Source organism: Streptomyces sp. CBMA156, from assembly GCF_014596515.1.
In the GTDB taxonomy this organism is placed as follows: Bacteria; Actinomycetota; Actinomycetes; order Streptomycetales; family Streptomycetaceae; genus Kitasatospora.
In genome coordinates, this window is record NZ_MSJQ01000295.1 from 1 (window position 1) to 44,150 (window position 44,150).

39 protein-coding genes are annotated in these 44,150 nt (G+C 73.2%); 28 read left to right on the forward strand and 11 right to left on the reverse strand.

The genetic code is table 11. The features are described 5' to 3' along the window. Positions 1-156 precede the first annotated feature (156 nt). Positions 157-1,374, reverse strand: a complete 1,218-nt coding sequence (locus BU198_RS25885; RefSeq protein WP_188299286.1) for a trypsin-like serine peptidase — start codon at positions 1,372-1,374, stop codon at positions 157-159. Positions 1,375-1,846: 472 nt separating this feature from the next. Between BU198_RS25885 and BU198_RS42555 the strand changes: the two genes are divergently transcribed. The 5 genes from BU198_RS42555 to BU198_RS25905 are packed head-to-tail and all read left to right on the forward strand — an operon-like array spanning position 1,847 to position 9,588. Beyond that, on the forward strand, positions 1,847-3,646 hold the full coding sequence (locus BU198_RS42555) for an IucA/IucC family protein (protein ID WP_411293234.1): 1,800 nt from the start codon (positions 1,847-1,849) through the stop codon (positions 3,644-3,646). Beyond that, entirely contained in the window at positions 3,646-4,233 is a 588-nt protein-coding gene (locus BU198_RS42560) for a GNAT family N-acetyltransferase (protein ID WP_411293235.1), read from the forward strand. The genes BU198_RS42555 and BU198_RS42560 overlap by 1 nt, the downstream gene beginning before the upstream one ends. A 38-nt stretch (positions 4,234-4,271) precedes the next feature. After that, positions 4,272-5,666 carry a lysine N(6)-hydroxylase/L-ornithine N(5)-oxygenase family protein gene (locus BU198_RS25895; RefSeq protein WP_188299287.1) on the forward strand — a complete coding sequence of 465 codons (1,395 nt, stop codon included), beginning with the start codon at positions 4,272-4,274 and terminating at the stop codon, positions 5,664-5,666. Beyond that, positions 5,644-7,467, forward strand: a complete 1,824-nt coding sequence (locus BU198_RS25900) for an IucA/IucC family siderophore biosynthesis protein (RefSeq protein WP_317620321.1) — start codon at positions 5,644-5,646, stop codon at positions 7,465-7,467. Before BU198_RS25895 ends, BU198_RS25900 begins: the two co-directional genes overlap by 23 nt. A 12-nt stretch (positions 7,468-7,479) precedes the next feature. Next, a complete protein-coding gene (locus BU198_RS25905) occupies positions 7,480-9,588 on the forward strand; it encodes an ATP-dependent DNA helicase (protein ID WP_188299288.1) in 2,109 nt (702 codons plus the stop codon). Between the two features lie 141 nt (positions 9,589-9,729). Here BU198_RS25905 and lexA read toward each other — a convergent pair whose 3' ends face one another. Further along, positions 9,730-10,611: a transcriptional repressor LexA gene (lexA, locus tag BU198_RS25910; protein ID WP_401091932.1), complete on the reverse strand. Its 882-nt coding sequence runs from the start codon at positions 10,609-10,611 to the stop codon at positions 9,730-9,732. Positions 10,612-10,964: 353 nt separating this feature from the next. Here lexA and nrdR point away from each other — a divergent pair, with 353 nt between their 5' ends. From nrdR to BU198_RS25980, 14 genes are all read left to right on the forward strand, one after another. Continuing rightward, positions 10,965-11,465: a transcriptional regulator NrdR gene (gene nrdR / locus BU198_RS25915; RefSeq protein WP_188299289.1), complete on the forward strand. Its 501-nt coding sequence runs from the start codon at positions 10,965-10,967 to the stop codon at positions 11,463-11,465. 207 nt (positions 11,466-11,672) lie between these two features. After that, positions 11,673-14,564 (forward strand): vitamin B12-dependent ribonucleotide reductase, encoded by a 2,892-nt coding sequence (locus BU198_RS25920; protein ID WP_188299290.1) that lies wholly within the window; start codon positions 11,673-11,675, stop codon positions 14,562-14,564. A 203-nt stretch (positions 14,565-14,767) separates the two neighbouring features. Next, positions 14,768-15,004, forward strand: a complete 237-nt coding sequence (locus tag BU198_RS25925) for an RNA polymerase subunit sigma-70 (protein ID WP_188299291.1) — start codon at positions 14,768-14,770, stop codon at positions 15,002-15,004. Between the two features lie 3 nt (positions 15,005-15,007). Then, positions 15,008-15,589: a Clp protease N-terminal domain-containing protein gene (locus BU198_RS25930; RefSeq protein WP_188299292.1), complete on the forward strand. Its 582-nt coding sequence runs from the start codon at positions 15,008-15,010 to the stop codon at positions 15,587-15,589. A 346-nt stretch (positions 15,590-15,935) separates the two neighbouring features. After that, the gene (locus BU198_RS25935) at positions 15,936-16,622 is read left to right on the forward strand and encodes a YcnI family protein (RefSeq protein ID WP_411293236.1); all 687 of its coding nucleotides are present in this window, start codon (positions 15,936-15,938) and stop codon (positions 16,620-16,622) included. A gap of 75 nt (positions 16,623-16,697) precedes the next feature. Then, positions 16,698-17,366, forward strand: a complete 669-nt coding sequence (locus BU198_RS25940) for an SCO family protein (RefSeq protein ID WP_188299293.1) — start codon at positions 16,698-16,700, stop codon at positions 17,364-17,366. Beyond that, positions 17,363-17,887 carry a copper chaperone PCu(A)C gene (locus tag BU198_RS43935; RefSeq protein ID WP_188299294.1) on the forward strand — a complete coding sequence of 175 codons (525 nt, stop codon included), beginning with the start codon at positions 17,363-17,365 and terminating at the stop codon, positions 17,885-17,887. Before BU198_RS25940 ends, BU198_RS43935 begins: the two co-directional genes overlap by 4 nt. A 14-nt stretch (positions 17,888-17,901) precedes the next feature. Beyond that, complete coding sequence (locus tag BU198_RS25950; RefSeq protein WP_188299295.1) at positions 17,902-19,953, forward strand: FixH family protein; 2,052 nt, start codon at positions 17,902-17,904, stop codon at positions 19,951-19,953. 5 nt (positions 19,954-19,958) lie between these two features. Beyond that, entirely contained in the window at positions 19,959-21,287 is a 1,329-nt protein-coding gene (gene efeB / locus BU198_RS25955) for an iron uptake transporter deferrochelatase/peroxidase subunit (RefSeq protein WP_188299296.1), read from the forward strand. Positions 21,288-21,411: 124 nt separating this feature from the next. Then, on the forward strand, positions 21,412-22,347 hold the full coding sequence (pheA, locus tag BU198_RS25960; RefSeq protein ID WP_188299297.1) for a prephenate dehydratase: 936 nt from the start codon (positions 21,412-21,414) through the stop codon (positions 22,345-22,347). 564 nt (positions 22,348-22,911) lie between these two features. Then, entirely contained in the window at positions 22,912-24,186 is a 1,275-nt protein-coding gene (gene serS / locus BU198_RS25965) for a serine--tRNA ligase (RefSeq protein WP_188299298.1), read from the forward strand. A gap of 52 nt (positions 24,187-24,238) precedes the next feature. Continuing rightward, positions 24,239-25,090 carry an HAD family hydrolase gene (locus tag BU198_RS25970; RefSeq protein ID WP_188299299.1) on the forward strand — a complete coding sequence of 284 codons (852 nt, stop codon included), beginning with the start codon at positions 24,239-24,241 and terminating at the stop codon, positions 25,088-25,090. A gap of 219 nt (positions 25,091-25,309) precedes the next feature. Beyond that, positions 25,310-26,032 (forward strand): FadR/GntR family transcriptional regulator, encoded by a 723-nt coding sequence (locus tag BU198_RS25975; RefSeq protein ID WP_188299300.1) that lies wholly within the window; start codon positions 25,310-25,312, stop codon positions 26,030-26,032. A gap of 64 nt (positions 26,033-26,096) precedes the next feature. Continuing rightward, positions 26,097-27,368, forward strand: a complete 1,272-nt coding sequence (locus BU198_RS25980; protein ID WP_188299301.1) for a CynX/NimT family MFS transporter — start codon at positions 26,097-26,099, stop codon at positions 27,366-27,368. Positions 27,369-27,452: 84 nt separating this feature from the next. On the opposite strand, the gene BU198_RS25985 is transcribed toward BU198_RS25980, so the two are convergent. Genes BU198_RS25985 through BU198_RS26000 form a run of 4 tightly spaced genes read right to left on the reverse strand, consistent with a single transcriptional unit; the run spans position 27,453 to position 31,104 of the window. Beyond that, the gene (locus tag BU198_RS25985) at positions 27,453-28,169 is read right to left on the reverse strand and encodes an ABC transporter permease (protein WP_188299302.1); all 717 of its coding nucleotides are present in this window, start codon (positions 28,167-28,169) and stop codon (positions 27,453-27,455) included. 58 nt (positions 28,170-28,227) lie between these two features. Then, a complete protein-coding gene (locus BU198_RS25990; protein WP_188299303.1) occupies positions 28,228-29,145 on the reverse strand; it encodes an ABC transporter ATP-binding protein in 918 nt (305 codons plus the stop codon). Between the two features lie 29 nt (positions 29,146-29,174). After that, entirely contained in the window at positions 29,175-30,074 is a 900-nt protein-coding gene (locus BU198_RS25995) for an ABC transporter permease subunit (RefSeq protein WP_188299304.1), read from the reverse strand. Beyond that, positions 30,058-31,104, reverse strand: a complete 1,047-nt coding sequence (locus BU198_RS26000) for an ABC transporter ATP-binding protein (protein WP_188299305.1) — start codon at positions 31,102-31,104, stop codon at positions 30,058-30,060. The genes BU198_RS25995 and BU198_RS26000 overlap by 17 nt, the downstream gene beginning before the upstream one ends. 217 nt (positions 31,105-31,321) lie before the next feature. Here BU198_RS26000 and BU198_RS26005 point away from each other — a divergent pair, with 217 nt between their 5' ends. Genes BU198_RS26005 through BU198_RS26020 form a run of 4 tightly spaced genes read left to right on the forward strand, consistent with a single transcriptional unit; the run spans position 31,322 to position 35,181 of the window. After that, positions 31,322-31,756: a hypothetical protein gene (locus tag BU198_RS26005; protein WP_188299306.1), complete on the forward strand. Its 435-nt coding sequence runs from the start codon at positions 31,322-31,324 to the stop codon at positions 31,754-31,756. A gap of 13 nt (positions 31,757-31,769) precedes the next feature. Further along, complete coding sequence (locus tag BU198_RS26010; protein ID WP_188299307.1) at positions 31,770-34,052, forward strand: hypothetical protein; 2,283 nt, start codon at positions 31,770-31,772, stop codon at positions 34,050-34,052. Next, entirely contained in the window at positions 34,049-34,660 is a 612-nt protein-coding gene (locus BU198_RS26015) for a hypothetical protein (protein ID WP_188299308.1), read from the forward strand. The genes BU198_RS26010 and BU198_RS26015 overlap by 4 nt, the downstream gene beginning before the upstream one ends. Beyond that, positions 34,657-35,181, forward strand: a complete 525-nt coding sequence (locus BU198_RS26020; protein ID WP_188299309.1) for a hypothetical protein — start codon at positions 34,657-34,659, stop codon at positions 35,179-35,181. The genes BU198_RS26015 and BU198_RS26020 overlap by 4 nt, the downstream gene beginning before the upstream one ends. A gap of 43 nt (positions 35,182-35,224) precedes the next feature. On the opposite strand, the gene BU198_RS26025 is transcribed toward BU198_RS26020, so the two are convergent. Both BU198_RS26025 and BU198_RS26030 read right to left on the reverse strand, forming a co-directional pair. After that, positions 35,225-36,112 carry an LLM class flavin-dependent oxidoreductase gene (locus BU198_RS26025; protein WP_188299310.1) on the reverse strand — a complete coding sequence of 296 codons (888 nt, stop codon included), beginning with the start codon at positions 36,110-36,112 and terminating at the stop codon, positions 35,225-35,227. A gap of 56 nt (positions 36,113-36,168) precedes the next feature. Continuing rightward, positions 36,169-37,080, reverse strand: a complete 912-nt coding sequence (locus BU198_RS26030) for a serine/threonine-protein kinase (protein WP_188299311.1) — start codon at positions 37,078-37,080, stop codon at positions 36,169-36,171. Between the two features lie 87 nt (positions 37,081-37,167). Here BU198_RS26030 and BU198_RS26035 point away from each other — a divergent pair, with 87 nt between their 5' ends. The 4 genes from BU198_RS26035 to BU198_RS26050 all read left to right on the forward strand — a co-directional run bounded on the left by BU198_RS26035 (position 37,168) and on the right by BU198_RS26050 (position 40,895). Continuing rightward, positions 37,168-37,713, forward strand: coding sequence for a sigma-70 family RNA polymerase sigma factor (locus tag BU198_RS26035; protein WP_317620322.1), 546 nt, complete (start codon positions 37,168-37,170; stop codon positions 37,711-37,713). Next, positions 37,710-38,591 (forward strand): hypothetical protein, encoded by an 882-nt coding sequence (locus BU198_RS26040; RefSeq protein WP_188299312.1) that lies wholly within the window; start codon positions 37,710-37,712, stop codon positions 38,589-38,591. The genes BU198_RS26035 and BU198_RS26040 overlap by 4 nt, the downstream gene beginning before the upstream one ends. A gap of 94 nt (positions 38,592-38,685) precedes the next feature. Then, on the forward strand, positions 38,686-39,408 hold the full coding sequence (locus BU198_RS26045) for a hypothetical protein (protein ID WP_188299313.1): 723 nt from the start codon (positions 38,686-38,688) through the stop codon (positions 39,406-39,408). A 242-nt stretch (positions 39,409-39,650) separates the two neighbouring features. Next, positions 39,651-40,895 (forward strand): hypothetical protein, encoded by a 1,245-nt coding sequence (locus BU198_RS26050; protein WP_188299314.1) that lies wholly within the window; start codon positions 39,651-39,653, stop codon positions 40,893-40,895. Positions 40,896-40,940: 45 nt separating this feature from the next. On the opposite strand, the gene BU198_RS26055 is transcribed toward BU198_RS26050, so the two are convergent. Next, positions 40,941-41,129 carry a hypothetical protein gene (locus BU198_RS26055; RefSeq protein ID WP_188299315.1) on the reverse strand — a complete coding sequence of 63 codons (189 nt, stop codon included), beginning with the start codon at positions 41,127-41,129 and terminating at the stop codon, positions 40,941-40,943. 161 nt (positions 41,130-41,290) lie between these two features. Here BU198_RS26055 and BU198_RS26060 point away from each other — a divergent pair, with 161 nt between their 5' ends. Beyond that, a complete protein-coding gene (locus tag BU198_RS26060; protein ID WP_188299316.1) occupies positions 41,291-42,133 on the forward strand; it encodes an HAD family hydrolase in 843 nt (280 codons plus the stop codon). Between the two features lie 81 nt (positions 42,134-42,214). Here BU198_RS26060 and BU198_RS26065 read toward each other — a convergent pair whose 3' ends face one another. Continuing rightward, positions 42,215-43,135, reverse strand: a complete 921-nt coding sequence (locus BU198_RS26065) for a phosphate ABC transporter ATP-binding protein (protein WP_188299317.1) — start codon at positions 43,133-43,135, stop codon at positions 42,215-42,217. Between the two features lie 23 nt (positions 43,136-43,158). Continuing rightward, positions 43,159-44,150 (reverse strand): sortase domain-bontaining protein (locus BU198_RS26070; RefSeq protein WP_223244942.1); only part of this gene is annotated, 992 nt, incomplete at its 5' end.

A 44,150-nucleotide genomic window follows, 5' to 3' on the forward strand; every position in this document is an offset into this window, starting at 1 on the left:
GCCGGCCGCGCCCAGCGCGAGCGCGGCGAGCAGCGCGGCGCCGGCCGTGGTGGCCCGGCGCCGCCGGCTGGTGGTTCTCGGCATGCTGGATCGTCCCCCGTGCTGTGCTGGTGGTTCCGCGCCGCCCTTCCGGTGGCGGCGCCGTCGTGCGGGCGGCTACTGCTGCTTCTTGGAGATCCAGTCCAGTGCCGTCCTGGCGACCGCCTCCAGGTACGGGCCGCTCAGCGAGGTGTGCTCCTGGGTGCCGATCGAGGTGTTGCTGACCAGGGCGGTCCTGCCGTCCGGCATGGTGGCGAACCAGCCGCCGCCGCTGGCGCCCTGGGTCATGTCGCAGCCGATGGTCAGCATGGCCGGGCGCTTGGCGTCGAAGGAGAGCCGGGTGGGCTTGCCGCCGTCGCACCTGTACAGCTCCTGGCCGTCGAACGGCTTGACCAGGGGGTAGCCGGCGGCGGAGACCCTGAGCCGGTCGCGCGGTGCGTCGAACCAGACCGGGACGGCCGAACCGACCGTCTCCTCCAGGGACTTGCCGGTGTCGCCCTGGTTGTGCACGCGCATGACCGCGAAGTCGTACTGGTTGGCGGCGTCGCCGCTGCCGCCGCCCTCGACCATCCACTGCGGCGAGGTGGTGACCTGCTCGGCCCACCAGGTGCCGAGCGGGGCCAGCTCGGACAGCGGGGCCCGCTTGCCGCCGCTGGAGGCGCCCGAGTTGTTGTACGCGGGCACGAAGACCAGGTCCTTGTAGAAGTTCCCGCCCTTGCCCGCGTGCACGCAGTGGCCCGCCGTCCAGACCAGGTTGCTCTTCCCCGGGTGCTGCGGGTCGGTGATCACCGTCGCCGAGCAGTTGCCGCGGCCGCCCTGGGCGGTGAAGAACACCTTGCCGGAGGGCTGCTTGGTGTACGGGCGGGGCATCGCCACGGCCTTGACCAGCGGGGGCTCGGGGTCGGTGACGCCGTCGTCGGCGGCGGGCCCGGAGGCGGTCGGCTTCGGGGTGGCGGGCGAGGGCTTGGCGGCGGGCGGGGCCGGGTCGGCGGGCTTGGAGTCGCCCATCTTGTCCGGGTCCCAGAAGTCCTTCACCACCGGGTTGTTGAAGACGTGCTTGGACGCCCAGGTGTCCCAGTCCTCGACCTTCCACTTCTTCAGGTCGTCCCAGGACCTGGGCAGCCCCTCCAGCAGGCTGGTCGGCAGCCCGGACGGGAGGGTGATCCCGCCGATCGCGCCGCCCTGGCCCGCGGCCGGGCTCGCCGCCACGGAGGAGGGCGGCGGCTCGGCGCTGCTCCCGCCGCCGGCGGGGCCGTCAGGACCGCAGGCGGTCACGGCGAACAGGGTGCCCGCGGCCAGGGCGGCGGCCAGGGCTGACCGGTGGATCGTTGGCATCTGTGAGCTTCCCCCTGTGCTCGTGCGGTCGGTACTCGTTCGGGCGGTACTCGTGCGGTCGGTGCTCGTCCGGGCGGGGCCGTCCGGTGCCCGGCCGGTCGCCACCGGGCCGCCGGCCGGTGCCGCGTCCGGTGCTGCCGGAGCGCGGTGGTGCGTGTCCGGCCGGTTCGCGGTACGGCGGTCCGCCGCCCTGGAGTCTTCCATCGCAGACGAGGACGGCGGTGCCCGCCCCCCGGGTTGCGGTGCGTGCCGGAGGTCACCGATCCGTGATCCGGACCCGCCCCCTCCACCGGCACAGCAGGGCATCCGGCCCCGGCGGTGGACAATCCCCGATTCTCACCCGGACGAGTGAGCGGTCCTTGTGATCACCCGTCATGGATAGGTAACCCTTACCTGACGCGACGGTGCGGGTGCCCGCAGATCCCCTCCACCACAGTGCGCGTCGGCACCCCACGCGCCCCAAGGAGCAGCCTTGAGCACCGCCCTCACCGGAGCCCCGCCCGAACTGCAGCTGTCCGCGGAGCGGCCCGCGGCCGAGTCCGACCTGCTGCTGCACCCCGACCCGGCCGTCGCCGCCGAACAGGCCGGTCTGGAAGCCCTGTTGCGCTGCTGGACACGGGAGACCGGGGCCCGGCCCGGCCCGGACGAGCAGCTACGGATCGCCGTCCTCGGCGGCGCCGCCCGGCTCACCGCCCCGGTCCGCTACTGGTCGCCCGGCGGCTGGCACCGCTTCGGCCCCGCCACCCTCTCGGCCGGAGAGGGGACCGCGGAGGCCCCGGTGGACGCCGTCACCACCGCCGCCCTGCTCGCCGCCGCGGCCGCCGAGCGGCCCGACCCCGGACAGGTCGCCGACCTGGCCGGCCGGGTCGCCGACTCGGTCGTGCGCACCGCCGAGATCCTCGCCCACCGCCGCACCGCCGCCGTGCCCGGCGGACCGGAACGCTCGCACTTCCTCGCCACCGAGCAGTCCCTGCTGCTCGGCCACCCGCTGCACCCCACGCCGAAGAGCCGCGACGGCCTCTCCCCGGCCCAGAGCGCCGCCTACTCGCCCGAACTGCACGGCTCCTTCCAGCTGCACTGGTACGCGGTGGACCGCGCGCTGCTCGCGGCCGGCTCCGCCGTCGCCGAGAGCGCCGAGCAGCTCACCGCCGGGCTGCTCGACGGCACGGTGGCACTGCCGCCCGGCACCGCCGCCGTCCCGCTGCACCCCTGGCAGGCACGCGAACTCGCCCACCGCCCGGCCGTCGCCGCGCTGCTCGCCGAAGGGCTGCTGCACGACCTCGGCCCGGCCGGCGAGCCCTGGTACCCCACCTCCTCGGTGCGCACCGTCTACCGGCCCGGCACCCCGTGGATGCTGAAGCTCTCGCTCGGCCTGCGGATCACCAACTCCCGCCGGGAGAACCTGCGCAAGGAGCTCCACCGCGGCCTGGAGATGCACCGGCTGCTGGAGAGCGGACTCGCCGCCGAGTGGCGGGCCGCCCACCCCGGCTTCGACATCGTCCGCGACCCGGCCTGGATCGGCGTCGACCACCCCGACCTCGGCGACCCCGGCGGTCTGGACACCGTGCTGCGCGCCCAGCCCTTCGCGCCCACCGAGCGCGCGCTGTGCGTCGCCGGACTGGTCGCCGAACAGCCGCTGGGCACCGGCGACACCGTGCCCTCCCGGCTCGGCGACATCCTGCGGGCGCTGGCCGCCCGCTGCGCCCGCCCGCTGCCCACCGTCGCCGCCGAATGGTTCCTGCGCTACCTGGACGCGGTCGTGCTGCCCATCCTCTGGCTGGACGGCCGGGGCGGCATCGCCCTGGAGGCGCACCAGCAGAACAGCCTCGTGCTGCTGGACGCCGAGGGCTGGCCGTGCGGCGGCCGCTACCGCGACAACCAGGGCTACTACTACCGGGAGAGCGCCGCCGAGCGGCTCACCGCCCGGGTGCCCGGACTCGGCGCGGACAGCGACACCTTCCTGCCGGACGAGGTGATCGACCACCACTTCGCCTACTACCTCGGCATCAACCACGTGCTCGGCCTGATCGGCGCCCTCGGCTCCCAGCGGCTCGCCGACGAGACGGTGCTGCTGGCCGCGCTGCGCCGGTTCCTGACCGGCCCGCGGGCCACCGCGGCCGGCTCGGCGCTGTCCGCGCTGCTGCTGGACTCGCCCACGCTGCCCTGCAAGGCCAACCTGCTGACCCGGATCAACGGCATGGACGAGCTGGTCGGCCCGGTCGCCAGCCAGTCGGTGTACGTGGACGTCCCCAACCCGGTGGCGGGCCTCTGATGCCGTGCGAACCGCCCGGATGGGGAGCGGTCCCCACCCCGGCCGGCGAGTTCCGGCTCAGCCCGGTCCGGCTGCCCGCCGACCTGGCGCTGATCGCGGGGTGGATGAACGATCCCGAGGTCGACGCCTTCTGGGAGCTGGCCGGGCCGCCGGAGACCACCGAGCGGCACGTCCGGGCCCAACTGGACGGGGACGGCCGCAGCACCCCGTGCCTGGGGCTGCTCGACGGCCGGCCGATGAGCTACTGGGAGGTCTACCGCGCCGACCTCGACCCGCTCGCCGCCCACTACCCGGCCAGGCCGTACGACACCGGTCTGCACCTGCTGCTCGGCCCGTCCGTCAGCCGCGGCCGCGGCCTGGGCGCCGTGCTCCTGGCCGCGCTCGCAGAATTGATTCTCCGCCGGAATCCCCGCTGCCAACGGGTGGTCGCCGAGCCGGACGTGCGCAACCGGCGGTCCGTCCGGGCCTTCGAACGGGCCGGATTCCGGGCCGCCGCCGAACTCGACCTGCCCGACAAGCGCGCCGCCCTGATGGTCCGCGACCGGGCCGACGGGCCGGCCGCGCGTCCGGGACCGGGCTCCCGCTGAGCCTCCGGACCGGCCCAACTCCCCGCCTAGGACACCCTGTGGACACCTCGACACCCCCTCCGTACGACCTGCTCGGCGTCGGCATCGGACCGTTCAACCTCTCGCTCGCCGCGCTCGCCGAGCCCGTCCCCGGCCTGCGCGCGCTCTTCTGCGACCAGCGCCCTGAGTTCCGCTGGCACCCCGGGATGCTGGTGGACGGAGCCCGGATGCAGGTGCCGTTCCTCGCCGACCTGGTCTCCCTGGTCGACCCGACCAGCCCGTGGTCCTTCCTCAACTACCTGCGCTCGCAGGACCGGCTGTTCCCGTTCTACTTCGCCGAGCGCTTCCAGCTGCCGCGCCGCGAGTACGACCACTACTGCCGCTGGGCCGCCGAACGGCTGGCCGACTGCCGTTTCGGCACCGAGGTCACCGCCCTGCACTGGGAGGCGCCCTGGTACCGCGCCGAGCTGACCGACACCGCGACCGGGCAGCGGTCCTCCGTACGGGCCCGCAACCTGGCCCTCGGCGTCGGCACCCGGCCGGTGCTGCCCGACGCCTTCGCCGCGCTGGCCGGCCACCCGCGGGCCTTCCACTCCTCCGAGTACCTGGACCGCCGCGCCGACCTGGCCGGCGCCCGGGACATCACCGTGGTCGGCAGCGGACAGTCCGGCGCCGAGGTCTTCCTCGACCTGCTCCGGCACCACGAGGGCGACGGCGTCCGGCTGCGCTGGCTCACCCGGACCAGGGCGCTCGCCCCCATGGAGTACTCCAAGCTCGGCCTGGAGCACTTCACCCCCGACTACACCCGCTACTTCCATGCCCTGCCCGCCCCCGTCAGGGACGCCCTGGTCACCGCCCAGTGGCAGCTGCACAAGGCCGCCAGCGCCGAGACCCTCGCCGAGATCCACGACCACCTCTACGAGCGCACCATCGGCCGCCCGATCGACACCGTCCCGGTCGAGATCACCCCGGGCACCGCCGTCGCCGCCGCCCTCCCCGGCCCCTGCGGAGGCCTCGAACTGCACTGCCGGCACACCGACTCCGGCGCCGAACACCTGCTGCGCACCGACGCCGTGGTGCTCGCCACCGGCTACCGGGCGGCCCGCCCGGCCGCGCTCGAACCGATCGCCGACCTGATCGACTGGGACGAGGCCGGGCGCTACCGGGTCGACCTCGACCACCGGGTCGCCACCAGGCCCGAACTCACCGGCGGGCTGTACGTCCAGAACGCCGAACTGCACAGCCACGGCGTCGGCACGCCCGACCTCGGACTCGGCGCCCACCGGGCCGCCGTGATCCTCAACGCCGTCACCGGGCGCACCGTCCACCGGCTGCCCAGCCGCACCGCCTGGACCGGCTTCGCGCCGCCCGTCCCCGGCCCCGCGCCCTTCGACCGGACCCCCGTCGTCCCCCGCCCCCAGGAGTTGACCCGTGCCGCAACCGTCGGCCGCTGAACCGCCGCTCCACCTGCCCCCGCACCTCACCGCCGGGCACTGGCAGCGGGCCGGCCGCGCCCTGCTGGCCAAGATGCTGGGCGAGTTCGCCTACGAGGAACTGCTCAGGCCCGTCCCCGGGGACGGGCCCGGCGAGTACCTGCTGGAGCTGCCCGAGGCCGAGTACCGCTTCACCGCCCGGCGCGGCGCCTACGACAGCTGGCAGGTCGACCCGGAGTCCGTCCGCTGTTCCCGCCCGGACGGCCTGGACCCGCTGCGCTTCCTCCCGTACGCCCGGCAGACCCTCGGCATGCGCGGCGAGACCACCGGCCACCTGATCCGCGAACTCTCCGCCACCCTGACCGCCGACGCCCGCCAGCTCGCCACCGCGCTGACCGCCGCCGAACTCGCCGACCTCGACCACAGCGCGCTGGAGGGCCGGCAGACCGGCCACCCGTGGATCGTCCCCAACAAGGGCCGGATCGGCTTCTCCGCCACCGACGCCGCCCGCTGGACCCCGGAGGCCCGCAGCCCCCGCCCGCTGCCCTGGATCGCCGTGCACCGCCGGCTCGCCGAGTACCGCGGCGTGCCGGGGCTGGAGCGGCCCGAGCAGCTGTACGCCCGCGAGCTGGACGACGTGGACGCGCTGCGCGCCGCGCTCGGCCCGGACGCCGGGGACTACCTGCTGCTGCCCGTCCACCCCTGGCAGTGGGACGAGACGATCCTGCCGCTGTTCGCGCCCTGGATCGCCTCCGGCGAGATCGTCCCGCTGCCCTCGGACGGCGACCCACGGCTGCCCCAGCAGTCCATCCGCTCCTTCTTCAACACCGTCCACCCCGAGCGCTGCACCGTCAAGCTGCCGCTGTCCATCCTGAACACCCTGGTCTGGCGCGGCCTGCCGGTCGAGCGCACGCTGGCCGCGCCCACCGTCACCGCCTGGCTGCTCGCGCTGCGCGACGCCGACCCGTACCTGCGCGAGGAGTGCCGGGTGATCCTGCTCGGCGAGATCGCCTCCGTCACCGTCGACCACCCGCTCTACCGCGAGCTGCCCGAGGCGCCGTACCAGTACAAGGAGCTGCTCGGCGCGATCTGGCGGCAGCCGCTCGGCCCCTTCCTGGACGGCGGGGAACGGGCCCGCACCCTGGCCGCGCTGTTGCAGACCGGCTCCGACGGGCGGGCGCTCGCCGCCGAGCTGATCGCCCGCTCCGGGCTCACCCCCGCCGAGTGGACCGGCCGGCTGTTCGCCGCGCTGATGCCGCCGCTGCTGCACTTCCTGTACCGCTACGGACTGGTCTTCTCCCCGCACGGCGAGAACGCCATCGTGGTCTTCGACTCGACCGACGCGCCGGTGCGGCTCGCGGTCAAGGACTTCGTGGACGACGTCAACCTCAGCGCGCAGAGCCTGCCCGAGCTGCACGGCCTGCCCGCCGAGGTGGCCGAGGTGCTGCTGCGGGAGAGCCCGCAGGGGCTCTGCCAGTTCATCCACTCCGGGCTGTTCATCGGCGTCTTCCGCTACCTGGCCCCGCTGCTGGAGGCGCAGACCGGGCTGCCCGAGACCGAGTTCTGGGCCCTGCTGCGCGCCGAGGTGCTGCGCTACCAGGACCGTTTCCCCGAGCTGCGCGAGCGCTTCGAGCTGTTCGACCTGTTCCGGCCCCGGATCGACCGGCTCTGTCTCAACCGCAACCGGCTGCTCCTCGACGGCTACCAGGACCGCCCGCACCGCCCGCACGCCGCCCGGTACGGGACCGTACCGAACGCACTGGTCGCCGTGGACGTGCGACTGCCCGGGCGACGGGACCGGATTGTCGCCCCCGCCCCGTAGGCTGGGAGGGTCATGACGAACGACTCCGAATCCCAGCCCGCGGCGGACCTCGGCGACGAGTCCGAGGAAGCCGTCGCCGTCCCCCGCTCGCGGCTCCCCGAACTGCTGCACGCCGCGGTGGCGGCCGTCGGCGGCGTCGAGCGCCCCGGCCAGGTCCGCATGGCCGAGGCCGTCGCCGATGCCGTCGACCACGCCGAGCACCTGCTCGTCCAGGCCGGCACCGGCACCGGGAAGTCCCTGGCCTACCTGGTGCCCGCGCTCGCGCACGGGGACCGCGTGGTGGTCGCCACCGCCACCCTGGCACTGCAACGCCAGCTGGTGGAACGGGACTTGCCGCGCACCGTCGAGGCGCTGCACCCGGTGCTGCGCCGCCGCCCGCTGTACGCGATGCTCAAGGGCCGCTCCAACTACCTGTGCCTGCACCGGGCCAACGAAGGCACCCCGAGTGACGAGGGCGAGGGCCTGTTCGACCCGGTCGACGCGCTCGGCGGGCCCACCGGCAAGCTCGGGCAGGACGTGCTGCGGCTGCGCGACTGGGCCGACGAGACCGACACCGGGGACCGCGACGACCTCAGCCCCGGCGTCTCCGACAAGGCCTGGGCCCAGCTGTCGGTCACCTCCAAGGAGTGCCTGGGCGCCACCCGCTGCGCGTACGGGCAGGAGTGCTTCGCGGAGAAGGCGCGGGAGCGGGCCAAGCTGGCCGACGTCGTGGTCACCAACCACGCGATGCTCGCGATCGACGCGATCGAGGGCGCGCCGGTGCTGCCCGAGCACGGGCTGCTGATCGTGGACGAGGCGCACGAGCTGGTCAACCGGGTCACCGGGGCGGCCACCGCCGAGCTGACCGTCGGCGCGGTCAACCGGGCGGTGAAGCGGGCCGCGCGGCTGGCCAACGAGAAGGCGGTGGACGCGCTCCAGGCCGCCGCCGAGAACTTCCACGGCCTGATGGAGACGGCCCAGCCCGGCCGGGTCGAGGAGCTGCCCGAGTACCTGGGGTACGCGGTCACCTCGATCCGGGACGCCTCCCGCCAGGTGATCACCTCGCTGGGCGAGACCAGGGACAAGGGGCTCCGCGACGAGGACGCCGTCCGCAAGCAGGCGATGGCCTCGGCCGAGGCGCTGCACGAGACCGCCGACCGGCTGCTGGAGGGCTCCGAGTACGACGTGGTCTGGATCGAGCGCAGCGACCGCTACGGGCTGGGCACCGCCTCGCTGCGGGTCGCCCCGCTGAGCGTCTCCGGGCTGCTGCGCGAGGGGCTGTACAAGGAGCGCTCGGTCGTCCTCACCTCGGCCACGCTCAAGCTCGGCGGGGACTTCAACGGCGTCGCCGCCTCCGTCGGCTTGCCCTCCGAGACGCGGCTGCCGGACGTCCGCACCGCGGGGGACAACCCCGAGCCGGGTTTCGGGGAGGACGCCGTCCCGCGCTGGCGCGGGATCGACGTCGGCTCGCCGTTCAAGTACCCCAAGCAGGGCATCCTGTACGTCGCCAGGCACCTGGCCGACCCCGGACGCGACCCCGAACGTCCCGACATGCTGGACGAGTTGGCCGAGCTGATCGGTGCGGCCGGCGGGCGGACGCTGGGCCTGTTCTCCTCGATGCGCGGCGCCCAGACGGCAGCCGAGGCGATGCGCGAGCGGCTGGACCACCGCGTCCTGCTCCAGGGCGAGGACACCCTGGGCGAGTTGATCAGGGAGTTCGCCTCGGACGCGACCACCTGTCTGTTCGGCACGCTCTCGCTCTGGCAGGGCGTGGACGTGCCCGGCTCGGCCTGCCAGCTGGTCGTGATGGACCGGATCCCGTTCCCCCGGCCGGACGACCCGCTGATGAGCGCCCGCCAGAGGGACGTCGAACAGCGCGGCGGGAACGGCTTCATGGCCGTCGCGGCGACGCACGCGGCGCTGCTGATGGCGCAGGGCGCGGGCCGGCTGGTGCGCGCGGGCGACGACCGGGGCGTGGTCGCGGTGCTGGACCCGCGGGTGGAGACCAAGCGGTACGGGGGCTTCTTCCGGTCCTCGATGCCGGAGTTCTGGTACACCACGGACCGCAACCAGGTGCGCCGCTCGCTGGCGGCGATCGACGCCGCGGCGGCGCCGGTGCGGCCGGTGGTGAAGCGGGGCTGAGCGGCCCCGGGCCGTGGGTTGCGGCCCGGGAACGACGGAGGGGCTCCACCGCGGACCGCGGTGGAGCCCCTCCGTCGTCTGCCCGGTCGCCGGACCGCCGTGGACCGGCGGAAGGCGTCCGGGGGTGTTCGGGCCGCGTGGTCAGAGGCGGCGCAGGACCGCGACGACCTTGCCCAGGATGGTCGCGTTGTCGCCGTTGATCGGCTCGTACGCCGGGTTGTGCGGCATCAGCCAGATCCGGCCGTCCTCGCGCTTCAGCCGCTTCACGGTGGCCTCGCCGTCGATCATCGCGGCCACGATGTCGCCGTTCTCGGCGACCGGCTGGCGGCGCACGGTGACCCAGTCGCCGTCGCAGATGGCGGCCTCGATCATCGAGTCGCCGCGCACGGTGAGCGCGAACAGCTCGCCCTCGCCGACCAGCTGGCGGGGCAGCGGGAAGACGTCCTCGACCGTCTGCTCGGCCAGGATCGGCCCGCCGGCGGCGATCCGGCCGACCAGCGGCACGTAGGAGGTGGACGGGCGGCCGGCCGTCTCGGCGGTGTTCGGACGGGCCACCTCGACGCCGCGGACCTCGTAGGCGCGCGGCCGGTGCGGATCCCGGCGCAGGAAGCCCTTGCGCTCCAGGGCCATCAGCTGGTGGGCGACCGAGGAGGTGCTGGACAGGCCCACGGCCTGGCCGATCTCCCGCATGGACGGCGGGTACCCGCGCCGCTGGACGGAATCCCTGATGACCTCGATCACCCGGCGCTGGCGCTCGGTGAGACCGGCCTCGTCGGTGCGGATGCCGGGGGGGCGGCCGGGCATCGCGCGGGCCGGGGAGGGGTGGGTGTCGTCCATGGCGGGGGAGTGTTCGATCGGCTGGTCGGGAACGCGGGTCGCCCCGGAAAGGGCCGCGCCGGAGAGGCGGTGGTCTTCGCTACGGTCCATGCTGATGTCCACACCCTGCTGATTCGTGGTGCGCTGCCCCACCTTGAACTGGGAGTGTTCCTGCACCGGGATGGTGTTGCTTTCGATCGTGTTCACGGCGGCCCCTCTCGACGGCTGTCCTCTCCCTTTTCCAGCCCAACGCGCCGCCTATCGAAAGGTTGCGCCAAACACACGTTCGAGTGAATTATTCGGGAGTTGACTGACTCGATCAAGGCTTTGTTGTACATCGAGTAAATGTTCGAGTGAAACCCGACCCGGGCAGTCTAATCGGCGCCGCCGCGGCGCCGACACGCCAAGGCGCTCGCCTCCCCCGGAGTCCCAGATGTAGTGGCTACAGTCCTCTCCGTGCCCAGTACTAGTGGTCGCGCCGCATGATCAGCTTGCCGAGGCCGGGGGCGCATCGCATAGACTCAACCGGTCCGAACGTTCTGCCAGGGAGGGATCCCGAGGTGCACTGCCCCTTCTGCCGGCACTCCGACAGCCGTGTTGTCGACAGCCGGACCACCGAGGACGGCAGCTGCATCCGCCGTCGTCGGCAGTGCCCGGACTGCGGCCGCCGCTTCACCACGGTGGAGACGGCCGCGCTGATGGTCATCAAGCGCAGCGGCGTCACCGAGCCGTTCTCCCGGCAGAAGGTCATCACCGGCGTCCGCAAGGCCTGCCAGGGCCGCCCGGTCACCGAGGACGCGCTGGCCCAGCTGGGCCAGCGGGTCGAGGAGTGCGTGCGCGCCAGCGGCAGTGCCGAGCTGACCACCCACGACGTGGGGCTGGCCATACTCGGCCCGCTCAAGGAACTCGACGTGGTGGCCTACCTGCGCTTCGCCAGCGTGTACCAGGCGTACGACGGACTGGAAGACTTCGAGGCCGCCATCGCGGAACTCCGCGCCGAACGGCCCCGCACCACAGGGACGGACGACGCTCGCATCTCCGTCTCCGCCGCCGCGCCCTAGGAGGCTCCGGCACCCGGCCCGGGACGGGCCTCGTCGCACCACCACGGCCCCGTGGGGCCCACGCGTGCCCGAAAACTGGGCACAGAACACTACAAACCGTGCGTAAGCAGGCAAGGTCGCCGCCTGCCCGCACACCGGAAGAACGAACCAGCAGTGCCCGGATTTTTCGGGGCACTTCGGGCGTTTGCCCAGGAGGAGGAGCGAGAAGTGACAGACACCACGAGCGGTTCCGCACGCGGGTCGAAGTCCGAGAAGGCCGTGGCCAAGGGCGCCAAGGCCCCGAAGGGCGGTCTCCGGATGGAGCGCATCTACACCACTCCTGGCGTGCACCCGTACGACGAGGTCCGCTGGGAGCGGCGTGACGTCGTCATGACCAACTGGCGCGACGGCTCCATCAACTTCGAGCAGCGCGGCGTCGAGTTCCCCGACTTCTGGTCGGTCAACGCCGTCAACATCGTCACGTCCAAGTACTTCCGCGGCGCCGTCGGCACCCCGCAGCGCGAGTGGAGCCTGAAGCAGATCATCGACCGCGTGGTGCTCACCTACCGCGCGGCCGGCGAGAAGCACGGCTACTTCGCCTCCAAGGACGACGCCGAGATCTTCGAGCACGAGCTGACCCACGCCCTCCTCCACCAGGTGTTCAGCTTCAACTCGCCGGTCTGGTTCAACGTCGGCACCAAGCAGCCCCAGCAGGTCAGCGCCTGCTTCATCCTGTCCGTCGACGACTCCATGGAGTCGATCCTCGACTGGTACAAGGAAGAGGGCATGATCTTCAAGGGCGGCTCCGGCGCCGGCCTCAATCTCTCCCGGATCCGCTCCTCCAAGGAACTGCTCTCCTCCGGCGGCAACGCCTCGGGGCCGGTCTCCTTCATGCGCGGCGCCGACGCCTCGGCCGGCACCATCAAGTCCGGTGGCGCCACCCGCCGCGCGGCCAAGATGGTCGTGCTCGACGTGGACCACCCGGACGTCGAGGCCTTCATCGAGACCAAGGTGAAGGAGGAGGAGAAGATCCGCGCCCTGCGCGACGCGGGCTTCGACATGGACCTCGGCGGGGACGACATCACCTCCGTCCAGTACCAGAACGCCAACAACTCGGTCCGCGTGAACGACGAATTCATGACCGCCGTCGAGAACGGCACCGAATTCGGCCTGCGCGCCCGGATGACCGGCGAGGTCATCGAGACCGTCGACGCGAAGAAGCTGTTCCGCAAGATGGCCGAGGCCGCCTGGGCCTGCGCCGACCCGGGAATCCAGTACGACAGCACCATCAACCACTGGCACACCTGCCCGGAGTCCGGCCGCATCAACGCGTCCAACCCCTGCTCCGAGTACATGCACCTGGACAACTCCAGCTGCAACCTCGCCTCGCTGAACCTGATGAAGTTCCTGCGCGACGACGACTCCTTCGACGCGGCGTCCTTCGCCAAGGTCGTCGAGCTGGTCATCACCGCGATGGACATCTCCATCTGCTTCGCCGACTTCCCGACCGAGAAGATCGGCGAGACCACCCGCGCCTTCCGCCAGCTCGGCATCGGCTACGCCAACCTCGGCGCCCTGCTGATGGCCACCGGCCACGCCTACGACAGTGAGGGCGGCCGCGCCCTGGCCGGCGCCATCAGCTCGCTGATGACCGGCACCGCCTACCGCCGCGGCGCCGAACTCGCCGGTGTGGTCGGCCCGTACGACGGCTACGCCCGCAACGCGACCGCCCACCGGCAGGTCATGAAGCAGCACGCGGACGCCTCGCTGGACGCCGTCTCGGTGGACGACCTGGACGCCCCGGTCCGGCTGGCCGCCAACAAGGCCTGGCAGGACGTGCTGCGCCTCGGCACGCAGAACGGTTTCCGCAACGCCCAGGCCTCGGTGCTCGCCCCGACCGGCACCATCGGCCTGATGATGGACTGTGACACCACCGGCGTCGAGCCCGACCTCGCCCTGGTCAAGTTCAAGAAGCTCGTCGGCGGCGGCTCGATGCAGATCGTCAACGGCACCGTCCCGCGCGCCCTGAAGCGCCTCGGCTACCAGGACGAGCAGATCGAGGCGATCGTCGCCCACATCGCCGAGCACGGCAACGTGGTGGACGCCCCCGGCCTGAAGTCCGAGCACTACGAGGTGTTCGACTGCGCGATGGGCGAGCGCACCATCTCGCCGATGGGGCACGTGCGGATGATGGCGGCGATCCAGCCGTGGATCTCCGGCGCCATCTCCAAGACGGTGAACATGCCGTCCAGCGCGACCGTCGAGGACGTCGAGGAGATCTACTTCGAGGCGTGGAAGATGGGCGTCAAGGCGCTCGCCATCTACCGCGAGAACTCCAAGGTCGGCCAGCCGCTCTCGGCCAAGAAGAAGGACTCCGAGCCCAAGGCCGAGGAGGCCCCGGCCGCCGTGGTCGAGAAGGTCGTCGAGTACCGCCCGGTCCGCAAGCGCCTGCCCAAGGGCCGTCCCGGCATCACCACCTCGTTCACGGTCGGTGGCGCCGAGGGCTACATGACGGCCAACTCCTACCCGGACGACGGCCTGGGCGAGGTCTTCCTGAAGATGTCCAAGCAGGGCTCGACCCTCGCGGGCATGATGGACGCCTTCTCCATCGCGGTGTCCGTCGGCCTCCAGTACGGCGTGCCGCTGGAGACCTACGTCGCGAAGTTCACCAACATGCGCTTCGAGCCGGCCGGTCTGACCGACGACCCGGACGTGCGGATGGCGCAGTCGATCGTCGACTACATCTTCCGCCGCCTGGCGCTGGACTTCCTGCCGTTCGAGACCCGCTCGGCGCTCGGCATCCACTCCGTCGAGGAGCGTCAGCGCCACCTGGAGACGGGCTCGTACGAGCCGCTGGAGGCCGAGGAGCTCGACACCGAGTCGCTCGCCCAGTCCGCGCCGGTCACCGCTGCCCCGGTCACGGCCGCGCCGGTCCAGGCCCGGGCCGTCGAGGCGCCCAAGCCCGCCGCGAAGCAGGCCCACAACTCCACGGAGTTGATGGAGATCCAGCTCGGCCTCAACGCCGACGCCCCGCTCTGCTTCTCCTGCGGCACCAAGATGCGCCGCGCCGGCAGCTGCTACCTCTGCGAGGGCTGCGGCTCCACCAGCGGCTGCAGCTGACCGCGTTCGACCCCGGCGGTCACCTCCTGAGGTGACCTCCTGAAGCGGGGCGAGGACCTTCACGGTCCTCGCCCCGCTTCTTCGCGTTCCCGGGGCCGCCGATGTCACGTGCGGCGCCGGAGCGACGGTTCGGCGGCCGCTGGGACCAGCCCGCATGTCAACCAGGGTTGACACTCGCGCGAGTGTCAACCAAAGTTGACATCATGAGCGAGAGCGGAGAACTCGCGGCTGCGGCGAGCAGTCGTGACCCCGCCGTGGGGCTCCGGGCGGTCCGCGCGCTGCGCGATCTGGCGGACCGCCTGGAGGGCCTTCAGGTGGGCAGCGCCCGGCGGCAGGGATGGTCCTGGCAGGACATCGCGGTATGCCTCGGGGTGACCAGGCAGGCGGTCCACAAGAAGTACGCCCGACGCGGGTCCGGCAAGGACGAGGACGGAGGCTGAGCGATGTTCGAGCGTTTCACCGACGCGGCGCGGCAGGTCGTGGTCACGGCCCGGCAGGAGGCCAGGGAGCTGCGGCACGAGCGGATCGGGACGGAGCACCTCCTGCTCGCGATCCTCGGTCTGCCGCAGGAGCCGGCCGCCGCCGTGCTGATCGGCGCCGGGCTGGATCGGGAGGCGGCGCTCCGGGTGGTGCGGAGCCGGCTGGGGGACGGGGACCGGGCGCAGGCGCTGGCCTCGATCGGGGTTGACCTGGAGGCGGTGCGCGAGGCGGTCGAGTCGGTCTTCGGCGAGGGCGCGCTGGATGCCCCGCCCGAGGAGCCGAAGCGCCGGGGCTGGTTCCGGTCCGGCGGCGCCAAGAGCGGGGCCGTCCCGTTCACGGCGGGGGCGAGGAAGGCGCTGGAGCTGTCGCTGCGCGAGTCGCTGCGGCTGAAGTCGGGGGAGATCGCGGTGGGCCACCTGCTGCTCGGGGTGCTGCGGGAGGGGGAGGAGCTCGGGGCGCGGATGGTGGTCGAGCACGGGCTGGACCCGGAGGCCGTGCGACGGGCGGTCGGGGCGGAGCTGGGCCGTCGGGCGCCCGGGACGTGAACCGTCGCACTCGGGTGGGCCCCGACGGCGTCGCCACGTGGTGTGTGTGGTGTGAAAGAAGGGGACTGGCCGTCAACTGGCCGCTTGAGGGCTATGTCTGAATCGATATGATCGGCAGAAAGCGTGAACCGATCAGCCGCCCGGAGACGTTTGACGACGTCGCCCGGGCGGTCTGGTATGCGCCCGAACCGCGGTCGGCGGCCGTAACCGTCGCCGGCCCGCTGCCCGCGCCGCCGCCCGCCGACGTTGCCGAGGACCGCCCCGATGAGAGAAGCCACCAGCCCCGCCGGTCGGCCGCGCCGAAGGCCCGCGCCGCGCCGCCGTCGCCCTGACCGCCGCCGCCTCCGTGGTGGCGCTGGCCGGCCCGGCCTTCGCGCACGTCACCGTGAACCCGGGCGCGGCCGCCCAGGGCGGCTACACGGCCGTCGACTTCCGGGTGCCGAACGAGAACGACACGGCGAGCACGGTGAAGCTGGAGGTCAACCTCCCGCTGGACCACCCGCTGGCCTCGGTCCGGACCCTGCCGCTGCCGGGCTGGACCGCCGCGGTCGAGAAGGCCAAGCTCGACAAGCCGATCAAGGTGCACGGCAACGACGTCACCGAGGCCGTCTCCAAGATCACCTGGACCGCCGACGCCGGCACCAAGATCGCCCCCGGCCAGTTCCAGGAGTTCCGGGTCTCGCTCGGCCCGCTGCCGACCGACTCCGACAGCCTGGTCTTCAAGACCCTCCAGACCTACGACAACGGCGACGTCGTCCGCTGGATCGACGAGAGCAAGGACGGCCAGCCCGAGCCGGCCAAGCCCGCCCCCGTCCTGAAGCTCACCAAGGCCGCCGAGGGCGACGGCCACGGCGTGACCGCCTCCCCGGCCGCGAGCGGGGGCAGCTCCGACCACGCCGCCGCCTCCGGCGACGCCAAGTCCAGCGACTCCACCGCCCGCACCCTCGGCGTGGTCGGCATCGTGGTCGGTGTGATCGGCACCGCCGTCGGCGTGCTCGGCCTGCGCCGCAGGAGCGGCGGCTCCGCCTCCTGACCCCCCGCGCCGGCGGTCCGCACCCCACCCCGGGCCCGGACCGCCGGCCGTTCACCGCGCACGATCGGAACTCCCATGCCCCGCACCACCCGCACCACCCGTCTGGCCGGCGCGGCCGCGCTCGCGCTGGCCGCCGCCCTGACCCTCTCCGCCTGCGGCTCCTCCGGCGGCGACGGCACCGCCGCCAAGGTCACCCGGCAGAAGGAGGACACCCCGTACCAGGGCACCAAGCTCGCCAGGAACTTCGAGAAGCCGGACCTCCAGCTGACCGACACCTCCGGTCAGCCCTTCGACCTGCGGCAGCAGACCAACGGCAAGGCCACCCTGCTGTTCTTCGGCTACACCAGCTGCCCGGACGTCTGCCCGACCACCATGGGCGACATCGGCGTCGCGATGAAGGCGCTCCCCGAGGAGGACCGGAAGAAGATCAACGTCGTCTTCGTCTCCACCGACCCCCAGCGCGACACCCCCCAGGTGCTGCGCACCTGGCTGGACTCGATGGGCAGCGACTTCATAGGCCTCACCGGGGACCTGGCGAAGGTGAAGACCGCCGCCAAGTCGCTCGGCATCATGATCGAGGACCCGGTGGTCAACCCGGACGGCACGGTCACCTCCACCCACGGCGCCCAGGTGCTGGCCTTCCTCCCCTCGGACGACAAGGCGCACGTGCTCTACATGAGCGGCACCGAGGAGAAGACGTACGAGCACGACCTGCCGCTGATCGCCAAGGGGGTCGCGGCGTGACCGCGGTGACCACCGGAACCCGCCGCTTCCGCCGCACCGCCCTGCTCGGCGCCGTCGTCGCGACGGCCCTGGGCGGCGGCGCCATCCTGGCCGCCTGCGGCACGGACGGCGGCACCGGCGGCGGCACCGGCCAGGACGGTGCCGCCGGCGGCCCGGCCAGGCTCAGCGTCGCCGACTCCTACATCCCGCTGCCCCCGGCCGGCGGCATGGCGGCCGGCTACCTGACCGTCAACAACGACGGCGCCCAGGACCAGCTGCTCAAGGTGACCAGCCCGGCCGCCGGGTCGGTCACCATGCACCGCTCGACCGCGTCGACCATGGAACAGGTCGACAGCCTGGACGTCCCCGCGCACGGCGCCCTGCAACTCGCCAGGGGCGGCAACCACCTCATGATCATGGGATGGCAGAAGGCCCCCGCCCTCGGTGACGAGCTGGAGCTCGACCTCACCTTCGCCAAGTCCGGCACCATCTCCGTCAGGGTGCCGGTCAAGGAGCTCACCTACCGCCCCGGCCAGAGTTAGGGGACCGCCAAACCATGGGGACCGCCACCACGCAGCCGGCCGGCCCGGAGAAGGCCGCCCACCGCCGGATCGCCGGGGTGCTCGGAGTGCTCGGCGCGCTGCTCGCGCTGATGCTCGCGGGCGCCGGACCGGCCTCCGCGCACGCCACCCTGGATTCCACCGACCCGCGGCAGAACTCGGTGGTCGCCACCGCCCCGCAGGCCGTGACTCTGACCTTCAGCGAGTCCGTCTCGCTCTCCGGCGACTCCGTCCGGGTGCTCGACCCGGCCGGCCAGGCCGTGGACACCGGCAACCCGGCGCACGCCGACGGCAAGGGCAACACCGCCAGGGTCGGGCTCAAGGGCGGGCTCGGCAACGGCACCTACACGGTGGCGTGGCGGGCCGTCTCGGACGACTCGCACCCGATCGGCGGGGCGTTCACCTTCTCCATCGGCGCGCCCTCGGACACCTCGGTGTCGGCCACCGCGTTGCAGGGCGCCGAGGCCGACGGCCTGGTCGCCGCCCTGTACGGCACCGGACGCACCGTCGCGTACGCGGCCTTCGCACTGCTGGTCGGCGCCGCCGCCTTCGTGCTGCTCTGCTGGCCGGCCGGCACCGCCCGGCGCCCGGCGCAGCGGCTGCTGATGACCGGCTGGACGGCGCTGCTGGTCTCCACCGTCGCGGTGCTGATGCTGCGCGGCCCGTACGAGCGCGGCTCGGGGGTCGGACAGGCCTTCGACCTGTCGCTGGTGCGCGCCACGCTGGACGAGCGGATCGGCACCGCGCTGGCCGCCCGGCTGCTGCTGCTCGCGGCGAGCGGGGTGTTCCTGTCGCTGCTGGTCGGGCAGCTGGGGCAGCCGCCGCGGCCGGTCGGACCGAAGCCGGAGGACCAGGGATCCGGGGCTTCCGGAGTTTCCGGGGCTTCCGGGGAGGACCCCGAGGAGGCCGAGCTGCGCGAGCTGGAGCGGCGGGCCGCCGAACGGCCGCAGCGCGAGGTCCGGCTCGGCCTCGGCGTGGCCGGGCTGGTGCTGGCGGTCGCCCTCTCGGCGACCTGGGTCGGCGCCGACCACGCCTCGGTGGGCATCCAGGTCTGGCTGGCGCTGCCGCTCGGCATCCTGCACCTGATCGCGATGGCGCTCTGGCTGGGCGGGCTGGCCGCGCTGCTGGTCGCACTGCGCGAGGGCGTCGGCGCCGGAGTGGTGGACCGCTTCTCGAAGATCGCCTTCGGCTCGGTGGCCGTGCTGGCCGTGACCGGGATCTACCAGTCCTGGCGGGGGCTGGGCAGCTGGGGCGCGCTGACCGGCACCGAGTACGGGCGGCTGCTGCTGGTGAAGAGCGGCTGCGTGGTCGTGATGCTCGGCGTCGCCTGGATCTCCCGCTCCTGGCTGGCCCGGCTGCGCTCGGCCCCGGCCGAGGCGGCGGAGGTCGAACAGGCCGAACTGCCGGAGCCGGTCGCCGTGGCGGCGCACAGCGAGGACCCGCTCCGGCAGGCGCAGCTGGAACGCCAGCGGGCCGCCCTGCGCAGCGCCGGACGGGACCGCGGGCTGACCCCGACCCGGGCCGGGCTGCGCCGCTCGGTGCTGGTCGAGGCGCTGGTCGCGGTGGCCGTGCTGGTGGTCACCACGATGCTCACCAACTCGCCGCCCGGACGGGTCGCGGGCGAGGTCAAGGGCGAGAGCACCGCCGGGGCCGTCGCACCGGCAGCCGGCGGGGCCGCGGCGGCGCCGCAGACCGAGCCCGGCCGCACCGTCGACCTCAAGCTCCCGTACGACACCAAGGGCCGGACGCCGAACGCCAAGGGCACCGCGACCGTCACCCTCAACCCGGCCAGGACCGGCCCGAACGAGGTGAAGCTCGCGCTGGACGGCGCGGACGGGCAGCCGGTGGACGTTCCCGAGGTGCAGCTCGCCTTCACCCTGCCGGACCGCGACCTCGGCCCGCTGCCGGTCGCGCTCACCCCGGAGGGCACCGGCCGCTGGAGCGGCACCGCGCAGCTGCCGCTGGCGGGCACCTGGGTGGTGTCGGTGCAGATCCGCTCCTCCGACATCGACCAGACCACCCCGACCCAGCAGTTCAAGATCGGGTGAGCGGGGTGGCCGACGTTTCGACACCGCACGAGTCCACGCAGCACGAGTCCACACAGCACGAGTCGACGGGGCACGTCTCGACGGGGCACCCGGGCTTCACCCGGCGGGCGCTGCTCGGCACCGCCGGGGCCGGGCTGCTGGCCGGCGCCGGCGCGGGTGTCGCCGGGGCGGTCGTCCTGGACGGCCGGCCCGGTACGGCGGCACCCGCGGCCGGCCGACCGGGCGGGGCGCTGGGTGCGGCCCGGGTCCCGTTCCGCGGCGAGCACCAGGCCGGGATCACCGACCCGCCGCAGGCCAGGGTGCAGCTGGCCGCCTTCGACCTGACCGAGGGCGTCGGCCGGGACGGGCTGCGCACCCTGCTGCAGCGCTGGACGAGGGCGGCCGACCGGCTGACCGCCGGGGAGCCGGCCGAGGAGTTCGACAACCAGGTCGCGCTGGACGCCGGACCCTGCTCGCTCACCCTCACCCTCGGCTTCGGCGCCATCCTGTTCGACCGGGCCGGACTGGCCGACCGCCGGCCGCCCGGGCTCGAACCGCTGCCCGCCTTCCCCGGCGACGCGCTCGATCCGGCCCGCGGCGACGGCGACCTGTTCGTCCAGATCGGCGCGGACGACGCCCTGGTGGCGGTGCACGCGCTGCGGGTGCTCCAGCGGCTGGCGGCCGGCACGGCGGCGCTGCGCTGGCAGTCGGCGGGCTTCGCCCGCACCCCGGGGGCGGCCGCGCAGCCGGTGACCGGACGCAACCTGATGGGCCAGATCGACGGCACCAACAACCCCAGGCCGGACGAGGAGGGCTTCGCCGCCAAGGTGTTCTGCACCGCCGACGGCGACCGGCCGGCCTGGTTGGCCGGCGGCTCGTACCTGGTGTTCCGGCGGATCCGGATGCTGCTGGACAACTGGGAGGCCCTGCCGGTGGACCGGCAGGAACGGGTGATCGGGCGGCGCAAGTCGGACGGCGCCCCGCTCGGTGCGCCAGCCGGGGCCGGCGAGCGCACCCCCGTCGACCTCACCGCCCAGGGCCAGGACGGCACCCTGGCGATCCCCTCCGACGCGCACGTCCGGGTCGCCGCCCCGGCGGCCAACGGCGGGGCGGCGATGCTGCGGCGGGGCTTCTCGTACCACGACGGGCTGCTGCCGGACGGCTCACCGGACGCCGGACTGCTCTTCCTGGCCTTCCAGGCCGACCCGCGCCGGGGCTTCACGCCGGTGCAGCGCAAGCTCTCCAGGGGCGACGGCCTCTCCCGCTTCCTGCGGCACGAGGCGAGCGGCCTGTACGTGCTGCCGCCGGGCGCACCGGCCGGAGGCTACCTCGGGCAGCAGCTGCTGGAGGGGTAGTTCCCCGAGGCCGGGCGCCGCGGGCCCCGGTCCGTGAGACACGTTCCTGCCCGAGCCGGGGAATCGTTAGGGTGACTGCTTCGGCAACCCTGCCCGCGCACCACCGAGATCTCCCGGAGGCGTCATGTCGGCCACCCGCTACACCTACCTCGGACCGGCCGGCACGTTCACCGAGGCGGCGCTGCACACCCTGCCCGAGGCGGCCACCCGGGAGCTGGTGCCGCTGTCCTCGGTTGCCCTGGCGCTGGAGGCGGTCCGCGGCGGGGAGGCAGCCGGGGCGTTCGTCCCGATCGAGAACTCGGTGGAGGGCGCGGTCACCGCGACCAACGACGAACTGGCCGCCGGCACACCGCTGATGATCTACCGTGAGGTGCTGCTGCCGATCACCTTCGCGCTGCTGGTGCGGCCCGGCACCGAGCTGTCCGGGATCAAGACGGTGACCAGCCACCCGGTGGCCCAGCCCCAGGTGCGCCGCTGGCTGGCGGCCAACCTGCCGGAGGCGAGCTGGGAGTCGGCCGCCTCCAACGCCGACGGCGCCCGGCTGGTCGCCGAGGGCCGCTACGACGGCGCCTTCGCGGGCGAGTTCGCGGCACCGATCTACGGGCTGGATCCGCTGGTCAAGGAGATCGCGGACGCGAAGAGCGCGGCCACCAGATTCGTCCTGGTCGGCCGCCCCGGGCGGGTCTCCTCGCCGACCGGCGCGGACAAGACCTCGATGGTGGTCTGGCTGCCCGCGGACCACCCGGGCGCGCTGCTGGAACTGCTCCAGGAGTTCGCGGTGCGCGGGGTCAACCTGATGCGGATCGAGTCCAGGCCGACCGGCGAGGGCATGGGCAGCTACTGCTTCCTGATCGACTGCGAGGGCCACCTGTCCGAGCGCCGGGTCGGCGAGGCGATCATGGGGCTCAAGCGGATCTGCCCGCAGGTGCGGTACCTCGGCTCCTATCCGCGCGCCGACCGCCAGGAGTCCACCCACCGGCGTCCCGGCACCTCGGACGAGGATTTCGTCTCGGCGGCGGACTGGCTCTCCCGCGCGCTCGACGGCCGCGGGGACATCTGAGGCGCCGGGGCATCCGAGACCCTCGGGACATCCGAGCGACACCTCTTGTCTTTCCACTGTCTTTTCGACCGTTTCCGACCATTTTTGATCGGGTCGATCGGGCAGGGCGGGTGACCCGACCCGTCATCCACAGGAGGCCCCGACGCCGCGACCGCTGTCCACAGGCCCCGCCGCTGTCCACAGCCCGGAGTTATCCACAGGCCTGGGGACGAGTCGACAAACCGGTATAGCCATTGCCCAGACCTGGTCGGACCATCGGTTTGCGTCGCAGAGATGACCAATCGGACCAGAGTCACCCGGTTGCCAGCAAATCACCCGTCCGAGTGCTTCAATTCCCTCACTCGGGAAGGTTCATTGAGGTTTGAAACCTCAATTCCCTGATTCGTTCACGCGGAAGGCAATCCTCCCCTTTGATCCACAGGCCCGGGCCCCAGCCTGTGGATAACCCGCCCCCGGAGCGTTCCCCACGCGTTCCCCACAGGAGTTATCCACAGGCCGGGGGGAGTTATCCCCAGGGAAAAAGCCGTACCGGTGGAGGAACGGCCGACCGGTACGCTTGGGCCTGTGATTGACCTTCGCCTGCTTCGTGAGGACCCTGACCGAGTGCGCGCCTCGCAGCGCGTCCGTGGCGAGGACGTCGACCTGGTCGACGCCCTCCTCTCCGCCGACGAACGGCGCCGGTCCTCGGGCAGCCGCTTCGACGAACTGCGCAGCGAGCAGCGGGTGCTCGGCAAGCAGGTCGCCCAGGCCAAGGGCGAGGAGAAGGCCGCCCTGCTCCAGCGCACCAAGGACCTGGCCGCCGCGGTCAAGGCCGCGGACGCCGAACAGGGCGCGGCCAAGGAGGAGGCGGACCGCCTGCTCCGCTCGCTGGCGAACCTCATCGACCCGACCGCCCCGGTCGGCGGCGAGGAGGACTTCGTCACCCTGGAGGAGATCGGCACCCCGCGCGACTTCGCCGCCGAGGGCTTCGAGCCGCGCGACCACGTCGAGCTCGGCCAGATCCTGGGCGCGATCGACACCGAGCGCGGCGCCAAGGTCGCCGGTGCCCGCTCCTACTACCTGACCGGCGTCGGCGCGCTGCTGGAGCTCGCCCTGGTCAACATGGCGATCGCCCAGGCCACCGCGTCCGGCTTCATCCCGATGATCACCCCGACCCTGGTCCGCCCGGCCGCCATGGACGGCACCGGCTTCCTCGGCCAGGCCGCCGAGAACGTCTACCACCTCGCCGAGGACGACCGGTACCTGGTCGGCACCAGCGAGGTCCCGCTCGCGGCGTACCACATGGACGAGATCCTCGACGCCGAGAAGCTGCCGCTGCGCTACGCCGGCTACTCCTCCTGCTTCCGCCGCGAGGCCGGCACCTACGGCAAGGACACCCGCGGCATCATCCGCGTCCACCAGTTCGAGAAGGTGGAGATGTTCGTCTACACCACTCCGGAGGACGCGGAGAACGAGCACCGCCGCCTGCTCCAGTGGGAGAAGGACTTCCTCAACGCGCTGGAGCTGCCGTACCGGGTGATCGACGTCGCCTCCGGCGACCTCGGCGCCTCGGCCGCGCGCAAGTTCGACATCGAGGCGTGGATCCCCACCCAGGGCAAGTACCGCGAGGTCACCTCGACCTCCAACACCACCGAGTACCAGGCCCGCCGGCTGTCGATCCGGATGCGCGAGAAGGGCAAGACCCGCCCGCTCGCCACCCTGAACGGCACCCTGGTCGCCGTCCCGCGCACCATCGTGGCGATCCTGGAGAACCACCAGCGGGCCGACGGCTCGGTCGTCGTGCCCGAGGCACTGCGGCCGTACCTCGGCGGGCGGACCGTCCTCGAACCGGTCAAGTAGCCCGGTCCGCAGCACCCAGCACCACCCGCCACTCCCGGGAGACGCACGGCCCATGAGCACCATCAGCCCCAGCCCCGCCTCCCCCGGAGCCCCCGGCGGCGACCTGCCCTACCGGCTGGTCGCCACCGACCTCGACGGCACCCTGCTCACCAGCGAGGAGACCGTCTCCGAGCGCACCCGCGCCGCCCTGGCCTCGGCCACCGGCGCGGGCGCGCTGCACATCATCGTCACCGGACGCTCGGCCGTCTGGGCCCGCCCGGTCTTCGACGAGATCGGCTACACCGGGATAGCGGTCTGCGGCCAGGGCGCCCAGGTGTACGACGCCGGCGCGCACAAGCTGCTCACCTCGCTCACCCTGGACCGGCAGCTGGCCGCCCTCGCGATCGAGAAGATCGAGGCCGAGACCGGCCCGCTGGCCATCGCCGCCAACCAGGACGGCCTCGACGGCCAGGTGCTGGCCGGCCCCGGCTACGAGTTGCAGATCGGCTCCGAGCTGCCGGTCGTCAGGGTCGAGCGCGACGGGCTGCTCACCGCCCCGCTCGGCAAGCTGTACATCCAGCACCACGCCCTGACCGACGACGCCCTCGCCGAGGCCGCCAGGCGCGCCGCCGGCGACCTGGTCGGCGTGGTGATGGCCGGCGCGGGCGTGGTCGAGCTGCTCCCGCTCGGCCTGTCCAAGGCCACCGGACTGGCCGTCGCCGCCCGCCGCCTGGGCGTCCGCGCCGCCGACACCATCGCCTTCGGCGACATGCCCAACGACGTCCCGATGTTCGGCTGGGCCGCCCACGGCGTCGCCATGGCCAACGCCCACGAGGAACTCCTCGCGGTCGCCGACGCCGTCACCGCCGGCAACGACGAGGACGGCGTCGCCGAGGTCCTGGAGCGCCTCTACCCGCAGCGCTGACGCCCTCCGGCCGTCGGCTCCCCGCTGCGGCCCCCGCCGCGCGCAGGTCCCCGTGTCCCCGGTGGGACGCGGGGACCACTTGTCCGCGCAGCGGCCGTCCGGAGGGCCGATCGGGTGTTCACGTGCTGTTCAGGGGTGGGTTGTAGGATGACCGGGCAAGCGGTTGTAGGATGACCGACGACCGATGATGACGTGTGCGGTGACAAAGGGAGGTCCGGCATGAGCGGCGGTCTGCAGGCGGCCGGACGGCGCTCCCTGGTCGACACCACGATCGAGCAGCTGCGGGAGCAGCTCGCGGCCGGGGCGTGGCCGGTGGGGTCGCGGATTCCCACCGAGCACGAGCTGGCCGAGCGGTTGCAGGTCGGCCGGAACACCGTGCGGGAGGCGATCCGGGTGCTGGTGCACGCCGGAATGCTGGTCTCCCGGCAGGGCGAGGGGACGTTCGTCCGCTCCACCAGCGACCCGGCGTCCGTGCTGCGCGGCGTCCAGCGCTCGGGCATCCGGGACGTCCTGGAGGTCCGTGCGGCGCTGGAGACCGAGGGCGCCCGGCTGGCCGCGCTGCGGCACACCCCCGAGGACGTCCGGCGGATGCGGGCCGCGCTGGCCCGGGAGGCCGAGGTGTTCGCGGCGCACCCCGAGCGGGCGAGCCGCGAGGCCACCGTCGAGCACGACCTGGAGTTCCACACCGCCGTCGTCGAGGCCGCGCACAACCCCGCGCTGACCGAGGTGTACCGCTACTTCGGCGCCTCCGTGCGCGAGTCGATGACCTCCGCCTTCGGCGACCACGAGATGCCCGAAGCGGTCGTGGCCACCCACGAGGCACTGGTCGACGCGATCGAGAGCGGTGACCCGGACCTCGCCGAGGCCGCGTGCCGTGCGCTGCTCGCCGAGCCGACCGCGGCCGTCGAGCAGCTGCTCGCGGCCATCGCGGCCCGGAAGTAGGACGGCGCGAGCCTCCCCTTCCGTCGTCCGCTTCCACGCACATTCACGAAAGAACAGCACACCCATGGCCGTCACCCGTGCCCAGCAGCCGGTTGCCACCACTCCTGCCCCGCTCCCCGTCCGCGCCCGGCTGGCCCATCCGTTCCTGCTGCTGACCGGCATCGTGCTGGTCGCGCTGAACATGCGCGCCTGCCTGGCGGCGGTCTCCCCGATGGTCGGCGAGATCCAGCGGACCTTCGGCCTGTCCGCCACCGCGAGCGGGCTGATCACCACCGTGCCAGTGCTGTTCCAGGGCGTCGGCGCCCCGCTCACCCCCCGGCTGACCCGCCGCTTCGGCACCGAACGGGTGGTGCTCGGCGCGGTACTGGTGCTGGGCGCGGGCGTGCTGCTGCGGGTGCTGCCCTCGGTGGCGGCCCTGTACGCGGGCTGCGTGGTGATCGGCGTGGCCATCGCGGTGCTGAACGTGTCGATGCCGGGCCTGGTCAAGCGCGAGTTCCCGGACCGCGCGGCCACCATGACCGGCGTCTACTCGACCACCATGCTGGTCGGCGCGACCCTCGCCGCCGGCACCTCCGTCCCGCTGGAGCACGCGCTCGGCGGCGGCTGGCGGGCCTCGCTCGGCGCCTGGTCGCTGCTCGCGCTGGTCGCGGCGGTGGCCTGGCTGCCGCAGGTGCTGCGCTCCCGGCAGGAACGGCAGGAGCAGCAGGGGCGGCCGGGGACGACGGCCGCGGCCGCCGCGGCCGGCAAGCCGATCGTGGGCATCTGGAAGTCCCCGCTGGCCTGGCAGATCAGCCTCTTCATGGGCATCTCGTCGCTGCTGGTCTACACCCTGGTCGCCTGGATGCCGACCATCCTGGCCGACCACGGCATGGACCGCGGCCAGGCCGGTCTGGTCTTCGCCTTCTCCAACCTGGTGCAGGTGGCCGGCGCCTTCCTGGTGCCGCTGATGGCCGGCCGGATGACCAGCCAGCGCGCGCTGGCGGTGACCATGGCCGTCCTGAACGGGCTGGGCATCGCGCTGCTGCTGGTCGCGCCGGTCTCCGCCGCGTGGGTGTCGGCGACCATCCTCGGCGTGGCCCAGGGCGGTTCGCTGGGCCTGGGCCTGGCGTTCATCGTGCTGCGCACCCGTACCGCGGGCGGCGCGGCCCAGCTGGGCGGGATGTCGCAGGCGATCGGCTACCTGGTCGCGGCGGTCGGCCCGGTCGGCGCCGGTGCGCTGCACCAGCTGACCGGCGGCTGGGACGCCACCCTGCTGCTGATGCTGGTCCTGGTGCTGGTGGTCGGCGCGGCCGGCTGGGGCGCGGGCCGCAACCGCACCCTCGGAACCGCCTCCTGAACCACCCGCCGGCCCCGCCCGGGCCGCGCCCCGCGGATCACCGCCGTACGGATCACCACCGTGCGGCGGTGATCCGTACCGGGCTCACTCCTCGCCCGCGAGGGTCAGCCCGGCCAGCTTCACCGAGGCGAACACCGTCGCCCCGACGGTGACCGCCAGCAGCAGCGGCACGGCCGCTCCGAGGGAGACGCTCGCGGTGATCGCGTCCTCCCCCGCGACCGCCCCGGCCACCGCCCGGCCCCACTGCTGGATGCTCAGCGTCCGGGCGCCCTCGACGTAGTTGCCGACCAACGACTCCCAGATCAGGGCGTACGCCAGCCCGGCCACCACGGCGTGCCTGGTGACCACGCCGAGCAACAGGAACAGCGCGCTGTACGCGGCCCCGGCGACCAGCACCGCCACGGTGTAGCCGAGCGCCACGCCGTCCTGGGTGCCGTAGAGGATCAGCCCGGCCAGCAGCGTCGGGACCACCGAGAACAGCCAGGTGACGCCGATCGCGACGGCCAGCTTGGTGGTGACGATCCGCCACCGGGGCAGCGGCTTGGCGAGCAGGTAGACGATCGAGCCGTCGTCGATCTCGTTGGCGATCACGCCGGTGCCGACCACCAGCCCGAGGATCGGGACCAGGGTGCCCAGGCCCAGCTCGCCGACGATCTTGAGGGTCATGCGGTGCTCGTCGGCGTCCGATCCGGCGGCGATGGCCGCGGCGACCAGCAGCAGGACGGGGACCACCAGCAGCAACAGGCCGCGGCGGCGGCCCAGCAGCCCGCGCAGGGTCAGCCTGGCGACGGTGGGGTTCATGGTCGGTCGGCCCCTTCCTGGGTCCGGTTGGTCGGTGACAGCACGGGGTCCGGGGTCCTCATGCGGAGACCAGGTAGGAGAAGACGCTCTCCAGCGATTCGTCCGCCGGGGAGACGGTGTACAGCCGGATGCCGGCCTCCCCGGCAACCCGGGGCAGCAGGGTGGTGAAGCCCTGGAAGTCGACCGCCTCGATCCGCAGTGCCCGCTCCCGCTCGTCCACCTCGATGCCGGAGGTGGAGCCGTCGGCGATCAGCGCGGCGGCGAGCCGCCGGTCGTCGCTGGAGCGGACCAGGTAGCGGTGCGGGCGGTCGGTCATCAGCCGGCGGATCTTGCGGAAGTCGCCCGAGGCCGCGTGCCGCCCGGCGACCACCACCTCGATGTGCCGCGCCAGCTGCTCGACCTCCTCCAGGATGTGGGAGGAGAACAGCACGGTGCGGCCGTCCGCGCCGAAGCGGCGCAGCAGTTCCATCAGCTGGAGCCGCTGGCGCGGGTCCATGCCGTTGAAGGGCTCGTCGAGCAGCAGCACCGACGGGTCGTGGACCAGGGCGGAGGCCATCTTGACCCGCTGCTTCATGCCCTTGGAGTAGGTGCCGGTGCGGCGGTCCTTGGCGTAGGCCATCTCCACCAGGTCCAGCGCCCGGCGGGCGGCGGCGCCCGGCTGGGGCAGGCCGTGCAGTTCGGCGTTGGCGAGGACGAACTCCCAGCCGGTCAGGTAGTCGTACATCGACTCCCGCTCGGGCACCAGGCCGACCTGCTCGTACACCCGCTGGTTGCGCCAGATCGGCGCGCCGTCCAGGGTGACCGAGCCGCTGGAGGGCGAAAGGAACCCGCTCATCATGTGGATGAGGGTGGACTTGCCCGCGCCGTTCGGCCCGAGCAGACCGGTGATGCCGGGGCCGATGGACATGGTGATGTCGTTGACCGCGACCACGTTCCCGAACCACCGGGAGACCTTGTCGATGCTGATGGTGGCCATGCCGCCCTCTCTCAGACCCTGCTGTCGAATCAGACGCGGCTGTAGCGGCGCAGCAGCAGCCGGTACGAGCCCGCCACCATGGCCACCGCGACGAGCGCGAACACCACCAGCCCTAGGCCGCCGGGCGCGTGCCGGCGGTCGAAGCCCTCACCGAGCCCGAACAGCTCGTTGACCAGGGCATCCACCAGCTCGGTGGGCGAGATCAGCGACGTCCACTGCGCGGCGTCGCTGCCGCCGTTGTAGGGGTTGCTGATCCCCACCGCGATGGCGCCCAGCGCGGCGCTGACCGTCAGGTAGCCCATGATGGCCGCGACCCCGAAGCCCCGGCGCGGGGTGGTGGCCGCGATCAGCACGGCCACCGAGGTCGGCACCAGGGCGTACATCACGGCCGCGGCCAGGCCGTACAGGAAGTGCCCGGTGTTGTGTCCGAAGTCCATCCCGCTGAGCAGCGAGCCGACGTACAGCACCAGCAACGGGGCCGTCATCAGCAGCAGTTGGGCGCAGGCCATGGCGCCGAACTTGGCCCGGACGTAGTCGGAGTGGGTGATCGGGCGGGAGAAGTAGAGCGGGACGGTCAGGTAGCGCAGGTCACGGGAGAGCAGCACCGGGGCCTGGGAGGCCAGGAAGACCGAGACCACCAGGCTGAAGTTGGAGAGGTAGCCGGTGTACTCGATCGGCAGCTCCTCCCGCTTCGTCACGATCGCCACCGCCACGAAGATCACCGCGGGCAGGGTGATCACGCCCAGCACGATCATCGGCAGCACCTTGGACTTGCCGGAGCGGCCGAGGCCGTACGCGGCGCGCAGGCTCTGGGTGAAGAGCGCGCGGGTGGCGTAGGCGCGGCCGAGCCGGGGGCCGGCGTAGCCGCGGTAGCCGATGTCGTGGATGACGCCGGTGTCGGTGGGCCTGGTCTCAGGAGGCAGCGCCATCGTTCGTCCCTCCCTTGCTCTGCTCGGTGTCCCTGCCCCGGCCGGTGTTCTGGGCCTCGTCGGCCTGCTGGGCTTCGGCGTGCTGGGCGTCGGTGTCCTGGGCGTCGTCGGTGAAGAGCTCGGCGACCCGGTGGCGGCGCTGCTCCAGCCGGACCAGGCCAAGGCCCAGACCGGCGACGGTGTCGCGGATGGTGTCGTACGTCGTGTCGTCGGCCAGCCGGACCAGCAGCAGGTGCGAGCCCTCCGACTGGACGGACAGGCCGGCCGCGGCGAGGCGCTCGCGGACCATCGGACCCGGCTCCGCGCCGTGGTCCTCCGGGAGGTCGGTGACCTCCACGGCGAGGACGGCCGTCGCCTCGGTGAAGGAGGCCGTGGAGGAGGAGCGCAGCAGCTTGCCGCCGTCGATCACGACCAGGTGGTCGCAGGTGCGCTCCAGCTCGCCGAGCAGGTGGGTGGTGACCAGCACCGAGATGCCGAAGTCGGTGTGCACCCGGCGGATCAGCCCGAGCATCTCGTCCCGGCCGGCCGGGTCGAGGCCGTTGGTCGGCTCGTCCAGCAGCACCAGCTTCGGATCGTGCACCAGCGCCTGGGCGAGTTTGACCCGCTGTTTCATGCCGGTCGAGTAGCCGCCCATCGGGCGGTACCGCTCCTCGTACAGGCCGACGTGCCGCAGGGTGTCCGCGGTGCGCTCACGGGCGGCGGTGGCGGGCAGGCCCGCCATCCGGGCCATGTGCACCACGAACTCGGTCGCGGAGACGTCCGGTGGCAGGCAGTCGTGCTCGGGCATGTAGCCGACCTGCGCGCGGATCTCGGGGCCCCGGGTGGCGATGTCCAGGCCGAGGACCTCGCCCCGGCCCGACGTCGCCGGGGCCAGCCCGAGCAGGATCTTGATCAGTGTGGACTTGCCCGCGCCGTTGGCCCCGACCAGACCGACCACACCCGGCCGCACCTCTACGGTGAGCTGGTCGAGGGCGGTGACGCGGGGAAACCTCTTGGTGAGGCCGTCCGTCTTGATGACAGCTGTGGACACACCGACCAACGTAACGGGCTTGTCCGGCAAGGGCCATGAGCTGGAATGACGAGGCCGTCTGCTGCTGCGGTATGACGTCGGGCCCCCGTACCCCTAGGGGGTCGGCAAAGGCGGAACCCGCCTGTACTCTTTGTCGGCATCTTGACGTACTTGCCGAATTCTTTGCCGACGGGGGTGCCGGAGCAGCAGCGCTCCGGCACGGAGGGGATCGATCGACATGTCTGATCGGGCGACCGCGTTCGACCGGATGATGAACCCTTGGGCCTATGACGCGGACGGGAACCTGACCGCCCGGGCCCGCGCCCAGGAGGCGGCCCGCACCGAGATCAACTCGGCCTCGGCGGGCAGCGGTGGCGGCGGCGGTGGCTTCAGCGCCGACCCCGGCGCGCTCACCGCCGCGGGGAACAGCTCCGACCAGATCCACGCCCGGCTCAACGCCGACGGGCGCGGCGCCGACGAGGCCACCGCCAAGGTCTCCACCGCGCTCGCCAACTGGAGCACCGGCAAGGCCGCGCAGGGCGCCGCCGGCACCTGGGACCAGTGCGTCGCCGCCCTCGGCGCCACCGTCGGCCAGACCACCCAGGCGCTGCGCGCCACCGCCGCCAACTACCGGCAGAACGAGTCGGCCGTCCAGCACGACCTCGGCGCCTGAGAGGACCCCAGCGATGGTCGACTTCCACGAGCTCAGCACCGCCGACTTCGGCGTCCTGGACAACGCCGTCACCGCCTGGACCACCGTGGCCCAGAAGATCAAGTCGATGGACGACGACTGGGACAGCACGGTGATCGCCAAGGTGAACTCCGCCTGCTGGAGCGGCCCCTCGGCCGACCAGGCCCGCCCCGGACTCCAGCGCACCAACGAGCAGTTGACCGCCGCCGCGACCGAGGCGAACGCCTTCGCCTCGATCTTCAAGGAGGCGTCGACCGAGTTCAAGGCGGCAAAGGCCAAGCTGGACAAGGCCGTCGCGGACGCCCGCGCCGCCGGACTGACCGTCACCGACAACGGCACCGTCAGCTGGCCCCCGGCCGACTCCGCCACCCGGCACGACTACGAGGCCCTCCGGGACTACCAGAAGGAGTGGGGCGACAAGGCGGAAGCCGCCCGCAAGGCGATCGACGCCGCCGTCGCCGAGGCCACCGCCGCCGACGAGCGGATCGCCTACGCGCTGCGCGCCGACAGCACGACCGACCCGCAGAAGTCCTTCAACGGCAAGGCCATCGGCGGCGGCCCCGAGGCCGACGGCAAGCGCGCCGCCCAGCTCGCGGCCAGGGGCGGCGACATCACCGAGCCCGAACTCACCGAGCTGAACTCGCTGCTGGCCTCGCACGGCGGCGACCCGAAGTTCGCCACGAAGTTCTACCAGGACCTCGGCCCGGACGGCCTGATCAAGTCCTGGAACGGCATGGTCGGCGACCCGGCGCACCCCCGCGACGACAAGGACCCGCGCTGGAAGGCCTACCAGCAGCTCCAGAAGAACCTGGGGCTCGGCCTGGCCACCGCCACCCGCACCACCAATGAGCCGCACCTGTCCGACGAGTGGGCCGCCGCCCTGCGCAAGGCCGGCTCCCAGCCGGTCTGGGACAAGCCGTACCGGGCCTCGGGCCTGGACTACGTGCCGTACGGCTACCAGGTGCTCTCCGGCATCCTGATGAACGGCGACTACGACGCCCACTTCATCAACCCGATCGCCGAGCACGTCACCCAGCTCGACACCCAGGACAGGTACTGGCCGGCCCCGATGCCCGGCTCCAGGATCCAGGGCTTCAACCTGAGCGGGGGCGACGAGGCGGGCTCCGGCTTCCGCCCCACCACCGCCGTGCTGGAAGCGCTCGCGCACAGCCCGGAGGCGGCCAACACGTTCTTCACCGAGCGGCCGACCGCGTACAACGAGGACGGCACCGTCAACCAGGGCGGCAAGCCCAAGCCCCCGGACTACTTCGACTACTACGCCCACGACAAGGACTGGATCCCGGACACCACCTCCCGGGACTCCAAGGTGTGGGACCAGAGCAAGCAGGCCGGGCCGGCCGCCTTCGGCCGCGCCCTGGAGGCCGCCACCACCGGCCACCCGTACGACGAGCCCGGCCCCGTCCCGCCGGAGCGGCACACCACCGAGCAGTCCGACCTGATGAAGCGGGTCGTGGACACCTTCGGCCGGCACGGCGACGACGGGGCGCTGGACGACATCAAGGGCGACGGCAAGCTCGCCGCCATGCGGGGCAGCCTCGGGCACATGACCGCCGAGTACATCGGGGACGTGCAGAACTCCCTCTCCCACGGCACCGACCTGCCGGTCAACGGCTCCCCCGCCGCTCTCGACGCCTCCTCCGTGGCCGGGCTGCTCGACGCGCTCGGACGCGACCCGGACGCGTACGGCGCGGTGACCAACGCCAACCAGGCGTACACCACCGCCCTCATCCGCGGCCACCTGGACAGCGGGCAGACCGACTTCGCCCGGCTGGAGTCGGACATCAAGCACAACGCGGAGTCCGGCGGCGTCGTCGGCGGCTACCTCAACCAGGCCCGGGTCGACGAGGTGCACAACCAGCACGCCGCCTCCGACAAGGAGTTCAACGACGCGCTGGAGAAGAACGTCGGCTACGGCAAGACCGCCTTCAACTCCGTCATCGGCACCGTGACCGACAAGATCCCGCTCGGCGGCGAGATCGCGGGCGAGATCGTCGACTCGATCGCCGAGAGCGTGATCGAGGCCAACAAGAAGGACACCACCGAGGACGGGCGCCAGGAGAGCCGCAACCACACCGCCGAGGCCGAGGGCCGGGTGGCGCGGGGGGCCGACCAGGCGGTCAGGGACGCCGGCTCCGGCACCGGGATGACCCGCGAGGACATCGACCGGCTCGCCAACAGCGCCCGCGACAGCTCCCTCCAGGGCATGGCGCGCGGCACGGCGAACAACGTGAGCACCAACGCGAAGGGCGACGCGTGAGCGGACTCGCGGCCCGCTGGGCCCGGCTCCTGGCCGGCTGGTGGGCGGGCCGGTGGGCGGGGCGCCTCCACGATCCGCTGCTGCTGCCGGCCGCGCTGGTCGTGGCGGTGGCGGCCGCCGGGTACGTCGGTTACCGGGACTGGCAGGGCCACCGCCCGGTCGAGGCCGCGGGACGGTCGGCCCAGCTCTGCCGGCAGCCCACCGGCGCCGACACCCCGCTCGGACGGCTGCTGCCGGCCGGCCGCCAGGACTCCGAGGAGCGGATCCGCTCCGGCGTCCGCGCCACCGACCAGCAGACCTGCACCGTCCGGATCGACGGACGCACCGTGCTCACGGTCACGTCCGTCCTGCGCACCGGGGACATCGCCCTGACCTCCGCGGACGCCAAGCGCCCGGACGCCCGCCCCTTCGACGTGCCCGGCCTGTCCGCGGCCTGGCCGGGCGGCGCCGCCGCGGCCCAGTACTGCCTGACCGGCCCGAGCGGCTACGTCGAGGTGCAGGTCACCGCCGGGGAGGCGGCCCGCACCGACGGTGCGGACGGCCTCGACGCCCTCGAACAGGTCGACCGCGCCGCCCTGGCGGCGCTGACGAAGGAGTTCTGCCGGTGAAGCACCCCCGGGCCCTGACCGCGGGCGGCGCCGCGCTGCTGCTCGGCGGCGGCCTGCTCGGCTGGCACCTGTACCTCGACCACACCGCCTACCGGCCGCCGGCCGTCGCCCTCTCGCACGGCGAGTGCCTCGGCCTGCTCGACGACCCGGACGTCACCGCGCTGCTCGGCGGCGCTCCCCGGGTCTACGTACAGACCGACCACCGGACGGCGGACGCGACCGCCCCGGCGTCCGTCCGGTGCTCGGTCAACGGCGAGGGCGGGCTGCTGCTCACCGCCGAAGCCTCCGTCGGCGCCGAGCTGACCGGCGGCGACAGCCGCGGGGCGGCCAACTTCGACTGCGTGCTGGACGGCAGGAGCACCGGCTACCGGGCCGTGGTCAGGCTCACCGGCAAGGACGGCAGGGCCCTCGCGGACGAACCCGGCCGCCGGCGGATGGGCCGGCTGGCCGGCGGCTTCGCCGAACGCGCCGGGAAGCAACTCGGCTGCGCTGGCGGCGCCGAGCGGCTCGACGTGATGTGAGCCGCCCGGCACCGGGGAGGGACCGAGGCCGGCCGTATCCGGCTCAACCCAGCTGGGCCAGGCCCTCGGTGGCGATCCGCTCGAAGACGGCGAGGTCGTTCTCGAAGATCGAGTCGGGGACCGGCCAGTGGATCACCAGCTCGGTGATCCCGATCTCCCGGTAGGTGCCCGCCCAGTCGACGAACGCGTCCAGCGAGGCCAGCGGCCGCTCCGCGGTCGAACCCTGGAGCAGCACCTTCTCCAGCGTCGCCACGTCCCGGCCCGCCGCCTCACAGGCCGCGGTCAGCTTCCCGATCTGCGCCGCGACCACGCCGGGCGCCTGCTCGACCGGCACGTCCGCCGGGCCCTTCGGGTCGCCGTACGTCACCCAGCCCTGCCCGTGCTCGGCCGCCAGCCGCATACCGCGCGGCCCGGCGGCCGCCACGTAGAACGGCAGCCGCGGGGTCTGCACGCAGCCGGGGACGTTCCGCGCCTCGACCGCCGAGTAGTACGTCCCCTCGCGGGTCGTGGCGTCGTTGCGCAGCAGCTCGTCCAGCAGCGGCACGAACTCCCCGAACCGGTCCGCCCGTTCCTTCGGCGACCACGCGTCCTGCCCCAGCGCCGTCGCGTCGAAGCCCGTGCCGCCGGCCCCGATCCCCAGCGTGAACCGCCCGCCGGACACGTCGTCCAGCGTGATCAGGTCCTTCGCCAGCGTCACCGGGTGCCGGAAGTTCGGCGAGGACACCAGCGTGCCCAGCCGCAGCCGCTCGGTGGCCGTGGCCGCCGCCGTCAGCGTCGGCAGGGAGCCGAACCACGGCTCGTCCTGGAACGACCGCCAGCTCAGGTGGTCGTACGTGTACGCGGTGTGGAAGCCGAGTTCCTCGGCCCGCCGCCAGATCTTCTGCCCCTCGCTCCACCGGTGGATGGGGAGGATCACTGTGCTCAGTCGCATGGCAGCGACCCTACGGTAGCCGTCAGCGGCCGGGGCCCTCCGACTTGACGACCGCTTCAGCGCCGCAGCCAGCTCAGCAGGGTCGTCGCCGTGAACACCGTGGCCGACGCCAAACAGACCGCGCGCGGGGTCAGCCACCCGGGGCCCTCCAGCGGCCGGGACTGCGGGACCGGAGCCAGCAGCGCGTCCGCGAAGGCCTGGGCGGTCGGCGGTCGGTCCGCCGGCTCGACGGACATCGCGGCCCGTAGCAACACGGCGACGTTCGGCGGGAGTTCCGCTCCTGCCGGGAGCGCCGGCAGCGTCGAGGCGTTCTGCCGGTCGGTCATCAGGGCCGTGGCGCGTCCGCCCGGGCCGAACGGCTTCTGCCCGGTCAGCAGCTCGTAGGCCACGACGGCCAGCGCGTACACGTCGGCCCTCCCGTCGAACCCGCCGGTCTGGAAGGCCTGTTCCGGTGCCATGTACGCGGGCGTGCCCGTGGTCACCGTGAGCCCGGAGGCGTCGGCCAGTTGCTTGGCGCTGCCCAGGTCCGCCACCAGCACCGCGGCGGGCGCGGGGCCGGCGGCGAGCAGCAGGTTGGACGGCTTGACGTCGCGGTGCACCACGCCCGCCTCGTGCAGGACCTGGACCGCGTAGCCCGCCTCCGCGGCCAGCCGCAGCGCCTCCTGCGGGTCGCACTGCCCGACCCGGTCCGCCAGGGTGCCGCCGCGTACGTGGTCCATGACGAAGTAGGGCCGGTCCTCCTGCACCCCGACGTCGTGCACCCGGACCACCCGCGGGCTGGCGATCCGGCGCAGCAGCCTCGCCTCCGCCAGGAACCGCTCGCGCACATCCGCGTTGGCGGCCCAGTTCTCGGCCAGCACCTTCACCGCGACCTCGGTGTCGAGCTCCGGATCGTAGGCCTTCCAGACCGTCGCGAAGGAGCCGGCTCCGAGCCGCTCCTGGAGGAGGTAACGGCCGAGCTTGCGCATGTGGCAGCATTCTGCCGGAGTCGGGGGGAGTGCGGAACTCCCGTTCGACGGGCGGGGTGCCGGGCGGGACGGAACGGGGGGATCCGGGTGTTCGAGGACGGCGAGCTGGAACGGCTCGTGGCGGCTGCCCAGGCGGGGGAGCCGGGGTCGACGGAGTACCTGCTGGCCAAGCTGCGGCCGGTGGTGCTGCGCCGCTGCTCGCGCTTCCTGCCCCACCACGCCGACGCGGAGGAGGCCGCGCAGGACGCGCTGCTGTCCATCAGCACGCACCTCGGCGGGTACGGCGGCCACGGCTCCTTCCTGGGCTGGGTGACGGTGATCGCCTCGAACGCCGCCCGGTCCACCTACCGCTCGATGCGCCGGCGCGCCGAGGACAGCCACGCCGACCTCCCCGAGTCCGTCGACCCGCGCACCACCAGCGTCATCGCCGGGACCCGGCTCGACCTGATGGAGGCGCTGGCCGCGCTGGAGCGGCAGCACCCCGCCCTGGTGGAGGCCTTCGTGCTGCGCGACCTGGGCGACCTGACCTACGTCCAGGTGGCCGAGGAGCTGGACGTTCCGCTGGGCACGGTCAAGGACCGCATCCACCAGGCCCGCCGCTTCATGCGCGAGCGCCTGGTCACCGGCCTGTGAAGAGCGGTCCCGCGGTGGGCGGCGGCCACGCCGTCGTCCGGGCCCGGTCCGCCGTCGCCGCCCTGGTCGCCGCCGCCACGCTCGGGCTGGTCACCGGCCGGTTCGTCCTGCCACCGCCCCCCGACGGCACCGGGTACCCGGCGGCGCGACCGGGTACCGCGGTCGGCGGCGCGTCCCCGGGCACGTCCGCTCCCGCGACGCCCGACGGGTCCGTCCCGGCGCCCGGGTCCTCGGCCTCCGGCTCCGGCTCCGCCTCGCCGACCGGTGCGACCGGTGCGACCGGTGCGACCGGTGCGACCGGGCCGGTGACGACCGCGAACCTTCTGGGGCCCGCGGCGTTCGGCCCGGACCTCGACACCGAGCGGATCCACGTCACCGACCGCTTCGGCGACGGGGCTTACGCCAACGCGGCCTGCTCCGGCGAGAAGACCCTCACTCAGACCCTGGGCGGGCCCGGTGCCCACTTCCGCGGACTGATGACCGGCCCCCGCACCTCCCCGGAGGACCCCACGCGGTCCGCCGACCACGACGGCCAGGTCGCCCGCGAGGTCGCCGCCGCGGCCCAGAGCCCTTCCCTGGCACAGAACTTCGCCGACCGCCTGCTGCTGGAGGAGGTGCCCTGCCAGGAGGCGACACCAGGGCACTGGGTCTACGGAAGGACCACGACGGTGCGGCTCGCCCCGGACGTCACCGCGAGCTGGATGGGCAGCTACCAGGGCTCCCTCAACACCACCCGTACGGCGCCCGAGGGCAAGGAGCCCTGCGGCGGCATCGCCGTGCTGCGCAGCGGCAACCACTACGCGGTGCTGGAGGTCGATGCCTGCCTGGGGACGGCCGCGATGGACCGCGTGGTCAGGACCGCTCTGTCACAGCTGTGAAACAGCCGGTCCGGGCTCCAACTTTCCCTTCTCCGGCGGCATCTCCCCGGTTGTACGAGGACGCAGCAGGCGTCCCGACCAGCAGGGGGACCAGATGACCGAGAACCAGGCCGTCCAGCAGAAGTCCGTTCGCCGCAACCGGGTCGTCGCCGCGGCCTGCTTCGCCGCCTCACTGATCACGGTCAGCGTCGTCGGCGGGAGCCAGTCGGCCACCGCCGACGGGACCGCGCCCGACGCCGCGCACCGCACCGCGGTCGCCGCCCGGCCGGTCACCGCCGCCCACCCGGCCGAGGCCGCCGCGCCCGGGCTCGGCTCCGCCGGCCTCGTCCAGAGCGAGGACTACGTCCGGCAGGGCCTGAACCCGGTCGGCGCGACCATCGATCTGACCGGACGCGAGGGGCTGTCCGCGTGCTCCGGCGAGGAGACGATGCGCGGCCTGACCGCGGGCAAGGCCACCGGGTACGCGTCCGTGACCTGGACCTTCGACACCGACAGCCGACTGAAGGAGTCGGCTGCGAGCGCCCCCACCGGGACCGCGGCCGACACCTGGGAGAAGCAGCTCGTCGCGCTCGTCCAGGAGTGCCAGGACGAGCCCGCCGGCCACTGGTACTACGGCGCGGCCCACACCCTGACCGTCAACGGCGGCACCGCCCGCTGGTACCTGTCCTACAACGGCGACGGCGCCGTCAGCGGCGGTGCCGCGGTCCTGCGCACCGGCACCAGGGTCGCCGTCGTCGAGCTCACCGGCCGGCCCACCGACGTCCCGGCCTCTGTCGAGGGCATCGTCACCGCGGCACTGAACCGCCTCCGCTCCTGAACGGCAGCCCCGCTCCGCCGCGCCGGCGGGCGGAGCGGGGCCCGGCGTGGAACCACCGGGACGGGTGGTCCTGGCGGGTTCGCCACCCACGCTTCGGCTCGCTTCCCTACACTGCCCCGAGACGCCGGAACGTCCCTCCCCTCAGATCGCCCCGGCTCCGGACGGAGCGGGCGGGCGGGTCAGGGAGTATCACGTCCACCGGGCGCGGTGGACATCGTGACCTCAGGAGCGGGAAGGCTTCCATGACTGTCGTCGTACCGAGCGAGGACGAGGCGCCGTTGCGACGCCTGATCGAGCGAAGTGCCGAACTCAAGGGCGAGCTGGTCGCCTTCGGCCAGAGCGCTCTCTTCGACCAGTGGTTGACTCCTCTCCTGCTGGAGGCCGCCGGCCCGGAGTCGGAGCTGGAGGAGAGCGCGGCGATCCGGATCGTCGACCACTTCATCCTGCGGTACCGCCTGCCGGACGGTTCGACCGTGGTGGACCGGTTCGTCGCCGGCCGCCGGGACTTGACCGACACCGACCGGGAGACGCTGCTCGGCTGGCGCGACCCGGTCGAGGGCGTCTTCGAGATCCGCCACAACGACGGGGATGCCCTCGTCCTGCTGAACCTGGTCGACGACCTGGAGTACCGCACGTACTCGAACCTCGGACGGGCCGCCTTCCGCGGCGTGCCCAAGGGCGGCTTCCTCCTCACCTGCCTGGTGCCCCTCCACTCGGCCGACGGGGTGTGGCTGGTCTCGGGGGCGATGTCGTCCTACCCGAAGTCGAGTGCCCCGGAGATCGCCCGGACCGCGCTCCGGCTGGCCGCCGGCCGACCCGAACTGGTCTTCCGCAACCCCGAGAAGATCGAGCGGGGATGGCGCTCGATGCGGGAGGACCGGGCCGGGTTCGTCGCGTTCTTCGGCAGTGACGAACTGGTCCTCCCTCCGGCCGAAGCCGAGGACCGGCTCAACGCCTACTACCGGCACCGGCAGGAGGCGGCCGTCGCCGCGCATCCCGACCGGGCCCGGGGCGGGCGGCTCCCCGGCCTGGCCTTCCCCGCCTTCGAACTGCCGCGAGGACTCGCCCACTCGGACACCGTCGGCGTCATCTACGACGAGGTCGACGGGCTCAACTTCTACCCGGACTACGGGATGCTGCGGGACCTCTTCGCCGACCCGGCCCTCCCTGGCCGCAGCCGGCACCAGGACCTGCTTCGGGTATACCTGCGCGAGGAGTCGGTCACGCCGCTGCCGGTCCGACGCCTGGCTGCCGCCCACCCGGAGACGGTCGACACGGTGTTCCGCAAGCTCCTGCGGAGGCCCGGATTCACCTGGGTCGAGCACGGCGAGGAGCTGCTGCGCCGGTACAAGCCCTGGTACTACGCGAGCGAGCCGCGCCCCGGTGTCTCCGTGATCGGCGAGCGCCTCGGCGAACTCGCCTCCGGTACCCGGCGGCAGAAGTTCACCAGGGCACGGCGCGGACCGCGTGGGTCCGATCGCCCGTAGCGGTGGGCTGTGCCTTCGAGGGCCGTGGGCGGGCGCGGCCGGGCGCTACGGGTGGGGGCGGGTGCGCTGGGCGGGGAGGGAGGGGGCGGCGGTGCGGCGGGCCAGGTCGGCGAGGGTGTGGAAGAGGACGTCGCCGAGCAGGACCGGGTCGCGCGAGGCGGCGGGCGCCTGCGGGTCGCCGGGGTCGGGGCGGGCGGTCTGGGGCGGCTGGTCACTGAGCTGGCGTGTGGGCATGGCTCTTCCTGCCGACGGGGTGGCCGTGGGCAGTCATGCCCGGCGTGTCCTGCCGGGGACCACCGGCGCGGGCGGATCGGCCGGAAACGGCGCATGAAGGGCTTGATCACGGCGAGGACGGCAGGCGGGCGCGGGCCCGTGACGGTGACCTCGGGGCACCGATGGGCGAAGATGGACCGGTGACCGAACCGCGCACCGCCCTCCGCCTCATCGCCACCGACCTGGACGGCACCCTGCTCTGCTCCGGCGGCACCGTCTCCGACCGCACCGCCGCGGCGCTGGCGGCGGCCGAGGCGGCCGGGGTGCAGGTGGTGTTCGTGACCGGGCGGCCGCCGCGCTGGATGCAGCAGGTGAGCCCGCACATCGGCGGTCACGGGGTGGCGATCTGCTCGAACGGCGGCGCGGTGGTGGACGTGCGGCGCGGCGAGCTGCTGGAGAGCTTCCCGCTGCCGGTGGAGACCACCCTGGCGGTGGTCGAGGCGCTGCGGGCCAGGCTGCCCGGCACCGCGTTCGCCTTCGAGTACCCGGGCGGCTGGGCCAGGGAGGCCGGGTACGCGGTGCCGATGTGGGGCGACGAGCTGGAGCACGAGGTCGGCAGCGCGGAGAAGCTGCTGGGTGCCGGCGGTCCGGTCCGGGGCCTGTTCAAGCTGCTGGCCAAGCACCCTGACCTCGACCCGGACAAGTTCCTCGCGGAGGCCGGGGAGGCGGCCGGGCACCTGGCCGAGATCACCCGCTCCGCGGCGATCCCGCTGCTGGAGATCAGTGCGCCCGGCGTCACCAAGGCCAGCACGCTGGCCCGCTGGTGCGCCGGGCGCGGGATCGACCGGAGCGAGGTGGTGGCCTTCGGCGACATGCCGAACGACCTGGAGATGCTGGCCTGGGCCGGCACCGCCTACGCCGTCGCCAACGCGCACCCGCGGGTGCTGGCGGCGGTGCCGCTGCACACCGTGAGCAACGAGCAGGACGGCGTCGCGGCGGTGCTGGAGCGGCTCCTCGGCCGGTAGGGCCGCAGCAGCCGCCCCACCGGCCCGGACCGGACCGGCCCGGACCGACGCAGCCCGGACCGGCACAACCGGCTGGCCGGCCTAGCCGAAGCGGCCGTTGACGTAGTCCGAGGTCCGCTGGTCGCGCGGGCTGCCGAAGATCTGCTCGGTCGGCCCGGCCTCGACGATCCGGCCCGGGGTGTCATGGGTGGCCAGGAAGAACGCGCAGGACTGCGAGACGCGCTGGGCCTGCTGCATGTTGTGGGTGACGATCACGATGGTGAGCCGCCCGCGCAGTTCGTCGATGGTCTCCTCGACCCTCCGGGTGGAGGTCGGGTCGAGCGCGGAGCACGGCTCGTCCATCAGCAGGATGTCCGGCGAGACGGCCAACGACCGTGCGATGCACAGGCGTTGCTGCTGGCCGCCGGAGAGCGCCCCGCCCGGGGTGTGCAGCCGGGTGGACACCTCGTCCCAGAGCCCGGCCCGGCGCAGGCTGGTCTCCACCAGGTGCCGGCGCTCCTCCTTGGAGACCTTGATCCCGGCCAGCTTGAGCCCGCTGGAGACGTTGTCCTGGATGGACATCGCCGGGAACGGGTTGGGCCGCTGGAACACCATGCCGATCCGGCGCCGCACCTCGGCGGGGCGCCGGCCCGGCCGGTAGACGTCGTCGCCGTCCAGCAGCACCTCGCCGGCGAGGGCGGCGCCGCGCACCATCTCGTGCATCCGGTTGAGGATCCGCAGGTAGGTGGACTTGCCGCAGCCGGACGGGCCGATCAGCGCGGTGACCTCGCCGGCCGGCATCGCCAGCGAGACCCGCTCCAGCACCTTGCGGCTGCCGAACCAGGCGGAGACCTCCCGGGTCTCCAGCCCGGCCAGCGGCTCGCCGTCCTGGTACCGGCCGTCGGCGCCGTACGGCTCCGCGCCGTACGTCCCGGCGGGCGGCGCGGGGGCGACCGGGGGGAGGGTGATGGTGTCGGCGACCGGGTCGGTCGCCGTGGTGTCGGTCAGTGGTGCGTCGGTCATCGGAACGGTCCTCCGGGCGCGCGTCAGTAGAGGTTGGGCAGCAGGGCGGCGGCGTTCTCGTAGACCGCCCAGAGCAGCGCGGCGGCCACCGGCGCGAGACTCAGGTACGCGGCCGAGCGCCGCCAGTACCGGGCCAGCACCAGGGCGCCGGCCACCGTACCGAGCAGGCCGAGCGACCACAGCTGGAGCGTGGCCAGGGCGCCCTTGTCCGCGGCGAGCGCCTTGTCGTACGGGATGGTCGCGGGGCGGCCGCCGGGGTTCTGCTGCGGGTCGCCCTCCAGCCGGGCGCCGATCAGCACGGTGGAGCCGGGGATCCAGTCGGAGTCGCCGGTGACCAGGACGAGCCGGTTGCGGGCCGGGTCGACGACCGGGTGGTCGCCGTCGCCGTACACGTTGACGGTGTAGGTGAACTTGCCCTGCCCGGTGGTGGCTTCGATCTTGTCGCCGACCCGCAGCCTGGACAGGTCGGCGAACGGGGCGCCGAAGGTGGCGCCGCGGCCGAAGAGCACCGCGACCCCGCCCTGGCCGGGCAGCGCGGTGTCCCTGCGGTGGCCGGGGCCGCGCATCAGGTCCCGGCCGGTGGTGCCCTCGACCACCACGGCCTGGTGCAGGCCGATCGCCGGGATGTCCAGCAGCGCCACCGGGGCGCCGTCGGCGGCGGCCCGCACCAGCCGGCGGGAGTAGACCCCGGCGGCGCGCACGGCGACCTGGTCCAGGCCCTGGTCACCGGTCAGCACCGAGGCCAGCCGGGCGGTGGCCCTGGCGTCCACGGTGGCGGGGACGTCCACCAGGCCGCCCCAGCGGTCCGGGTGCTCCAGGGCGGCGACCCGGCCGGCCCCCCACACCTGGGCCTGGAACGGGTCGCGCAGCGGGTCCGAGCCGCCGACCGACACCGCGCCGCTGGTGACGGTCCACAGCGGCGCGCCGATCCCGGCGTCGCCGAGCGCCTGCAACAGGACCAACGAGGCGGTCAGCCCGTCCCGGCCGAGCGCGGTCAGCGACAGCACGCCCGCGA

Coding starts and splice junctions, on each gene's coding strand:
- BU198_RS26025 (WP_188299310.1), bottom strand. CDS start 36,112: ATGCGACTGAGCACAGTGATCCTCCCCATCCACCGGTGGAGCGAGGGG.
- BU198_RS25925 (WP_188299291.1), top strand. CDS start 14,768: ATGAGCGAGAGCGGAGAACTCGCGGCTGCGGCGAGCAGTCGTGACCCC.
- BU198_RS25930 (WP_188299292.1), top strand. CDS start 15,008: ATGTTCGAGCGTTTCACCGACGCGGCGCGGCAGGTCGTGGTCACGGCC.
- BU198_RS26005 (WP_188299306.1), top strand. CDS start 31,322: ATGTCTGATCGGGCGACCGCGTTCGACCGGATGATGAACCCTTGGGCC.
- BU198_RS25980 (WP_188299301.1), top strand. CDS start 26,097: ATGGCCGTCACCCGTGCCCAGCAGCCGGTTGCCACCACTCCTGCCCCG.
- BU198_RS25985 (WP_188299302.1), bottom strand. CDS start 28,169: ATGAACCCCACCGTCGCCAGGCTGACCCTGCGCGGGCTGCTGGGCCGC.
- BU198_RS26050 (WP_188299314.1), top strand. CDS start 39,651: ATGACTGTCGTCGTACCGAGCGAGGACGAGGCGCCGTTGCGACGCCTG.
- BU198_RS25940 (WP_188299293.1), top strand. CDS start 16,698: ATGCCCCGCACCACCCGCACCACCCGTCTGGCCGGCGCGGCCGCGCTC.
- BU198_RS26010 (WP_188299307.1), top strand. CDS start 31,770: ATGGTCGACTTCCACGAGCTCAGCACCGCCGACTTCGGCGTCCTGGAC.
- BU198_RS25975 (WP_188299300.1), top strand. CDS start 25,310: ATGAGCGGCGGTCTGCAGGCGGCCGGACGGCGCTCCCTGGTCGACACC.
- BU198_RS26045 (WP_188299313.1), top strand. CDS start 38,686: ATGACCGAGAACCAGGCCGTCCAGCAGAAGTCCGTTCGCCGCAACCGG.
- BU198_RS25950 (WP_188299295.1), top strand. CDS start 17,902: ATGGGGACCGCCACCACGCAGCCGGCCGGCCCGGAGAAGGCCGCCCAC.
- BU198_RS25905 (WP_188299288.1), top strand. CDS start 7,480: ATGACGAACGACTCCGAATCCCAGCCCGCGGCGGACCTCGGCGACGAG.
- BU198_RS25995 (WP_188299304.1), bottom strand. CDS start 30,074: ATGGCGCTGCCTCCTGAGACCAGGCCCACCGACACCGGCGTCATCCAC.
- BU198_RS26055 (WP_188299315.1), bottom strand. CDS start 41,129: ATGCCCACACGCCAGCTCAGTGACCAGCCGCCCCAGACCGCCCGCCCC.
- BU198_RS26065 (WP_188299317.1), bottom strand. CDS start 43,135: ATGACCGACGCACCACTGACCGACACCACGGCGACCGACCCGGTCGCC.
- pheA (WP_188299297.1), top strand. CDS start 21,412: ATGTCGGCCACCCGCTACACCTACCTCGGACCGGCCGGCACGTTCACC.
- BU198_RS25885 (WP_188299286.1), bottom strand. CDS start 1,374: ATGCCAACGATCCACCGGTCAGCCCTGGCCGCCGCCCTGGCCGCGGGC.
- BU198_RS25990 (WP_188299303.1), bottom strand. CDS start 29,145: ATGGCCACCATCAGCATCGACAAGGTCTCCCGGTGGTTCGGGAACGTG.
- BU198_RS42560 (WP_411293235.1), top strand. CDS start 3,646: ATGCCGTGCGAACCGCCCGGATGGGGAGCGGTCCCCACCCCGGCCGGC.
- BU198_RS26030 (WP_188299311.1), bottom strand. CDS start 37,080: ATGCGCAAGCTCGGCCGTTACCTCCTCCAGGAGCGGCTCGGAGCCGGC.
- BU198_RS25970 (WP_188299299.1), top strand. CDS start 24,239: ATGAGCACCATCAGCCCCAGCCCCGCCTCCCCCGGAGCCCCCGGCGGC.
- BU198_RS26060 (WP_188299316.1), top strand. CDS start 41,291: ATGGGCGAAGATGGACCGGTGACCGAACCGCGCACCGCCCTCCGCCTC.